Annotated in this window: 37 protein-coding genes (1 of these 37 running past the window's edge); 6 read left to right on the top strand and 31 right to left on the bottom strand. The window is 40.5% G+C overall.

What is annotated here, in order from left to right; genetic code table 11:
* The 14 genes from ABJN95_RS15735 to ABJN95_RS15800 all read right to left on the bottom strand — a co-directional run.
* On the bottom strand, positions 1–809 hold the 5' portion of the coding sequence (locus ABJN95_RS15735; RefSeq protein ID WP_348371638.1) for an arylsulfatase. Its footprint begins 754 nt before the window's first position; 809 of the gene's 1563 nt are visible here — the first part of the coding sequence; its start codon is at positions 807–809; the stop codon falls past the left edge of the window.
* Positions 810–824: 15 nt separating this feature from the next.
* Positions 825–2696 carry a sulfatase gene (locus ABJN95_RS15740; RefSeq protein WP_348371641.1) on the bottom strand — a complete coding sequence of 624 codons (1872 nt, stop codon included), beginning with the start codon at positions 2694–2696 and terminating at the stop codon, positions 825–827.
* A 9-nt stretch (positions 2697–2705) separates the two neighbouring features.
* Complete coding sequence (locus ABJN95_RS15745; protein WP_348371643.1) at positions 2706–5294, bottom strand: alpha-L-rhamnosidase N-terminal domain-containing protein; 2589 nt, start codon at positions 5292–5294, stop codon at positions 2706–2708.
* A gap of 9 nt (positions 5295–5303) precedes the next feature.
* Positions 5304–8204, bottom strand: a complete 2901-nt coding sequence (locus ABJN95_RS15750; protein ID WP_348371646.1) for a sugar-binding domain-containing protein — start codon at positions 8202–8204, stop codon at positions 5304–5306.
* A 10-nt stretch (positions 8205–8214) separates the two neighbouring features.
* Positions 8215–9303, bottom strand: coding sequence for a sugar kinase (locus tag ABJN95_RS15755; protein ID WP_348371648.1), 1089 nt, complete (start codon positions 9301–9303; stop codon positions 8215–8217).
* Between the two features lie 18 nt (positions 9304–9321).
* Positions 9322–9993: a bifunctional 4-hydroxy-2-oxoglutarate aldolase/2-dehydro-3-deoxy-phosphogluconate aldolase gene (gene eda, locus ABJN95_RS15760; protein WP_348371651.1), complete on the bottom strand. Its 672-nt coding sequence runs from the start codon at positions 9991–9993 to the stop codon at positions 9322–9324.
* Positions 9994–10106: 113 nt separating this feature from the next.
* The gene (locus ABJN95_RS15765) at positions 10107–11543 is read right to left on the bottom strand and encodes an NAD-dependent succinate-semialdehyde dehydrogenase (RefSeq protein WP_348371654.1); all 1437 of its coding nucleotides are present in this window, start codon (positions 11541–11543) and stop codon (positions 10107–10109) included.
* A gap of 29 nt (positions 11544–11572) precedes the next feature.
* Positions 11573–12712 (bottom strand): mandelate racemase/muconate lactonizing enzyme family protein, encoded by a 1140-nt coding sequence (locus ABJN95_RS15770; RefSeq protein ID WP_348371656.1) that lies wholly within the window; start codon positions 12710–12712, stop codon positions 11573–11575.
* A gap of 172 nt (positions 12713–12884) precedes the next feature.
* On the bottom strand, positions 12885–13772 hold the full coding sequence (locus ABJN95_RS15775; protein WP_348371657.1) for an AraC family transcriptional regulator: 888 nt from the start codon (positions 13770–13772) through the stop codon (positions 12885–12887).
* Between the two features lie 133 nt (positions 13773–13905).
* On the bottom strand, positions 13906–14706 hold the full coding sequence (locus tag ABJN95_RS15780) for an alpha/beta hydrolase-fold protein (protein WP_348371659.1): 801 nt from the start codon (positions 14704–14706) through the stop codon (positions 13906–13908).
* Positions 14706–15821: an alcohol dehydrogenase catalytic domain-containing protein gene (locus ABJN95_RS15785; RefSeq protein WP_348371660.1), complete on the bottom strand. Its 1116-nt coding sequence runs from the start codon at positions 15819–15821 to the stop codon at positions 14706–14708. The genes ABJN95_RS15780 and ABJN95_RS15785 overlap by 1 nt, the downstream gene beginning before the upstream one ends.
* Before the next feature lie 15 nt (positions 15822–15836).
* Complete coding sequence (locus ABJN95_RS15790) at positions 15837–17084, bottom strand: FAD/NAD(P)-binding oxidoreductase (protein WP_348371661.1); 1248 nt, start codon at positions 17082–17084, stop codon at positions 15837–15839.
* Positions 17085–17090: 6 nt separating this feature from the next.
* Positions 17091–17399 (bottom strand): 2Fe-2S iron-sulfur cluster-binding protein, encoded by a 309-nt coding sequence (locus ABJN95_RS15795; protein ID WP_348371663.1) that lies wholly within the window; start codon positions 17397–17399, stop codon positions 17091–17093.
* Position 17400: 1 nt separating this feature from the next.
* Positions 17401–18564: a cytochrome P450 gene (locus ABJN95_RS15800; protein ID WP_348371665.1), complete on the bottom strand. Its 1164-nt coding sequence runs from the start codon at positions 18562–18564 to the stop codon at positions 17401–17403.
* Between the two features lie 144 nt (positions 18565–18708).
* On the opposite strand from ABJN95_RS15800, the gene ABJN95_RS15805 reads away from it, so the two are divergent.
* Positions 18709–19548 (top strand): AraC family transcriptional regulator, encoded by an 840-nt coding sequence (locus tag ABJN95_RS15805; RefSeq protein ID WP_348371666.1) that lies wholly within the window; start codon positions 18709–18711, stop codon positions 19546–19548.
* Between the two features lie 13 nt (positions 19549–19561).
* Here ABJN95_RS15805 and ABJN95_RS15810 read toward each other — a convergent pair whose 3' ends face one another.
* The 17 genes from ABJN95_RS15810 to ABJN95_RS15890 all read right to left on the bottom strand — a co-directional run bounded on the left by ABJN95_RS15810 (position 19562) and on the right by ABJN95_RS15890 (position 41855).
* Positions 19562–21202 carry a sulfatase gene (locus tag ABJN95_RS15810; RefSeq protein WP_348371668.1) on the bottom strand — a complete coding sequence of 547 codons (1641 nt, stop codon included), beginning with the start codon at positions 21200–21202 and terminating at the stop codon, positions 19562–19564.
* Positions 21203–21219: 17 nt separating this feature from the next.
* On the bottom strand, positions 21220–22794 hold the full coding sequence (locus tag ABJN95_RS15815) for an MFS transporter (protein ID WP_348371670.1): 1575 nt from the start codon (positions 22792–22794) through the stop codon (positions 21220–21222).
* 33 nt (positions 22795–22827) lie between these two features.
* Positions 22828–24918 carry a beta-L-arabinofuranosidase domain-containing protein gene (locus ABJN95_RS15820; protein ID WP_348371672.1) on the bottom strand — a complete coding sequence of 697 codons (2091 nt, stop codon included), beginning with the start codon at positions 24916–24918 and terminating at the stop codon, positions 22828–22830.
* Positions 24919–24925: 7 nt separating this feature from the next.
* A complete protein-coding gene (locus tag ABJN95_RS15825; RefSeq protein ID WP_348371674.1) occupies positions 24926–26341 on the bottom strand; it encodes a sulfatase-like hydrolase/transferase in 1416 nt (471 codons plus the stop codon).
* 136 nt (positions 26342–26477) lie between these two features.
* Complete coding sequence (locus ABJN95_RS15830; RefSeq protein WP_348371675.1) at positions 26478–27758, bottom strand: family 43 glycosylhydrolase; 1281 nt, start codon at positions 27756–27758, stop codon at positions 26478–26480.
* 20 nt (positions 27759–27778) lie between these two features.
* The gene (locus ABJN95_RS15835) at positions 27779–29056 is read right to left on the bottom strand and encodes a glycoside hydrolase (RefSeq protein WP_348371677.1); all 1278 of its coding nucleotides are present in this window, start codon (positions 29054–29056) and stop codon (positions 27779–27781) included.
* 22 nt (positions 29057–29078) lie between these two features.
* Positions 29079–30161 (bottom strand): hypothetical protein, encoded by a 1083-nt coding sequence (locus ABJN95_RS15840; protein ID WP_348371679.1) that lies wholly within the window; start codon positions 30159–30161, stop codon positions 29079–29081.
* A complete protein-coding gene (locus ABJN95_RS15845) occupies positions 30158–31948 on the bottom strand; it encodes an FAD-dependent oxidoreductase (protein WP_348371680.1) in 1791 nt (596 codons plus the stop codon). Before ABJN95_RS15845 ends, ABJN95_RS15840 begins: the two co-directional genes overlap by 4 nt.
* 194 nt (positions 31949–32142) lie before the next feature.
* Positions 32143–33834, bottom strand: a complete 1692-nt coding sequence (locus ABJN95_RS15850) for a sulfatase (protein ID WP_348371682.1) — start codon at positions 33832–33834, stop codon at positions 32143–32145.
* Between the two features lie 196 nt (positions 33835–34030).
* A complete protein-coding gene (locus ABJN95_RS15855) occupies positions 34031–34543 on the bottom strand; it encodes a hypothetical protein (protein WP_348371684.1) in 513 nt (170 codons plus the stop codon).
* Entirely contained in the window at positions 34527–35750 is a 1224-nt protein-coding gene (locus ABJN95_RS15860) for a hypothetical protein (protein WP_348371685.1), read from the bottom strand. The genes ABJN95_RS15855 and ABJN95_RS15860 overlap by 17 nt, the downstream gene beginning before the upstream one ends.
* Positions 35750–38005, bottom strand: a complete 2256-nt coding sequence (locus ABJN95_RS15865; RefSeq protein WP_348371687.1) for a hypothetical protein — start codon at positions 38003–38005, stop codon at positions 35750–35752. The genes ABJN95_RS15860 and ABJN95_RS15865 overlap by 1 nt, the downstream gene beginning before the upstream one ends.
* A 5-nt stretch (positions 38006–38010) precedes the next feature.
* Positions 38011–39420 (bottom strand): ATPase, T2SS/T4P/T4SS family, encoded by a 1410-nt coding sequence (locus tag ABJN95_RS15870; RefSeq protein WP_348371689.1) that lies wholly within the window; start codon positions 39418–39420, stop codon positions 38011–38013.
* A gap of 2 nt (positions 39421–39422) precedes the next feature.
* Positions 39423–39665, bottom strand: coding sequence for a hypothetical protein (locus ABJN95_RS15875; RefSeq protein WP_348371690.1), 243 nt, complete (start codon positions 39663–39665; stop codon positions 39423–39425).
* Positions 39666–39904: 239 nt separating this feature from the next.
* Positions 39905–40306: a hypothetical protein gene (locus ABJN95_RS15880; RefSeq protein ID WP_348371692.1), complete on the bottom strand. Its 402-nt coding sequence runs from the start codon at positions 40304–40306 to the stop codon at positions 39905–39907.
* A 214-nt stretch (positions 40307–40520) separates the two neighbouring features.
* Complete coding sequence (locus ABJN95_RS15885; protein WP_348371694.1) at positions 40521–41243, bottom strand: tetratricopeptide repeat protein; 723 nt, start codon at positions 41241–41243, stop codon at positions 40521–40523.
* A 3-nt stretch (positions 41244–41246) separates the two neighbouring features.
* Entirely contained in the window at positions 41247–41855 is a 609-nt protein-coding gene (locus ABJN95_RS15890) for a sigma-70 family RNA polymerase sigma factor (RefSeq protein ID WP_348371695.1), read from the bottom strand.
* Between the two features lie 466 nt (positions 41856–42321).
* Between ABJN95_RS15890 and ABJN95_RS15895 the strand changes: the two genes are divergently transcribed.
* The 5 genes from ABJN95_RS15895 to ABJN95_RS15915 form a co-directional block, all read left to right on the top strand.
* A complete protein-coding gene (locus ABJN95_RS15895) occupies positions 42322–45579 on the top strand; it encodes a CHAT domain-containing tetratricopeptide repeat protein (protein WP_348371697.1) in 3258 nt (1085 codons plus the stop codon).
* Between the two features lie 706 nt (positions 45580–46285).
* Positions 46286–47563 (top strand): hypothetical protein, encoded by a 1278-nt coding sequence (locus ABJN95_RS15900; RefSeq protein ID WP_348371699.1) that lies wholly within the window; start codon positions 46286–46288, stop codon positions 47561–47563.
* Between the two features lie 89 nt (positions 47564–47652).
* A complete protein-coding gene (locus ABJN95_RS15905; RefSeq protein ID WP_348371701.1) occupies positions 47653–48888 on the top strand; it encodes a malectin domain-containing carbohydrate-binding protein in 1236 nt (411 codons plus the stop codon).
* A 10-nt stretch (positions 48889–48898) separates the two neighbouring features.
* Complete coding sequence (locus tag ABJN95_RS15910; RefSeq protein ID WP_348371703.1) at positions 48899–52483, top strand: hypothetical protein; 3585 nt, start codon at positions 48899–48901, stop codon at positions 52481–52483.
* Positions 52484–52495: 12 nt separating this feature from the next.
* Positions 52496–53749: hypothetical protein (locus ABJN95_RS15915; protein ID WP_348371704.1), on the top strand; the 1254-nt coding region annotated here is incomplete at its 3' end.

Below are 53749 nucleotides of genomic sequence, written 5' to 3' on the forward strand. Positions count from 1 at the left end.
TCGTTTTTATGTTTTGTTACATAGTCTTGCGCCTCGGCCAAAAAGTAATCTGCCATGTCTTCATCTATCCACTTCGCAGCTTCACCCCCCTTCATAAAACCGATACGGGGAATTCCGTTTACGATACTGTTGTTGTGTCCGTGATGCCATTTCATTTTCAACATCTCAGGATTCTCCAAGCCTGTTGGCTCTCCTTCAAAATTCTCTTTATAGTTGACTTCAATCGGATCATTTGAATCGAGATTTACGACATGTCCGTCTTCAATGTAGACAGTTGGAACGCGATCTTGGGTAGCCGCCAAAATATGGCTATAATCAAAGCCCACTTCGTTCGGACCGGGACTTATACGCTCGTTCCAATTTACATTTCCAGAACCAAGACCCAAATGCCATTTTCCAACGATTCCGGTGTGATATCCTTGTTTTTTGAGCATTTTAGGGATGGTAGTTTGAGCGGTGTCTATAATTAAAGGAGCTGTTCCCGGAAGTATTTTTGCGCGTTTATTTCTCCATGGGTATACCCCCGTCAACAAGGCGTACCGGCTTGGTGTACAAGTGGCTGAGGAGGCGTAGCCATTTGTAAAGCGCATTCCGCCATTTGCCAGTATATCTAGATTAGGCGTTTTCAGTGCTGTTGCTCCGTAGGCTCCTAATTCACCATACCCCAAATCATCGGCATAGATGATCACGATATTGGGCTTGTTTTGTACTTCCGATGTTACAACCTCTTTTGGTTCTTCCTTACACGAAACCAATACTATTATGAAACATAAGGAAATTAGAAATTCGAAATTGATACTTTTTTTCATTTTCATCAGTTTAAGTTAGTTCTCGGAGTTGATAAAATCAAGACGTCGGTTTACTAAGTCTCCTTCTTTATCATACCATTCTTCACGAAACATGGTTTTGGGAATATTAAGTTTAAGTTCAGAATTCTCGGTTTTTACTAAGGCAATACTATTCAATATCAAATTGGTCTCCGCTTCAGATTTTGCATTTTCTAAGATTTCCAATATTAAATCTGTCGGTACATTTTGTAGGTGTAACAATAAGAATTCAACAGCCCGTAACCTAACCAAATTGTTTTTATCATATTTTGACAACTGAACGCCCATTTTAAAAAACGGATAGGACTCCTTTCCAAAGTAACTACAAACTATTAAACCCCAATATCTTTTCCATGGATCTTCTGATTTTAACGCATTCTCAAGATCCGTTTTAACCTCCTCGAATGGTTTTAGACTAAGGTCGGCAATATCGATTAGTTCAGCGATTTCGGTCTTGTTTTGTTGTCCGAATGCAACGGGGTTCACTAGCCCGGCTTCGAGGAAGTAAGGTTCTGGGTAAAAACTAAGATCAGGCAAGGCCTTTACTTGGTTCTGCAAACTAGACCGAAGTTCTCTTAAAATGGATTGCTGTGATGGGTCGGCTGCTAGATTATGAATTTCATGTGGGTCGTTTTCTAGGTCGTACAAGGCTTCAGCAGCTCGTGGTTTAAAAAATTGTTCTTGTGCCTCATTTAATTTTCCATTTGTATAAAGCTCTTCCCATTCTTTATAGGCCAACATCTTGTATCTATAGAAGTTGTAGAGCGCATCAACATTGAAAGGTTGATAATTTCTAATGTACTTGAATTTTCCCTTTCGAATAGAGCGTACCAAGTCATATTTTTCATCAAATCTATCTGCATAACCAAAAGCCGTATTTCGCTGGTGAAAATTTTCTTTATTTACAGAGTCCCCTAAAAATGGGTCACCATCGATTTGTGTTGGTATAGCGAGACCCGCTAAGTTTAAAACCGTTGGAGCCAAATCAACAAATTGCACAAAGGCATCTGTTCTGGTTCCCATTTCGACGGGTGCCAAATGATTCCACTTTTCGGGAACATAGACCACCATCGGTACATGAAGACCACTCTCATAAACATAGCCTTTGCTTCTTGGAAGTACCCCTCCATGGTCACCGTAATAGAAGATTATCGTATCCTCCATTAAATCCTCTTTTTCCAACTGATTGAGGAAATCTCCAATTTCTGAATCCACTTTTTGATGCAAATCTCTATAGTAGGCATTGGTGTATTGATAGGTCGGTGTATCTGGGTGATATGGAAAAACGGCAACATTTTCTGTTGGGGTCTTAGTAGGAATACTGTCCATTTGGTCTTCGCTAAAATGCAATTGCCCTTCATGGGTGCTATGGAAATTCTGAACATGAAAAAAAGGTTGCCCAGGTTTGCGATTTTTATAGCTTGCCTTCTTTGAGGATTCGTCCCAAACACTATCGGATTTTATGAAATTATAATCTTCTTTGGCATTGTTCGTAGCATAATATCCAGCTTCCCTTAAATACTCAGGAAACATCTTCAAACCTTCAGGCATTGGAGCCAATTGCATTCTGCGATGGTATTGCGTGCCCACCCTGGGAGCATAACAACCTGCAATTATTGTGCTGCGAGCCACAGAACAAACCGGAGCGTTGGAAAAGGCGTTGTTAAAAACGACACCTTTTTTTGCTAAAGCTTCTACGTTAGGCATCGATGCTCCGCCTTCATCATATAGTTTTAAATAATGCTTCGAATTGTCTTCACTAACAAGCCATATGATATTTGGAACTTCCTTCATTTCTTGTTTTTCCTCACAAGAAAAGAGCAAAACTAAAAACACGGACCAGGGCACTATTTTTTTGTATAACATCATAGTATTTATCTAAAAGTGAACGGTATGGCTTCCATTTTCAAGTATAAAATATTGATTTGCTTTTAGTTCTTGATCTAAGCTTCTGCCATCGATTGAAATCCTTGTGGCTCCTCCTCCTAGCAAGCTTTTCAAATCAAGTCTAATTTTCATATTTCCCGGAACTTGCAGTTGCAGTGATTTTACTCCTTTTTTAATTACATCCCATTTGACAAATAAATTACCTTCTGGAGTGGGAATATTGGCTTCAAGCTGCTGAATTCTTGATTTCGTACGTCTGATTTCTATCTCTTTCATTCCGGGTTTTGTAGGCTTGATTCCCAGAAGGTAATTCGCAAATAACGCCGGAGGGAAAGCACTTTCGGTCTGTGCATCGCTACGTGTTTTTCGGTCATCAAATTCTCCTGTGCGACCCGTACCATTCAACCACCACTCCTCCCAAAGGGTACCATTAGTGGCCGGTGTAAGCATCTTGTTAAAACGCGAACGGAACATTTCAAATGATTGGTCTATAAATCCATACTCACATAGCCCTTTGTGCAAATAATAAGACATTGCAGGCGTCACCATAACAAGTCCTGACGCTCTTTTGATGTAATTATGCCGGTCGTTTTCTACTAATTGTTCAGCAATTTTGGTTGCCTGTTCTTGCGTGGCAATGTTTAAGGCAAGTGCCGTGCTATTCGAATGCTCACTAAACATTTCAGATTGTTCACCATTTATGAGCGCATCGGTAAAAAGCTCTCTTTCCTTATTCCACAGTTTGGTTTGTAACGAAGTTCGAAGCAGTGCTGCTTTTTTCCGATAGTATTCACTTTCTGGTTTTTCAAGCCATTCCAAAATCTTTGCAAAATCTTCTAAAGCTCCTAAATAATGTCCGTTAAGGTTGAGATTGGCCCCACGTCGGTCTAACATTGCATGATCTAGCCAATACGGGTAAGGGGGACTATCTATCATTCCCATTTCATTTGTAAAACCAGCAAGCGCTTCCATTAGCTTTGAGGCACTGGCAAATAGTGCTCTCACGGTCGTAAAGTCACCAGAATATAACAGGTAATCGTGAAGACTTCGAATCCACAGACAATTGGAATCTAGAATGACCATGTAGTCGTCACTTCCTGCAGGTGCATAGGCCGGCATAATTCCGTTGGGTTCTTGCTCTTGGGAGGTTTGTATAAGATAGCGACGTTGGAGGGCGGTATCGCCAAAAAGGTAGTAATTACCCAAGGCTGCATAATATCCTGTTTGGGCGTATTGCCTGCGTTCGCGATAATTGTCTGTAAAAGCATCTGTTGTACATACCTCAATGGTTTTGGCAGTTGCATTCATATAGTTTTCAACCCACGGGGCTTTTTTCGCTATCATATTCCCCTGTTTTTCAAAGGGATATGTTAAGCTTCTAGTACCTACAGAATATAGTTTTACAGGGGCTTCGAAATTGTGCACCATCAAACCCATATATCGAAAAGGTTTAAAATAGGTTGCTTCCCAATGATCTTTTTTACCAGACAAGACAACTTTATCTCTAAATTCTGAATCTACAACTTTGTAGGTAAACTTGTTATCTATGGCATAGGGTGCTCCAACAATTTCAATAACAGTTCCTGATGGTCCTTGAATTACCAAATTTGGTGTGCCGTTCAAAACTTTTCCTAAGTCAAATAATAAAAACCATTTCTTACCCTTCTCTACTTTAGGAATTTCAAGGGGTGAATTTTTAGAAATATGCCTTTTGATTGCATGGCTAAAATCTTTTGGCAATTGTCTCGAAATGCGAATAGGTTCAATAAACTCATCTCCATTTACTTGTGCAGCATGGATCAAATTTTGTGCTCCAACCTGTCCCTCATTTAAATATGGAATGTCTCTTGGAACCAAACTTGTCCATGGCGTGGTCAGTTCATTGGGTGTGTCATTTTTCTGAACCGCAGGCCAGCCACTATTTCGATAAAGTGGACTTGCTTTTTGCCATTGTGAATCATCAAAATCGATCTGGTCCCAATGTTGTATATATTTTCTCATGTCTACCCTATCGTTCACAACTTGTTGAAACCGATTTATGGTTGAAGATGTATTGTCCCATGACGGCTCTGATGAGACCTTCCAGTCGGAGTTTGAGGATAGTGTCTCTAATTTTCCTTTCGAACTGAGGTCTAGTTGCGCTAGCAATCCACCTCGTTGCTCAAAGTGATATGAATACTTGTTTTGTTGACGATGCACACGAACTGCTATTGAATTCTTTCCAAGGGTAAGCCATTTAGAAATATCGAACATATCGAAAGATTGATGATGGGGAGCACTTCTTGCAGGCCCACGTCGCACATATTTCCCGTTTAAAAAAAGTTGGTATTGCGAACTTGCCGTAATTCTCAAAATTGCAGTATCAGGAAGTTCTGTAATGTCAAAGGTCTTTCTAGCTAACAAAGCATTGGAAGAAATTGAATCGTTCATCCAAATCCATTGGGCTTTCCAAGGTGCAATATCCAGTGGTTGTGCTGGCTGTTGCCAAATTCCTTTGAGCCCATTGCCAAGGTCTTGAGCCTGTGCAACACTAGTGTTGTAACAAGCTAGAAAACCAAGAAGCAAAAACCAAACCTTCATAGGTGAAACTTATTTTTTGGACAAGAAATTAATCATATTGAATAGAATTTTATCAGCCACAGGGTCTTTGCCTAAATTTTCGACCAAGCGTAATTGCGAAATTAAATAGCGTCCTTTTCCAGAATGAACGATTGCCAATTCAGAACCCCACCAAGATGCACCAGGGCCTGAATAGTTCATTTTATGTTCTTTCGAAAACCAATCAAAGGCAACCGTGCCGACTATGACCTCAATTTTAGTTTCTTCCTTAGCTCTTAAATCGCGCAGGGTGGTCATTGGCCAAACATTTTCATAGACATTTCGCATCATTCCTTTTGTGGGAAGTCCCTGAAAAATAGGATGTTCATGTACTATATGCCCCATGCAAGTCCATAATCCTACCGCTGGGTGTGCGTTTGCGGCAAAAGGAAATAGACTATTGGAGTGGTCAGTATCTTCTTTGGTGCCATCAATGTAAACAACAGTTCCTCCTTTTTTGACAAAAGCGTCAAGGGCAGTGAACCTTCTTTTATCTAATGCAGTTTTCGGTAATGCTTTGGTGACGAATACGGGCACCGTAATATCGGTGTATTTTGAAAAGTTGGTAGTTTTGATTCTAGATTGCTTTAAGAACGGAGATAGGGTTTTATCGCTATCTAGTACTGCAACTTTCGTTGCTGTGGTAGTTAGTGCGTTCGTATTAAAAACATCAAAATCAGTTGTGTTTTGGTTCAAAACGGTACCATCGGTTGAAGTGACTTCTGCTGATACCAAATAGCTACCAGACCAATCTGAGGTATTGATCTTCTGCTCGAGAAGTTTTGAAACACCCGAAGCCCAATCAATATTCATTTGTTGTTCAAAGACTGTTTTCCCTCTAAGGTCGCTTATTTTTATTCGTAAGTTGGCGGTTACACTTTCCAAATCATTGATACCATTAATGCTTAGGTCAATTCCATTTTTGGAATAGGTATTACGAGGTTCCGCCCGAATTGATAATAACTGTGGTTGGTTGGCCGCTTTGGTCGCTTCGTACGCGTATGACTTCGGATTTCTCCAGAGGTCAATGAGTCCCGCGCCTAAAATCCAGTCTCCAGCTGCCAAGGCGTGAATGCAATAGCCATCGACCTTAGGATTTGACCGCACCGCTTCTATCATGCGTTTGTTCGCAGCTCCGTGAATTTGTTGCTGCTCTAAATAAAATTGCTGCATATCAGGATAGAGCTTCTTAAATCCACTTTCTTCCAAAAGCGCTTCCTGTTCCTTGGCCAAACGCATGTGATAACGATAGGCGGGCGTTAGCGGATTTCCATCTTTTTCGAACTTTTGATTGTTAGTCGTCAAATCAGGAAGGCTTCCATAGCCCAATTCCGAAACAAAAGACATTAATCCCGGAACAACATTTCTACCCGGTGTTTTTGCTTTATACCCTCTGGCTTCCTTCTCTTCTTCCGTTAGGCCAATCGATAAATAACCGTCATACTTGGCTTTTGTAATAAATGGTCCGGGATAATTGTGAATATCATTAAATTTCGTTGGCTCGAATTCATTGGGCAAATACATATTTGCTCCAAACGCCCATCCACCGGACTCGTCTAGAATTAAACGCGTCGGGTCAAGAGTTCTAGTGACCATGGCCATTGGTCGCATCAATTGTTTTAGAACGGGTCGATGTAATTCATTAAAGAGTTCCCATTGTACGATACTGGCTCTATTTCTATCACGCAGAATGGTTTGTGTTACTTCATTTTCAACTCTTTTCGATAAATACGGAGTCGATAAAGGCAATTGCATGCATTCCAAGGCAGGACTCCCGACCACAAGTACACCCATTTCATCAGCCAAATCTAACCACATAGGCGTCGGTGGATGTCGCCAAGGTCGAATCATATTGAAGCCAGCTTCCTTAGCCAACTGAATTTCCCTTATCGCCATTTCTTTAGAGTCTGGGTAAGCTATTCCATTGGGATAGAGTCCCTCAAAAAATGTGGCTTTGATATATATAGGCTTTCCATTGAGATAATAATCTTTGTCTTTGATCGTAAGTTCGCGTAAGCCGAAACGATCACTCCATGTATCTGAAACTGCTCCGTTGGCCGTTACGCTAAGTTCGGCCCTATACAGATTTGGGTGCTCAGGAGACCAATACGTTGAACTAGGAATTTCTAAGGTGTAGTTCTTTTTGTTTTTCCCAGGATGGACTTCCCAATCTTCTTTTATGCTGGCAATAGTATTGGTCGTATCGGTCTGTGAAGTGATGTTAATTTCAATCGCTGCAGTTATTCCCTTAATGGCTGTTTGGTCTAATGCTACATGAAAGGTCGCCGTATTATCGCTGATTCTCGGTTCGATAAAAACGTCGTCCACATAAATTTCATTGGTGGCAACTAGTTTCACTTCTTGCCATATTCCACCTGAAATGCCGCCCCGCCATTGTGGAGTCTCCAAGGGTTTCACACCATCTACCTCTTTGTCTGACAATAAGATAGGGCCTACGACCCGAACAGTAAGTACATTCTTTCCTCCAACATTTAGCAACTCATCTACGCGAAATTCAAAAGGTGTAAATCCTCCTTCATGGAAACCGACTACTTCATCGTTTAGCCAAAATTCAGATAGGTAATTGACCGCGCCAAAATGCAAGCGAACTACTTTATTCTTCCAGTCTACAGGTACGCGAAATTCATGGCGATAAAAACCAACTCCTTCGTAATCTTGCCGTATCAATTCCCAACTGCTTGGTACTTGAATTTGCTGTATGTTCGGATGGTTTTGAAATATGGAATCTCTTTGCCAGCCGGCAGACCTTCCCTCATTGGTTTCATCAAAAATAATTTCCCATTGGCCGTTAAGAGAAAGTTCAGTCTGAGCAAAACAAAATGCTTGTATACCTAAGAGAAATAGCAGCACAAAAGCATTTTTAGATTTCATAAACTATAGTTTAACGAACCACGCGGCCAGAGGCATTGCCTCCCATCAATCGTTCAACCTCGGCTCTAGTAGAATAATTGAAATCTCCTTTTATAGAATGCTTTAAACATGAGGCTGCAACTGCATAGTTTACAGCAGTTTGTGTTTCTTTTAATTCAGGAGTAATAGAAGCAAATATCAATCCCCCTGCGAAGGAATCACCACCACCAACGCGATCAACTATATTCTTAATCTGATAGGGTTTATAATTTCCATTTTCATCCAATGGCGCAAAAGAAGGCGTATCTGTCGCGGCATCAAACAGCATCGCTCCCCAATTGTTATGGCTAGCCGAGAGACTTTCACGCAGGGTGATGGCTACTTTGCTTACATTGGGAAATTGTTGCACTACTTGCCGTGCTACATCTGGGTATCGAGAAGTATCTAATGCACCTGAATGCACATCAGTATCTCCAGCTTGAATGCCCAAAACATCATGGCAATCTTCTTCATTGCCCACGACTACGTCAATGAAAGGCAAGATATCGCGCATGGTTTTTTGCGCCAGTTCTTTGGCAGAATAATTGGCATCCCATTTCCAAAGTTTCCCTCTAAAGTTTAAATCGATAGAAACTGAAGCCCCTGCAGCCTTGGCTTTTTGCGCCGCAACAAGTGTTGCTTCTGCAGCAATTTTCGAAAGTGCTGGGGTAATTCCACTCAAATGCAACCATTGTGCATCTTTAAAGATATGCTCCCAGTCATAGGCGCTAGCCGGTGTAATGGATACCGCCGATTCAGCCCTATCGTAAATTACATTACTAGGCCTTTGGTTTGCGCCTGTTTCCAAAAAGTATAACCCCAGCCGACCAGTATCGGTTCTCAATATATAATCGGTGTCAATACCAACTGCCCGTACGGAGTCCATTGTGGCTTCAGCCAAGGCGTGTTTGGGTAAGGCTGTTATATAACGGGCTTCTCCTCCAAAATTGCAAATGGATGCAGCTACGCTAGCTTCGGCGCCAGCATAAGTGACTTCCAAATTTCTGGTCTGTCTTAAACGCAAATTTGCTGGTGAGGCAAAGCGCCCCATAATCTCTCCAAAGGTTACTACTTTCTTCATATGTTTAGATACGTGGTTCTATGACCTGATTTTTGTGATTAGGCTTCTAATTTCTTTTGCGTTGTTGGTAATCGTACTCCAATCTTCAGATTGAATCAAGTTTCTTTTCGCCACCCATGTTCCGCCAATAGCGGTTATCAAACTAGATTCCAAATAGGTAGGAGCATTACTTAAATTACACCCTCCTAAGGGAATAAACTTTAATCCCAGATAATTATAAGGTGCCGACATACTCTCCAAATGTTTTATTCCTCCCGAAGTTGCCGCCGGGAAAAATTTCAGAATGCGACACCCTTCTTGAATTGCAATTTCGATGTCTGACGGTGTCATTATGCCAGGTGCGAATGATAAGCCTTGCCTATGGGCTTCGGCTATAATTTTTGGATTGCAACCCGGCGAAACCGCGAAATCTGCGCCTACATCTACCACTGCTTTTACTTGGTCAACGGTCAAAACGGTTCCGAATCCTAAGGTTATTTCAGGCACTTCTTTTTTAATGATTTTGGCCGCAGCTAATGCTGCCGGAGTACGAAGCGTTAACTCAATGGTATCTACACCACCCGCTAAGAGTGCATTGGCCAAGGGAACGGCATGGGTTACGTCATCGACAATCAATACCGCAATGATTCCTGCCTGGTCTATTTTTTGTATCAAATCAGGCGACATGGCCTGTTGGGAAATCTGTTCCATACTTTGGTTTTCGGTTTTAAACTTGAATTTGCAAATACTGTTCGAAGATAGTATTGCCACAACAAATTAATAAAACCAATGAACATAATTAGAGGCGAAATGGTTTTAGTACATCAGATCGCCATCGAAATTCGTTTTTTTATCAAATAATCATCCAAGGCCAAATGCGAACAATCGTGACCAATACCACTATTCTTTATCCCCCCATGAGGTAGATATATAGCATACTTCACACCATTGATTTGTATTTCACCAAATTGTAGCTCTCTTGAAAAACGTTCGATTCGTTTGTGATCATTGGTGAAAATATAAGAAGCCAATCCGTATTCTGTGTCATTTGCCAGGTCTAAAACTTCATCATCTGTTTCAAAGGACATTAAAGAACCTATGGGGCCAAAAGTTTCTTTTCGAAACACCTCCATATCTGGTGTCACTCCAGAGAGTACAGTAGGTTCTAACCAGTTGCCCTTCTCTTTACCTTCTGGAATATGGCCACCGTATTCTAGTATGGCTCCCTTAGCAACAGCGTCTTTGATAAGTGCAAACATTCGGTCACGGTCTTTTCTAGAAACCATGGGTCCCATATCCGCCTCAGCATCCACGCCATGACCTAATTTCAGTTCAGAAGCTCTTTTAACATAGGCCGCCAAAAACTTATCATATATATTTTTATGTACAAAGATGCGATTTGCGGCCACACAAACTTGACCTGTATTACCATATTTTAAGGCAATTCCTAATTCCAATGCTTTTTCGAAATCGGCATCTTCGAAAACAATAAAGGGAGCGTTCCCTCCCAACTCCATACCCAGTTTTTTTATTGACGTTGTACTGTCAGCAATGACTTTTTGACCCGTAGCAGTAGAACCAATCATGGTTAATACAGCGGGAATTGTACTTGTGGTCATGGTATGCGCAACCTCACTACTAGGACCGCAAAGAATATTCACCACCCCCGCAGGAAAATCAATAGTATGTAAGATTTCACCCATTAAATAAGCCGACATGGGCGAAGCTGCAGAGGGTTTTATTATCAGAGAACAGCCAGATGCCAAAGCTGGGCCCATCTTGAACCCAACGTTCAGAAGAGGAAAATTCCATGCCAAATAGGCGACCGCAACCCCAGCGGGTTGATGTACCATCTTGTGGGTATGGGTATTTTCGTAATCGGGTATTTGCTCATCTCGCATATTCTTCATCGCTGCGGGATACCATTCCAAAGCGTTGATTACAGCCTCAATATCTTCCCAAGCGCCAGCATAGGTTTTGCCCATCTCGTAAACCATTGCTGAACGCAAGTCGTGCTCTCTTTCTAAAACGGCAGTTCTTAGTTTACGCATCCATTCGGTACGCTCTGCCAAAGACAATTTCGACCAATATGCAAAACCTTTTTGGGCAGCCGCTAATGCCAACTCTGCATCTTTGACCCCCGCCCACGCAATTTCAGCGGTCTTCTCCTCATTTGCCGGACAAATTACCGAATGACGCTTTCCATCATGGGCATCAACCAATTTTCCATCGATATACAATTTTAGATATCCGAAATCCATTGCTTATTGCTTATTGCTTATTGCTTTGCTTAAATTAAGATTTCAGTTGCATAGTGGCGTACCACATCTTCTTTAATTTCAATACCCAAACCTGGGCTATGAGGTACATCAATATAGCCGTCTTGCATCTGTATTGCAGGAGCTGTTAATGCTTCTCGAATACCATTTTCAGTTCTATCGTACTCGATATAAAGGTCTGGAGGGTATAATCTTCCCGGAATTGGTTCTAAATTAGCAATAAAATGTAGGGCTGCATGAAAGGCAATTCCAGTGCCCCAAACATGAGGAATGACTTCTACTCCCCTTGTACTTGCCAAGGTGGCAATTCGTTTTGCTTCCGTTAGGCCCCCTGCAGCACAAATATCAACCTGTAAAATATCTACCGAGTCATTTTGCAGCAATTGCTGAAATCCGTATCGTAAATATTCGCACTCGCCTCCTGCGATGGGTATGCTGGTCTTACTTCTTAATTCGCGATACTGATGGTAAAACTCAGGGGAAACAGGTTCCTCGAACCATTCGATATCATAGCCTTCTAACTTTCTGGCCAATTCAGCCGCTTCTCGCAGGCTATAGGCATGATTAGAATCTATCATTAGTTTGATATCCTTCCCTAATGCTTCCCGCACTGCCTGTACATGTTCAACATCGGCAGCAATTGAAAAACCAACTTTCATCTTTATAGCTTTGAAGCCTTGGGCAACATAATTTTTTGCCTCATCTGCTAAATCTTGGGTAAGTTTATTCGATTTAGAAAAATACAAACCTGTAGCATAAGGAACTACCTTTTGCCGATGTTGCCCTCCCATAAGAACGCTTACGGGTTGCTGTAAGACTTTCCCTTTCAAATCCCACAAGGCAACATCAACGGCACTTATAGACGCCGATAAAACGCCTCTTCGAGCATAATCTAAAGTTTTTCGGTACATTTCAAACCAAAGCGTTTCCTGCTCTATGGGGTTCTTTCCTATTAATAGAGGGGTTATTAGTTCTATTCCTGCCTTTATGACATCTGCCGGACCATAGCCCTCACCCCAACCACAGATACCGTCGTCAGTGGTTACTTTTACAATGCAAATGCGCCTTTCACTGTATTCCCATTGTGAAAAGAAAAAGCTTTCTTGAAGCTTATCAGATAAAACAAATGCCTCTACTTTACTGATTTTCATATGATTATTGGTTGGTTCATACTATTTGAATCGAGTATTAAATTTAGGAAAGGTATTACAAAAAAATAGTTGGCAATTATCTAGGATTGACCCTATTTTAACCCAGACCGAAAGGATTCATCAGATAAGCTAGCAGAATACGGTCTAGTCAATACCTATTTCGCACATAAAACTAAGAAATAAGTTCAAGGTTTTGCCGTCTGAAACTACTATAACCGTCTCTAAAACTACTGGGAGAAGTTCCTTTGAAATTTTTAAATGTTCTGTTGAAATTTGTCAGCGAAGAAAAACCAACGTCGTAACATATCTGTTTGATCGGTGCTTCGCCATTAATTAAAAGTTGACAAGCCTTACTAATTCTTACTTCATTCAAAAACAAAGAAAAGGTCTTGTTGGTTCGGGTTTTAAAAAATCTACAAAATGCTGGAGGTGTCATTGCCGCAACAGTTGCTATTTCTTCTAGGTAAATATTCTGTGCATAGTTTGCCGAAATATAATTGATAACCTTGTGCAATCGATTTTCACCACCAACTTCTTTCGGAATAGAAAAATTAGGACTTGATAAGGTCTTATGGTCTTGGCTTTTTGATAAGGTTTGCAATATGCCTAGAAAGGAAATCAGCTTTTGGGCGGACGAAGCTTTGCACAGCTTTAACATGGATTTATGCACCAGTGCCTGAATTTTTCCGGAAAATAGAAGTCCCCGATTCGACTCTTTTAAAAGCGCTTTGATATGGGTTAGTTCTGGCAACGAAAAAAGGTCGACACCGTCAAGCACTTTCGGAAATTTTACCACAATAAAATCCACCACTTCATCTTTGGTGGTACGCTCATCGTTGCGCCATAAATGAGGTAACCATTCACCCACTAGTACGAGTTCCCCTTTTTGAAAGTTGGAGATATGATCACCAACAATACGCATACCATGACCTTTTAAAAAGTATATCAGTTCGAACTCTTTATGAAAATGCCAATCGCCACCTACATAAGGCCTATGCACTCTCCTTGCTACAATTGAGCTAAGAGCATCTTGTTCCGAAGGTTTAAATTGCAGTTTCATCTGCTGAATTTTACTTTTTAGTCGGCCAGATGTAGTTCGCCCATAGCACTTTCGTTGCGTGCTAAAGAAGTTATTTGGCTCATTTCACAGCTTTAAACTAGTTAATAATTAACCCTTTTACAAATCCTATTCATTAAATAGTGTTAAAAAACAGTAAGGAGTCTTTTATATGCGCTTGCCAATAGGACCATTCATGCGCACCTGGAAATTCCTGATAAATATGTTCTATTTGTGAATTTTTTAGATGTCCGTGCAAAGCGCGATTGGCCTCCAGTAAATCATCGTCAAGGCCACAATCAAATCGAATTTTTGGCAAGTTTGAATTTTGATTGCTCAACATTGCGATAAGGGAATTTTCCTGTTCTGGAATTTGCCTGTAGTTTTCTGTGGCTTCTTCAACGAACAAGGGCATTTGTTCAATATCGGTTATCGCTGAATGTGCAGAAATAGCCTTAAACTTTTCGAAATACTTAATACCCAAACGAAGTGCTCCAAAACCTCCCATAGACAATCCTGAAATAAACCAATTTGATGTCGAACTCACTTGTGCGATGTTCTGCTGAACCGCTAAAGGTACATCTTCAACAATCCATTTTTCAAAATCGTTTTGACGGTGCGGAAGATAGGCTGAGCCATCACCCCATAAACCGTCAGATGGCATTGCGATGACCATGGGTTGTATCGTTCCTTTTTGTATCATTTCCCAGGCCGTTCGATGAACCCCCGCTTTTTGCGACCAGACCCAGGCACTTCCATATACACCATGCAGTAAAATCACTAAGGGCAGGTTAGCCACATTTTCAATAGGAGGAACAAACACGCAAATATCACCCCGGCCTTTTAAATTATTGGTTTTAACCGTAATAAACCGAAGATTATCACTTTCAAATCGCGGGTCTGATATTTCCGTAGTTCTAAATGCTTTTTCCATCATTAAAATACGATTACACCTTTGGCATTTTTTCCTGATAACATGTCGCCAAAAGCTTGTTCCAATTGGTCTAAAGAATAGGTTCTGGTTATCATTTCTTCTAGCTTTAATTTTCCCGATTGGAAATGAGTAATAATATTAGGAAAGTCTTTTTCAGGATTACAACCGCCGTATAAGGGATTAATATACACCTTATCCCATTCAAACAGATTCATATCAACGGTGATTTCTTGCTCTATTCCACTGACTTGAACCGCCGTTCCCGCATTTCGTACCATTGCCAATGGCGCTGCCCCCAATTCTGGAACTGCGGTGCACTCAAAAGCATAGTCGGCCCCTCGGTTTTCTGTAAGCTTTTTGACTTCTTGAGCCGCCTGTAATAATCCTTTATCATTTTTATCTGCCAAAATGGTATGCGTGGCACCAAACTTTTTTGCCAATGTTAAACGATTTGCGTTGATATCTATGGCAATAATTTTACCCGCCTCGCTGACTTTTGCTCCTTGAATAACGCTGAGGCCAACCCCGCCAGTACCTAATACTACAACCGAACTGTTTTGCTTAACTTTAGCAGAATTTACCACCGATCCATAACCCGTCATTACCCCGCAACTTATGATGCTGGCTGCTTCAAAAGACATTGCTGAAGCCGTATTTTTTACTACTGCAGAAGCTTTCACTAAGGTATACTCAGAAAGGGTACCGATATTAAAGGAACGTTCAATAGGTTGTCTGCGATAGATAGTACCTTCTAAATGGGCATGGCCTTCGGTATATCCATTACCTCCGGCTACTACCGGAGAATTCTTTTCACAAATATGTTCATTACCACGAATACATTGAAAACAAGTTCTACATGGAGTCGCCCAATTCAATATGACCGAATCTCCTACAGTGACATTGCTTACATTAGTGCCGATTGCTTCTACAATTCCAGAACCCTCATGGCCCATCACTATCGGTTTTCCCCAATGCAGTGAATCATGGTCTGTATGGCAAAGTCCAGCTGCCATTATTTTTACCAAAACTTCATCCGCCTTGGGTTCTGCAACGATTACCGAATCGATGACAAAAGTTCCGTCGCCTTTTGCAATTGCAGCTTTTGAAGTTATTGACATGTCTGTATTTCTTTTTTACGCATCTAAAATGAGATTTACGGGTTTTAAAGGAACAGCTGTATTAGAAAGTTTAACCTTAGCAATCAATGCGCTACTTTTAATAAGTTTTGTGCCAACTACATAAGCTTTTGCATTGTTGATGGCATCAACAGAGAGCAAGTTGTTGCCCCTAAAATACCAAATTGAGAAACACGGTTGTTCTTTTTCTTCTTTTCGAACTATGATGTTATCATATCCTTCAGCAAGTCCCACAATTTGAAGTTTGATGTCGTATTGATCAGACCAAAACCAGGGTATGGCATCATAGCGGACGTCTTTTCCGCAGATGGCCGCAGCTGCGATCTTTGATTGGTCAACTGCATTTTGAACCGATTCCAATCGAACATAGCGGTTATAATGCAGATTATGGTGATAGCTACAATCGCCAATGGCATAAATATCATCATTACTGGTCTTTGCCGTTGCGTCTACCTTGATTCCGTTTTCGATGGTTAATATGGCCTGTTCGGCAAGCTCTTTGTTGATGTGAATGCCCACTCCAATAATAATAATATCAGCGGTATACTCTGAACCATCGGAACAGATGATACCACTTGCACTGGCCTTTTGCTCAACCGCTGTTATCTTTTTACCGGTATGAATTTCAACTCCGTTATTAGTATGTAATTCTTGAAAGAAGTCTGACATTTCAGGAGCGGTAACTCGAGCTAAAACTCGATCTTCCCTTTCTAGAACGGTAACCTCAGCACCCAGTACTTTTAAAGAGGATGCAATTTCAAGGCCTATATATCCTCCACCGATTACTACCACCTTCTTTTTAGGATTTCCGTCTAAAACTTTTCGAATTCCCTCTACATCAGCTGCAGTTCGAAGCGGAAAAACAGCATTTGCATCAGCCAAGCCTGGGATCATTGGAAAAATGGGTCTGGCGCCAGTTGCCAACACTAGGGTATCATACCTTTTAATGGAACCATCTTCGAATTCAATTTGCTTTTCATCAGCATCTAGTGATACCACTTTGTGACCCAATTTCAATTGAATCTGTTCTCTTACATAACTATCTCTTGATTTTAAAGGTATTGCGCCAGACGCTGTAGTATTGGTCAAATATGTTTTAGATAAGGGAGGTCGGTGATATGGCAGTTCAGTATCTGCATCATACAACACGATTTCACCCTCCCAACCTTCTTTTCGCAACGCAAAAGCGCAATTTACACCAGCGTGGCTTGCACCAATAACGACACAAGTTGAACGATCTGACATAGCTCCTTATTTCGCAACTTTCAATACAACACCGTCAAGGATGGCACTAACTTCTAGTTGACACGACAAACGACTATACGCATCGGCATTATCATCGAGCTCAAGCATATCGGTTTCTATTTCACTTGCGGAACCCGTTTTTTCCATATCTTCAGGTCGAACATGAACATGACAGGTGGCGCAGGAGCATACACCTCCACAATCGCCATCGATTCCTTTAACGTTATGCTCAACCGCCAATTCCATTACAGAACCAGAAGCTGCTTCTAATACTATAGTTTCGTTGTCGTTGGTGATAAATGTTATTTTGGCCATACTATTTGGTAATTGGATTAAACTTCACATTGATATATTCGTAACCCACCTTGCGTTGGAACTCTTCTAGGTCTTCGATGTTTTCTTTACAGTCGAACAATTCGATGCTAGCCACCTTTTCGGATAGCGTGCTCAATAATACGTTCATAATTTGACGGGCATGAGAAGCTCCCAAACAATTATGGTGACTAAAACCAAAGCCAACATGCGGATTGATTTTACGGTCGACTACAAGTTCATTCGGATTTTCAAAGACAGAGGCATCACGATTGGCAGAAGCCCAACAAAGTGAAACCCTTGTATCTGCTTTTATGGCATGTTCACATACCTGGGTGTTTTCAGTAACCACACGACCCATTTGGGTCAAGGGCGAAAAGTAGCGAATCATTTCTTCAACTGCTTTCCTGATGATTTCGGGTTCCTTTCGCAAACGTTCTAACGACTCTTGATGCTCCGATAAATACGCAATTGCATTCGTAACTGCATTGATAATGGTATCACGACCTCCCGCAAAGGTCAAAACCATAACACCTTTAACTTCTTCCTTAGTCAGTTTTTTGCCGTCTACTTCTGAGGCCAAAAGCATGGAGTACAAATCCTCTCCGGGCCTTTCAATGGCACGCTCAATTTGCTTATCGATATAATCATATAAAATATTCGCCTTATCGGCATCTAAAGCGGTGTCTTCACTGCGGAATACGTGTGTTCCCCAAGATATCCAAGTTTCTGCTTCTTCATATGGAATATTCAATAGCAAGGTTAAGGCACGTGATTGTATAACAAGTGCGAATTCTTCGATCACTTCAACTTTATCTTTTTGCAAGGCCTCATCGACCAATGCCGAGATTTGGGCTTTTAGTTTTTCAGTATATTCCACCTGCAAGGGTCTTTTGAACCAAGGAGCTACCAAGGCACGATAAATACCGTGAATTGGTGGGTCTAACTCGAAAGGAATCTGGCGCGTTTCACGAATATTCACTTCGGACGGTACAACAATACGGCCCGGCTTAGCGCCCGACTTAAAGGTTTTATAGTTGTGGGCGGTTTTACGAACGTCTTTATGACGCAGTATCATTTTTACCGCATCATTCTGGTCATTCAAGTCGCCCAGCCCTTTCTCTAGACGCGCATTTTCGAAGGGGTCGGGTAATGCACTTTTTTCCATCGCAATTGAATTTATCTGGATTCCTATTTCCTACCACACAAAAATTAGGATAAAATTTCAAAAAGAAATACTCAATTTTGATCAATAAATATACTATTCTGTATTAAATTGACCTATTTTTACTTTTTTTTGTTAAAATAGAGTATGAAACCGTATTTAGAACCGATACCCTTAGGGAAGGAAAAAACCATTTTGGGGTTTGAATATAAAGCCGATAATTTTGAAACGCCTTGGCATTTTCATCCACAACACGAACTAACCTATATTGAAGAAAGCGTTGGCACCAAATTTATTGGTGATTTTGTAGGCCCTTATGAACCCGGAGAATTGGTTCTGGTTCGTTCAAACCTTCCGCATTGCTGGAAAAATGTACAAAATGAACCGGGTCAATCGAAATCTGTAGTGGTGCAATGGAACAAAGGTATATTTCCAAAAGTACCCGAACTGCAGCTTGTTTTTGACCTGCTGCGTACGGCGACAAAAGGAATTCTCTTTGATAGGAAGGAAACAGAAAAATTGATTCCGTCTATTAAAAATTTGGCCATCCTTGATGGGCATGAACTTTACATTCAATTGCTGCATCTACTTTCCCAGCTTGCAAAATGCTCGTATCAAACCTTATCTGAAGCAAGTTTTATTGACGACCTACCTACAGAATACGGAAGTCGCATGTCTAAAGTTCACGAGTTCATTTCTGATAATTTCAGTCGTAAAATATACCTCAAGGAAGTCGCTGATAAGGTCAATCTTTCTGAACAATCGTTTTCTAGATTTTTTTCTAAAATGATGGGGCGTTCCTTCATTACTTTTCTAAATGAGTATCGCATTAACATGGCTGTTCGTATGTTATTAGATACCGATAGTTCAGTTGCCCAAATCGGATATGCCTGCGGATATGAGTCATTGCCCTTTTTCCATAAGCAATTTAACAAGTTTAAAAGGTGCTCCCCACTGGTTTATCAAAAAAAGTATAGGTACAATTGATTTAGACTTTACATCAATTTGCTAAATTGTCCTTCCAACCTGCCTGCAATTGAGTAGTCAATTCAGATACCAATTCAGGATGTTCATCAGCAATATTTTGCGTCTCATGAGGATCAGTCTGGTGGTCGTACAATTCCACATCAATAGGCATCGCAGCAGCATTGGTTCTGTCTTTCCAAGCCACAAAGCGATATCTTTTTGTGCGCATCGAATACCCCATTAAATTATGCTCAAAAAAGTCGCGATCCCATTGGTCGCCTTGTTGCCTAATTATTCGACCTTCTACCTCCTCAATCAAAGGTCCAAAATAAGTTTCTCTCATTGCTGCGGTAAGTGGGTTTGCTGCCCATTCGCGCAGCGCTGGACTCGGAAATTGACTAAAAACGGCTTTTTTCCATTCTTGTTTTGGGTTTTCAAGTAAGGGTGCAAAACTCTGCCCCTCCAAATGCTCGGGAAGTTCAAGTCCTGCCAATTCAGTTAGGGTTGGATACATATCAATAAGCTCTACCAACGCCTCTGTTCTTTTTCCTTTACTTGCTTCGGGCATATTGGGTGTACAAATCATCATTGGTACTCTAGTGGCTATTTCATAATTCGTAGCTTTTCCCCAAACGCCCATATCTCCGAGGTGCCATCCATGGTCGCTCCATAAAATGATGATGGTATTTTCGCGTTGCCCTGCTGCTTCCAAAGCCGAGATCATTTTCCCAATCTGAGCATCGACGTAACTTACAGAAGCTAAATACGCATGTTTTAAAGTTCTGGCCAATTCCCCTGCTATAGGTCCACTCTTCGGAATGCCGTGGCGTACGCGCAGTTCAAATGAAGCGTGCAATCCCATGGCTGCTCCATCTTTGGGTGCATCAACATATGCTGCCATGGGAATTTTCTCCCGCTCATATAAATCCCAATATTTTTTTGGGGCATTCCAATCTAAATGCGGGAGGCGAAAGCCTAAACCGAGAAAAAAAGGCTTGTCATTCTTTTCGACCATCTCTTGCATAGTAGCGATGGCGAGTGCTGTATGATAGCCATCAATGTATTCATGGTCTTCTACATCAGCCATTTCATAGGCCGGACCACGACCAAGCGCATAATGGTCAGCCTTACTGTACTTGGCCCTTATTTCCGCCTGATTCTTTTTATAAATCTCTTGGTTTTCCTTTGTGGCGTAGCCTCCTGGATAATCTGGTCTCTTAAACTTAAGCCTTTCAACGGCAGGTTTACGACTCCAAGATAAGGTTGTGTCGGTAAATTTCCCATGATAAATTTTACCGGTATAAACCGTTTCATAACCATTGCTCTTAAAATGTTGTGGCAGCGTAATAATATCAGGGTTTTCATCCCTAAAATAGGTGTAGTTTTCAAATACTCCTATAGTTTCTGGGCGGGCACCGGTCATCAAACTGGCGCGTGAGGGACTGCAAATTGCTTGTTGGCAGTAGGCATTTTCAAACAATAAACCTTGGCTGGCTAGCTTGTCAATATTTGGGGTGATAGCGATATCCGAACCGTAGGCACCTAATTCTGGCCGAAGGTCATCTACCGCTATAAACAGTATATTGGGTTTTTTAATCGACATTTCCTTGACATTTTGTTCTTGACAAGAAAATAGCAGTGACAAAACCATAAAAACAAGGACAACTTTTTTCATAATCTTCGCGTACAGGGTTATATTTCTTTTTGCGGAGCCAGTGCCATTTGTACTTCTTCAATGGTCATGTTTTTGGTTTCTTTCAAATACTTAAAAAGAATGACCAGGCCAACAGCTACCGTGCTGGCATAAAAAAGTAGGGTATAACTAATACCCATATTCGACAATTGCCACGGAAAAAATGTTTGGACGAATGAACTTGTGATACTGGTAACAAACACAAAAAACGGAATGGCCATTCCGCGATTGGAAATAGGAAATATCTCTGAAAACAATACCCACATTACGGGTCCGACAGTGCTTTGAAATGCTGCTATAAAACTTAAAATTCCAATTAAAATAAGTAGGCCATGGATATTCGCCGCTTTTTGTATCAAAGCGCTTGAATATGCTTTGGCATCTGCCTCACCCAAAGTTTCAGTCAACGCATTTTTGAAATCGATATCGCTTTCAAAGGATGTGCCGACGAGCACATCTAATCGCTCTGCATTTGGAATGACTGTCAACTCAGTTACATGCGCTTCACTCATCGTATAGTTAGCCGTTTGAAAACCGTAGAAGCAAATTCCCAAACTAAGAATAATCCACATCATTCCACCAAGAATCATGGGCCGGCGACCAATTTTATCTACTGCCATTAGTCCTAGAATCGTAAAGACAACGCTAATAACACCAATCCAAATAGCCTGCGAAAATGCCGCATCTGTACCCATCCCCAGTTGTTCAAACACCGTTGGGGCATAAAATAATATCGCGTTTATTCCAGTGGCTTGTTGAGCAATTGCCAAGGTAATGGCAATAATAAAGGTGATGCGTATGGGTTTGCTAAAAACTTCTTTTAATTGTGCCCAATCGGAGCGATCCACATCTTTGCCCTGCAAAGATTCCTGCATTTCAACAATCTGGGTCTCCACTGCATTCTCAGGAATTACTTTTCGCAAGGTATCTTTGGCTTCGCCTATTCTTTCTTTGAGTACTAGCCAGACTGGGCTTTTTGGAATAAAGAATAAAAGTACAAACCAGAGCAGCGCAAATAAGATTTCCGAACCTAGCATCCAACGCCAAGTGTTCGTATCGATACCCAAAGCGCTCACCCATTCAGCTCCCGAATTGGCTAAATTTTGAACCATATAGTTCATGAAATAGGCTGCCGATAGGCCTACAACAATATTGATTTGAATCATTGAAGCGAGCTTTCCGCGCCATTGAGGCGGGGCTATTTCACCAATATACATCGAAGCCATAGAGATGGAACTGAACGCAAGTCCGCCTAGAAATCGAGCGGCAACCAAAGTCCAATAATTGGGTGCGAATGCCGAACCAAGTGCTGAAATCAAATAGACCGCCGCCGATATTTGAAGTGTTTTTTTTCTTCCTAGTTTGTTACAGGCGTAACCGACGAATAGCAGGGCCAATAAAACACCCCATGCTGGTGCGCCAACTGCTGTACCAAGTTCAATATCTGAAAGTTGGAACTCATCGGTAATAAAATTAACCGTTCCTGAAATCAACGCTGCATCAATACCGAATACAAAACCACCCATGGCCACAATTGTCGCGTATTTGAATGCATTTTTTTTATGTGAGGCCATAAGGATTACGAATTGGTTGGTTATGAATAGTTGTTAATTCCAGATTACCGGCATAAAAACGGTCATTTCACCCTGTCCGCGATTACTCCAAGTGAAATATGGAATCAATTGAGTCGAATACGTTTCCAATGTAGGCTTGCTTACTTCATTGTACATGCCTTTTAGTTCATCTTTGCGGATATGCAAATCGGTTTCTATCGTAGTTATTCCTCCCAACAACTTCGGTTTATGCACGGCTTTCATTTTGGCACTGCCGGAAATATAAACGTCAGTAATATCTGTTCCTTTGGGAAGATCTGGCGATTCTAAGGCGTATACAACAGGACCTCTTTTTACCGCAACTTGATTCCTGACTTCCTCAATTCTAGGATGACCTTCGATAAACTTCGTTTGCATAGGCATGTTTAGGGATACTTTATCGCCCGTTGACCATTCTCGTTCGATTTTAGCAAAACTTCCTGGAACGATATTTTCGACAGTCACCCCATTTACATTTAAAGTACTTCCTTTAGCCCAGGCAGGAATACGCAATAACACTTCAAACGATTCTGACTTACTTTCCTCAATGGTTATTTCAACCAAACCATCCCAAGGGTAATTGCTTTTTTGGGAAATTTTGATGTTTGAACCATCTACCAAAGTGGTCTCTAATTCATTACCTCCGTAGAGATTCACAGCGATACCATTTTCAGTTTTGCTATAGGCCCAAGCCGGAGATTTGGCTATGGTACGCACCAAGTTCGGCGGACAACAGAAACATTTTAAATACGGTTGTCGTTCTGGAAACTCCACATTCATATTTTCGTAATCCAAGGCGGCATCAATTTTTCTCAGGGGGTTGGAGTAGTAATAATCTTTACCTCCGAGACCGATTCCAGATATTCCGCTGTTGTGTAAGACCAATTCCATGATGTCACCATGTTTAGCATCACCCGTTAGGGTCAACATACGATAGTTGAACATCGAATTGCAGATGTTTGCACAGGTTTCATTGTAGGCGGTCATATTCGGCATCATGTACTCATCGATAAAACCTTCCTCAATTTTATCGAGGCGTGAAGATCGTCCATAATGCGTTTGACCAACGGCCCCTGTGACATACATTTTTTTATTGGTCACATTGTTCCAAAGACGATCCAAAGCCTCAATTAAAGCTTTTTCTCCTGTTTCAGCATAAACATCAGCTGCCCCTGCATAATAGTACAATGCCAAAACCGCATGACCAACGGCTTCGGTTTCTTTTCGAAGGGGCACACGCTCTTGTACCATATCACCTATAGGATAGCCTTTGGTCGCTTCAGTGTCGTTAATTTCATAGGTGCCACGTAGATTAATGAATTGTTCAGCTAACGTCAAGTAGCGTTTGTCTTGAACCGTACGGTACAATTCTACTAGACCCATGATTTGGGTTTGGTTAAATCCGAAACGTTCCAATTCTGGACTAATAGGCACAAAAAGGTCATACAAGTAATCGGCATGTTTGATGGCAATGTCTAAAAAATTGGTTTTGCCGGTCACACGGTGATGTATACAGGCACTAGTCAATAAATGTCCACTGTTGTACAATTCATGATATCTCCTATTGGAAAAAGGTGCCAAGTCATCACGGATTATTATTGGCGTTGAGAGGTATCCATTTTCTTGTTGAGCCTTGCCGATGATTTCAATAATTTCGTCCATTTCTTGAACGATTTTCTCGTTCTGGTTAACGGCATAAATGTACATGCTAGCTTCCATCCACTTGTAGAAATCACCATCATGCCACCACCAACCTTTATGCTCGCCGTCTTTGAGCCCGGCAGCGATTTTAAAATTATTTAATCCATGACCTATATCGCCTTTCAATAAGCTTCCCATGTAGGGTACCATCGTTTCTTCGGCCTGTTTCCATTTCTCAGCCCAGAAGCCCTCTGTCCATTGGCAATCACCGATGTCGATACTTTTCAATTTGACATACGGACTATTCGTATTGTTAATAACACCGCGAGCATTGTCTTTGATCATGGCAATGGTTTTTTGTTTTTTTTGATTTTGAGCTTTTGCTTCAGAATGCTCACAAGATGAAATTGTGACCGCACAACCAACTATAGCTAAGGTCAACCTAATTGCTTTATTCTTTTTCATAAGTAGTCTATTCTGAGTCCTTTTTAGGCCAAAACTTATCCATACGTTGCACATCGCGCCACTCGTATTCTTTTTTTAACAACCATCTAGGACGCTCTAAAGTTGCTTCCCAGGCAAAAAGTTCCTTGTACATTTGAAGATATCGGGCTGGTTCTTTGGCAGCTAAATCGTTCAATTCACCTTCATCATCAGGTAGGTAAAAGAGCTCTGCAGGTCTATCAGGAAAACGAATTAACTTCCAATCTCCTTTGCGCATCGCCGCTCGTGCATCACGCTTCCAAAAGAGGGTTTCATGCGGGGGCTCTGAATTTTGCCCATTTACATAAGGAAGTAAATCAACTCCATCGATATCTTTTAGATTTTGTAGGTCTCCCCCCGCTGCCTTGTAAAAAGTAGGAAGCAAATCAAAAGTGCTTATGGGTTTCGTATAAGTTGAATTAGGGCTTAACTGACCTGGCCACTTCATCAAAAAAGGAACGCGAAGTCCACCTTCTAAGTGCGTCGCTTTGATACCACTCAATGGGAGGTTACTTGAGGCATTCGCATCAGTAGGGCCACCATTGTCGTTGGTAAAAACTACAATGGTATTCTCATCGATGCCTAATTCCTTAAGCTTGTTTAAAACCTTTCCAGTAGCCCTGTCTAAGGCTAGGCCCATGGCTGCAACTATTTTTCTTTTTCCTTCCAAATTGGGAAATTTTGCCAAATCTTCAGGTTGGGCATCCATTGGGGTATGTACGGCATTAAACGAAATAAAGGCAAAAAAGGGGGTACGAGATTTTGCATTTTTTTCAATAAACAGGTTAGCTTCCTCCGCTAAGGCATCCGTGAGATATCCTGTGTGTTCTTCAAAGTTGCCAAAGCCACGCTCCATTTTGTTTAAGGGCTCTTTGGGTTCTTCAGTATATTCAAAATAACTCCTTGCGCCTCCACGGAAACCGTAGAATTCATCAAATCCTCTTTTGGTAGGGTGAAATCTATCAGCACCACCCAAATGCCATTTTCCATACACTGCGGTGGCATATCCTTGTTTTTTTAAGTAATCTGCCATGGTCACCTCATCTACCGGAAGGCCCATTTCAGCGCCGTCAACAGCTGAAACTTCGCTCATATAAGTGGGTACATTGTTCTCTTCGTATCCGAATCGATATTGTGATTTTCCAGTGATGAGTCCGGCTCTTGAAGGTCCACAAGTGGGATGTGTCACATAAGCCTGTGTAAATCGTACGCCCTCCGAAGCTAGCTTATCTAGATTAGGAGTAAGCATTTCCTTGCTTCCCTGAAACCCAAAATCGGCATAACCAGCATCATCGGCAAAGAGTAAAATGATGTTGGGTTGTTCTTGAGTGCTGGCATTATTTTGTTGTGCCGCGCATCCAATCGGAATGTAAACAGTGAACAGTATGATTATAAATTTTTTCATTTTAAGCGATTGCATTTGTTCAAAAATACCTGATTTGATGCTGCAATAATTTGCAGAATTTATCTTGTGCTAGCTTTATTTTAACCCGAAATGCATACTCAAAGTTATTTGGGGTTAATATTTGGACTCTTAGTACTTATTCTATACTTTTCTTGATCCGGGCTTCTTTTTGTTTTTCACTGAGGCCTTGTCTGAAATATACATCGGGTGAATGGTTTACACGATGCTGTTTCATTTCAAGATCATGCATATCTAGGCTCAGGTCACAATCGAAACGAACGAGTTTCGAGCTAAACTTGTCCCAATTGCCAGTTACATTAATGAAATGTGCTAGGCCCCATGAAATTCCCCTCCCATCCTGTGTATTGGTAAAGGCGTCGGGTACATATGGAGCTGCCGCATAAGGCATTAACTCGGTAATGGAAGCGATTTCAAAATTTATCCAATCATCAGCATACTGTACCGTATTATGTTCGGGGCCATCTTTATATACCAAAGCGGCAACACCTTGCTTAAACGGAAATAGTGATGTTTCATGACCTGATGTTATTACAGGATTCAAGGCATGTTTTGTAAACGGACCTAGCGGATTATCAGCAATTGCCAAGCCTTGCATGCGTACAAGTTCGGGTCTTTCTCCGAAATCCGATTTGTAGTACAAATAGATTTTTCCATCATGTACCAAGGGATAAGGGTCGTGAATGGAATTCTGATCCCATTCACCCTCTGCTCCATTCGGAATCACAATTTTGTTCGTTGGAGTCCATGGACCTTCTGGAGAATCAGCGTATGACACGGCAACAGGACAGTCATCACCTCCATTCTTACCTGACGCCACTGAAAAGGCTTGGTAGTACAAATAGAACTTCCCCTTCCATTGTAAAATGTCTGTTGTGGTTACCGAGCGATGGCCCACATTGGGTGCTGCGGGTCTTGGTATGGCCACCCCTTGTTCCTCCCATGTAAAACCATCTTTGGAAGTGGCATAATAAATATCCGCAAGATCCCAATCTGAAGACGGAATGGTGTCGTTCGATAAATGAGCATTGGGTATACCTACGGGTGGAACAACTGTTTCGCGATGTGTATACCAAACATAGTATTTGCCATCGTGCAAAAGTATTTTCGAAGGGTCACGGCGTGATATGGTTCCGTCATGGTCGTTGTAATCAAAACCTTCAAGCTCGGTATATTTAAATTGACTAAACAATTCGTTGTTCTGCGGTCTTGGCGAACTGTAATCGGTGTAGATACGTTCCATAGCGGAGCTCAAGGCTCTGTTTGGTTTTTCCTCAGGCAGATGAAAAGGGAAACCGTTTTGGTTCTCGACGACTTCTTGTTGGGGAGTATTTTCCTCTTGTTTGCAGGAATGCAAAATCAGTAAGAATAAAAGAAGTAATGTTATTGGTTTTCTCATGAGATGGTTTCAAAAGATTGCTATTTTTTTGTGCCATTTTCTTTTTGATCAAAGTCCTGTTGAAAATACACTTCGGGCTTATGCCAAACCGTACTTTTTTTAAAGACTTTTGGATTATCATATTCAAGGCTCAAATCACAATCAAATCGAGCCATAATCGAATGTTGTTTGCCTGCGGCACCGGCATTGATAAAATGACAAAGCCCCCAGGTAAATCCTTTGCCATTGTCCGTATTGGTAAAGGCATCGGCGAGATAGGGCGCTGCAGCGATTGGGGTTAACGAAAGGCTAGAGGCAATTTCAAAATTGACACCATCTTCTGCGTATTGTATGGTTTCTCGTTCATTTCCGTCTCGAATGACTAGAGCGGCGACCCCTTCTCTAAAGGGAAAATAGGTGGTCTCATGCCCTGAGGTCATCACCGGATTTAATGGATGTTTCTCAAACGGACCTAAGGGGTGATCAGCTATGACCAATCCGTGACCCACTGCATATTGGTCTCTAATATCAGGCCATTTGTTAAAAGCTGCCTTATAGTACATATAGATTTTATCATTAAACACTATCGGATGTGGATCGTGTGTCGCATCTTGATCCCATTCTCCTTTTTTTCCAAAAGGAATTACCACATCGCCCCCATGTTTCCATGGCCCATCAGGAGAATCTGCATAGGAAACTGAAACCGGGCACCAATCGCCACGAAGCCCGCTTGGCTCGCTAAATGCTTGATAATAGAGGTAGTACTTTCCCTCCCAAATCAAAATATCTGGGGTGGCAACAGAACGCCATCCTGACTGCGGCTTTTTTGGTCTGGCAATTGCTACTCCTTGTTCTTCCCAAGTGATTCCATCTTCGCTCGTTGCATACCAAATTTCGCATAGATCCCAATCGGTTGACGGAATTTCATCGGTGGTCATACTTGCATTTTTCGCTCCAATGGGAGGAACTGCGGTATGCCTTTTAGTATAGTAGCTATAGTATTTGCCATTTACCTTAATGGGTCTTGAAGGATCTCGCCTTGATATGGTTCCGTCACCATTATTATAATCGAAACCTTTCAGCTGGGTATATTTGAATTGGGAAAACAGTTCGTTGTCATGTATGCCTTTAGCTGGGTAATCGAACATCCGTTCTGTTGCAGCGCTCATAGGAAAGTCTGGTTTTCTATCAGGCATTTTATGTGGAAAAATCGCGTCTGCTTTCACCTCGGAAACTGGTCGAGATTTCGATTCTGAATCTCCACAAGAAAACAAGAACAATGCAATTGGCATGTATAGTATGAACCTGAATGGTTTCATTGTTGGTCTGTTTTAGCTATCACTAGAAATCTTCGAGAAATTCCTTGGCCAAATAGGCGTAAGTCTGACTTTCCGAATTTGAAAATTCAAATAGGTTGTTTCGTATTTTCGAGGGTAACGCTTCGCTATGCGACAAGTGTATTAAATAGTTTTTAAGTTGATTTTTGCTCATAACACCCAATTTTTCGGAAAGTACGTGAGGCACAAAATCAGGTGCCTCATCTACATATTTCATCATCAAACTTCTGCTGCTCGCATCCACTACATCAAAAGCTTCCCAAAAGGGAAGTTGCAAATCGGGTGCATTTTTAAACTTAGCGGTTAGTCGTTTTATAATAATACTGCGAACAAGCGGCGTGCTGGTTCTGAAGACGTGTACGAGCTGTTTACAATGTTTTTTGTAATCGGCAGTATCCATATTTTCCATAGCAAAAATCTGATATTCTTGATTGATGCTATACAGCATATTCAAGGTCATTTGCTTATCTAAAATCGATAGGGTATGCGCTTTCAATTGTTCTTGAATATCACCGTGTACCAAGTGCCAGGCAGTGTAACACGAATAGAGTGCGCCTGAGACAACCGATTCCTTAACTCTTGCAATTGTAGCACCAGATACCGCATCGACTCCGTTTACGGTTCTCATTTTGGGTTTTTCTACCAATTGGTCAATTCGCCTTTGACCCATTAGATTTTTGTCATCGGCCAACAAACTGTGCAGTTTTTGATAGTCTTCTGCACCAAATTCATCATGGTCATGTTTGGTTAAGGGCATCATCGGATAGCGATCGAAGCCTGCATATTCTCCTAAGAGCGTCCAATAGAATTTAATGTTCATCAACTTACACTCGCCATCGGCACATACGGGCGTGGCGATATCGGCGGTATATAAAACAGGTACCTTCCTTTCATTTACCAGGGCAAGAACATCTTGCTCGCCTATAGAATCGACTTCGATAAAAAAATCGGTACGCTCAGAATGCAATTGGGTTCCTTCTTTCCATTGCAAAACAAAATATTCTGGGGGGTGGTCCATAACATTTTCTCGGAACGCGTTTTCCAAAAAAAGATAAAGTAGGCATACCACAGAAAATACAATTCTCATTTTTTCGTTTCTGGAATTTTCTCAAATTTTTGCTCCTCAATCAAGGCCAAATATTCGTCCAAATAGCCCGTATAAATTTCTCTAGGATTTACATCATACTTTTTACACAATGCTGCTGCAAATCCGACTGCAGCACCCATTTGACCCGTAGTTCGCATCACTCGTGGGCCGCCCAAACCTGCATGAGAACAACTGAAATTTCTACCTGCCATAAACAGGTTCGAAATGTTCTTGGAATACAAGCTGCGGTACGGAATGTAATACTCTGGTGTTTTGTAAAACAATGCCTCAGAAATGAAATCGGGATTCTTTTCATCTTCCAAAACGGTTTGGTAGTGAATATCAACATCACGAATCTCAATGACCACGCCATCTGGGAATTTTCGCCCTTCTTTGGCATCATTAAAGGTAAAAATATGATCGCCTACCAACCTCCTTGATTCGCGCTTACCAACTAAGGAAGAGACCCACTCTAATTTACGATTGGCATTTTCAGGGTCTTTTTTAGCATTGGCGAATGACCCGTAAATAGCCCGTAACATATGATCGCGAATATCTTCGGCATCATCAATTTGGTTATGGTCAGGGCTACTGAATTCCCATTGCCATTCACCGGCGACCCGGGCATATTCTTTGGCAACCGGCATGGCCCAAGGTACTTCTGGAAATTCTTGAACGGCATCTGTTTCTTTAGAGCCCCATAAAACGGAAGAACCCATGACTGCATCATCGGGTTCGGTGGGTGTCCAAAGTTCGCCATGTTCTTCCCAAATCTCGCCATAGGTTTCCGAACTCTCACGACCATAATTGAATGTTGCTCCTGCCCAGTAGCCTATCCAACCATCGCCAGTAGAATCTACAAAACGAGGAGCGGTAAAACGTATTCTATCACCTGTTGATGTATGCCTTGCGTCTACATATTGAATGCTGTTATTTTCGGCTTGCGCGCCATAGGCCCTATGGTTTAGAAACAAATCAATATTCTTGTAACTTTTTACATTAGCATCGCGCTTTTTCTGGTCTAATTTTGCATCTGCACTTCCATTCGGATAATGTTCTGTATCGATTTTTTTGAGGATACGCTCAAAGTTGCCATAGATGCCTAAGGTGTGGACTCGAATTTCTTCACTTGCGTTTCCACCAAGCACAGGGCGATCATGAATCAAAGCAACCTTAAGCCCTTGCTCAGCTGCCGCAATAGATGCCGCGCAACCCGCCAGCCCCCCTCCTACTACCACAAGATCATAGGATTTGGTTTGAGGAGGTGCATTCGGTTCAGACTTCAGTTCTTTTCGCCATACGGCTAATTTCTTGGAAGCCGACGGAGGTTCTTTAGCTGTAGTCGAAAAATAAATGGCATCGCATCTTCCGTCGAACCCGGTCAGATCGACTAATTCTATAACCACTTCCGTATCAGCAATTGCTACTTTATCAACATATTCCCAGCCCCAGCCAGAACGGAGGCCCAAGCTTTTGTCAATGGTTTGCCCAGCCACTTTTAGTTGAAATCTTCCAGGGGCCTTCCATTTGCCGGGTACCCAGTTTTTCGTGCGAACCCAAACGTGATAGTCGCCCACAGATTCAAATTTTACGTTGGTACTCGCATTTTTAACTGGCTCTCCTATTCCGTGGGCCAACAGATAGGGAGAACCCATTTGTTGTTCGAATTGAGGGTCAACGGTCCAGCCACCTGGGTTATCAAAACCTTCAGCCTCGATTAATACATCTTGTGCATAGCACCCACTAAAGAGGAGCAATAAAATAATGAATGTCAGACCATTTTTCATATTCCAAGGAAATAATTATGTTTCGTTCTTATATTTTCTAAACACCTATGTTAGCCAGTGGTAATGCTATAAATATTCCTAAAAATAAGCATCTATTGCTATACCATATTTGCGCTTATTATCAAGTAGTACTCCTATTTTAACTTCTCTCTGCTAATCGACAAAGCACGCCTTACATTTTAAAATGTAGCGACCTAATCATTCCAATGGGCATCTATCACCGCTTGAATGTGTGGATAATTCGCATCGGTCTCATTCAAATTCTCACGCATCTCAATTAGTTGTTGCTTCAATTCGGCAATGGTCTCTTGGTATACAGGGTCTTTATACGCATTATGCATCTCTTTGGGGTCTTTGGTCAGGTCATAAAATTCCCAGGCAGGGGGTGTATGATGGCTGAAGTCATTTCCCCAACTCGCTTTATTCCACTCGGCATTCGGGTCATCGGTGTCTACCCAATATTTCCCATAATAGAAAATGAGCTTATGCTCTTTGGTGCGAATTCCAAAATGCGCAGGGTTTTGATGTCTGTGTGCCAGATGCATCCAATAGCGATAGTATGTTGCTTGCTGCCAATCTGATGGTTCAATGCCTGTTTCCAATACGGATTTAAAACTTTTCCCCTGCATATAATCTGGGGTGGTACCGCCTGCCAATTCAATCATTGTAGGTGCAAAATCGGTATTATTGATAATAGCATCGGTGCGACTTCCCGCCTTAATTTTCTCAGGATAACGCACAAAGAAGGGCATCCGCATCGCTTCGTCATACATCCATCGCTTATCGATATAGTCATGCTCACCTAACATAAATCCCTGATCGCCCGTATAGACTAGTATGGTGTTTTCAAGCAATCCTTCAGCTTCTAAATAATCGAGCAAACGTTTGATATTGTCATCGACACCTTTAACACAGCGCAAATACTTTTTGAGATAATCTTGGTAGACCTTGCTGGTGTATTCTTTTTCCTCAACATCTAGTTCCCATTTAACCAATTCCTCTTGGCCAATATCCTTGGCATTACGGTATTGTTTGTAAATGGTACTATCATTCCAATAGATGTTCATCGCTTGATTACGAATCAGATTTCGGTGGGAAACCGAAGAGCCTATAATTCTCGTCAAAGAATCATTTTTTCCGCGTATGGCTTCAGAGCCATGGTTACCGATGTCATACAGACTTGCGGGTTCAGGAATAAAGGTATCTGCCATATAATCCTCATAGCGCGGGGCATATTCAAAATCATCATGAGGTGCTTTGAAATGGTGCATCAGGAAAAAGGGTTTGTTGGGGTCTCTCTTGGTTTTTAGATAGTCTAAGGTGGCATCCATGATCATATCTGAAGAATGCCCCGTAGTTTGTATCGTATTCTCGGGCCATGGCTTTTCACCTTGCACCCTGAACTCTGGATCGTAATATTTTCCTTGCCCTGGCAATACCTGATAATAATCAAAAGCCGCAGGTTCGTGATGTAGGTGCCATTTACCGACTATGGCAGTTTGATAGCCCAATTTTTTCATTTCTATGGGTAGGAATTGTTTTTCTGGTACTATGCTCCCTTCCAAATCGATGACCCCGTTCGTTTGAGCACGTTGCCCTGTAATGATAGCGGCCCTACTGGGCACACAAATAGAATTGTTTACAAAAGCATTGTCGAAAATCATGCCCTCTCTGGCCAATTTATCAAGATTTGGCGTCGGGCTTAATTCGGCCAATCGACTACCGTATATACCAAAAGCTTGAGTGGTATGGTCATCTGACATGATGTAGATGATATTGGGTTTTGAGGTTGTTTGTTTTGCTTTTTTATCGCTACAAGACAGTAGGGTGCACAAAGAAACAATAATAGAAATCCTTAAAAGGTTGGTAATTCGTAAGTTTTTCATATTCAAAGCGTTCGCAAACTTTTCTTACTTAGCTGTTTGCTAAGAAAAGTACTTTAAATATAAGAAATGTATCTTGGTGCCTTCAGTATTTAAACTAGACCTTCTATAAACAAGACCATATGTGGTATAAAATTTTTTAACTATTTGCAGGAATGGAGGGTATTTTCATTTCACCGTAAACAACATGCTTTCCGATTTATTTTACCTGCTGCACAAAAACACGCAGTGTCAAGAAATTTTTATTGGTTTTAAAATCTTTTTGCTTTCTAAAATGCAAATGCGCTATTTCTCCTAGGTTATTCTTTTGCTCTACCACGTAAATAGTTTTTAATAAGTCGGTAAAATTCCCTTCTAGGGTAAAGTCAAAAGTATGTATAGGGCTACCGTTGTTCTCAAAAATATGTGGATCATTAAAATCCATGACCTTCATATTTCGACCTTCAGCTTGTAAATTTAGTATTCGAAGCAAATTATTTTCCATTGAGCTACTGCCGAGATTCATTTTAAGTAGGATTGAGTCGTATTCTTGTTGTCGACGCAATAGATTGGAAATTTGTTTTGGGCTATTCTGGTAAAGCTGATCCTCCTTTACTAGATCGCTATACGTCGCCTTCAGCATTAATGTAGGCGAAATTGCAAATTTGTAGACCAAAAACAGAAAGAAAGCAAATCCGGTTGCGAGTACTATGTTTTTAGTTCCACTCTTCATTAAATTCAATTTTTAGTGCAAAATTGGACGTGTTATCATTTGCGTAATCGTAATCTATTGTTTCTATTTTTTCTATCCACGACTGTTCTTCCAACTCCTCGACCCACTCATAATACTCCTTGCTTTCCCTGGCTTGTCCTGATACTATCATCGTGTAATACAGAACCTCGACTTCCTTGGTTTCCCGTAAAGGTTTTATCAAAGGTTGATACCTAAAATCGGACAAGATTATCGAAAATGGCATTTTTTTGACCAATTCATTCATTATAAAAGATGATCTAGAATTGGAAGTAGAAAAAATTGCTTGAACTCTATCCTCTTTCTTTAGGACCTCCTTTCGCAATTTTATCAACTGATTTTTGTTTGTATTGTTAATTCCCACAGTCTCTTGAAGCCTATTTACTTTGCCGAAATAGTGGTTATAAATTAAAAAATTGACCAGCAAAATTGCCAAAGTGATTAGTAAAGAGGCTCTGAGTAATACCATAAAATAGCGCCTATTTTTAAACTCTTTTTTAAGGTCGAATGTGTAGTCTGAAAAATTCGAAACACTATCATCTCTCTTTAAGAGATGCCTCAGGATGGTTGAAAAACTTAACAGGAAGTAACTCTTAACCAAAATTCCGTTAATATTATATTCCGAACTTTTCTGGTTTTCTTCGGTAGATAAGGGAGTGACTTTTACTAATGTCTTATCCTTCAGTAGCAACTGAGAATTGGAAACACTGATAATACCATCATGAAGATAGTCTGTGATAGAGGTAATAGCGGAGATACCTAAAGAAAAATGTACCACATTTACTTTCAATGCATGAAGTCTGTTAAGAAACTTATCCACAATTACTTTTTGACAGATAGAAATCGGCGAACCCGTAATAGACCTCGTCAATTCATAGTAAAAGGTCTTGAAATCAAGGTTTGGAAACGCGTTATGTACCAACACTTCGTCAGATGCAGATTTTGAGGGTTCAATTATCTTCGTCAATACCTGACTACTATTGACGACCACAAATACTGGAGCATTTTTCTTTAGTTGATTTCCAGCCTCTTCAAGCGATTTGTGCGTTTCTTCTCGCGCAATAAAAAGCTCTTGTTTTTTTCTTTGTATTTCGAGCACATAAAAGCTTAAGCCGGCCTGGTTTTCTGAAATCTCCAAGCCATAGTACAAAGTACCCTCATTTAAATATGTAAAAAGATCTTTAAGCACTAGTAAATTACTGTAGGTTTAATTAGAACAGTCAACTTTTGTTTGGTGTCTTCTCTCTTTCTTTTACTGAATAACCATTTAATTACAGGTATTCTCGCCAAAAAAGGAACGCCATTCCCAGTATCGTTTTTAATTTTTTCCTCTAAGCCTCCAAGAACTGCAAGGTCTTGGTCTTGCATACGGATAATCGAACTGAATTCTCTTGAAGTTAAGCCTGGTGGAGCTTCATCTTCAATACGTTCTCCACTGAAATCGGATTGTATCACATTGATATCTAAGGTGACCTGACCATCGCCTGACACCAAGGGTTTTATGCTTATTGCAAGCTCGGCATCTATTGGGTGATAGTTGCGTACCTCGGAAGTAGTAGGAATTTGAGAACCAAAGAAATTTTGATTGGTTACCACGTAATAGGTAGTCTCACCAATCGACATATTCGCTCTATGACCGTTTAGGGTAGATAGTTTAGGAGTAGATCGAATTTTCAAATTTCCGTTAGCTTCCATGGCCTTTATCGTCGCAAAAAACTCAGGCACCACCTTGCCAATATTAAAAGAACCAAAACCGTCGAACCCTCCAATAATCTTGTTCACCGTATTCGCTCCAAGGGTGAGATCCGCTTCAGGGAAAAGTTTCCCAGAAGTATTTACTGGCTCATTTCCAATTCCCCAGCTGATTCCAGTTTCAACAGAGGCCGATTTTTTTACCTCGATCAACATAACCTCGATTAGAATGACAGGTACGGGTTTATCAATCTCCGCAATAAATCTCTTGAATCTATTAATATTGGTCGCAGGGCCACTCACCAAAAAACTATTCAATTCAAAATCCATCTTAATATCAAGATCGGCCTTAATATCTTCAGGGAGAATATTTACCAAGGCCTCTGCCTCTGAGTCGTAATTTCCAAAATTATTTGATCGTGTATTTAAGCGTTGCGATTGGCCCAAAACTTGATTGGCTCCAAAACCTTGATTGGCTCCAAAACCTTGATTGTTTTGAAATCCGTTTTGAAACCCGGTTCCTGCGCCTAAATAATTTACATTACCATTGACGGTTCTACCGGCCGACCGACCTCCGCCTTGATACGGTGTTGGATCAGCCAACAGTTCCACAGATCTGTGCATTAGTTGCACTACCTCCGTTTTACGAACACTTATTTGGTCAGCAGTTCCAAAAAAATAAATATCGTCTTCTTTTTTGAAGGTGAATTTAATGGGAGTGTTCTGGGCAATCGTAGCTTGTCGCCGTCCTACTTGATTCAGTGCCCTATTTTGATTCGCTGTTGTACTATTTTGAAACGAACTAGAGTTTACAGTACCCGTAGATCTGTCCTTGCTATCAAAAATACGCTCTAACAGCTCATCATAATAGATTTGTTTGGCCCTAAAACTGACTGAGCCTGCCTCGTTTAAAGGGGTGGCGGTATAAATATCCAAGCCTAGATCATAGCTTATCTCATGAATAATGTCAGTTACTAAAACATTCTCAAAATCAACGGTAAGTATTCTATTCGTCGAATCAATGACCTGATAATAAAAATTATTGCCTCTGGGCCTTTTTGATCTGTTGCGAATACTTTTTGAAGCCCCTTCGGGCACCGCAGTTTGCGATTCAAATTGGTCGAAAAGGTAAAAACCATCCCGAGATTTGGAATAGGACAGGTTATTGGCCTCTGCCATGCGTTTCATAGCCACTTCAAAAGGTACTTTAGTAAGATAAAGAGAAACTGGAATGTTCTCCATTCCACTATTGTAAAGTAGGTTTTGCCCTGAAATATCAACGATCTTCCTAAAAACTTCTTTCAGTTGCGAATTATTGAAATCCAATGAGATCATATTCGCTGTAGGATCAAAATCGACCACTATTCCCTTTTCAACAATTTCAGGCAATGCCGGCTCATAGCGCTTTATGGAGAGAATGTTTCCGGTAAAGGTGATATCCAATTCGTATTCCTTACATAGAAAAACCAATAGATCAGCAATAGCAACATTTGAAAAGTTGTTTACGATTTTTATTCCCTGCAACCCTGAGTCAATGTTAATATTTAGTTTATGCACTTTAGAAATGGCAAGAAGAAAGTTAGGCAAGGTTGTAGTAGTAACATTAATATCTAGCTTCAGACTTTCTGAAAGCCCTGAATTATCTAAAGAAAGGGCCTCTAAGTTGTTTTTGATATTCTGTATTCTGCCTTCCTCCTGTCCAAAACATTGGATGCAACAAAGTAAAAAGACAAGACATGCTAATTTTTTCATTTCTTCTAACGGGTTAGTAGCGAATACACTTCTTCAATAGCAGTTTCACCATTTTGTATCATTTGTAGCGCATTTTGTTTAAGGGTAACAATTTTATTTTCCTCTATATAATCGTCAATTTCCGTGACGTTATTCTTAATGCGAAATACCAATTCTTTGGTTATTGGGATAATCTCATAGATGGCTTTCCGGCCATGGTAACCTGTATGATGGCATCTGGCACAGCCTGTTGCTTTGAAGTGTTGGGTTAAGCTGGGAGGCAATTTAAATCCATCAGGAAACAAATCGGTTGCTACTTTTTCTTCACGCTTACACTTCGAGCAAAGCTTGCGAACCAATCTTTGCGCCACGCTTAAATTGAGGGTAGTCGCAATAAGGAATGAAGGTATTCCCATATCGATAAGACGAGAAATCGTTGCCCAAGCTGAATTGGTATGAATGGTAGACAGTACCAACCGACCAATCAGAGCAGTTCTAATAGCCATGTTGGCCGTTTTTACATCTCTGATTTCACCTACCATGATAATGTTGGGGTCTTGTCTCAGAAAGGTACGTAAGGCCTTAGAGAAATCAAGTCCGATACTTTCTTTGAGTTGTACTTGATTGATGCCCTCTAGCGTATATTCTATGGGGTCTTCAATAGTAAGTATGTTGGTATCAACTGAATTCATCAACTTCAAAGTAGCGTATAGCGTCGTAGTTTTTCCAGAACCCGTGGGACCTGAAATTAGCACAATGCCACTAGGTTTGCGTATGGCCTCCTTATATATTCTTAATTCTTGCTTTGTGAACCCAAGATCCGCAATATCAATAGAAGCAGCATCTTTACTCAAGATTCTTAAAACAATTTTTTCTCCGAAAAGGGTTGGCAAGGAAGATACACGAATATCAAATTCTTCAGCATCCGATTTCATGGTAATTCGACCGTCTTGTGGCAGTCGCTTTTCAGAAATATCCAAATCGGCCCTGATTTTTATTTTGTTAATGATAACGGGATATTCATGAATGGGAATATTAAACTGTTCGACCAGTTTTCCGTCTATACGAAAGCGAATCCTACATCTAGTCTCATAGGGTTCAAAATGAATATCACTACTACCAATTTCTTTAGCCGTAATCAATATTTTTTCTAGAAAATCTGGGGTATAATTTAGGTTTCCTTTATTAGCCTTCTTCGCTTGTCTGTAATTTGCAGTAAGGTAATTTTGTAACTCTTGCTTTTTACATGTTTCCAGCCGCACCTTGCTATCCAATACTATAGTTAATTCTTTAAGTAAGGCATCAACATCATCACTATCGGTTTTAAAGGTTAAGGTGCCATTTTCTTCCTTAACGGGCACTATTCGATAATGAAAGGCCTGGTCAGAGCTTACACGCTGCTGAAGTTGGGTTGAAATACTATAATCGTTCGGCATGCCTATAGAATATAAAGTGATGGTAAACCATAAATGACATCCAACATAAGGACGGCACTCAGAAAAAGCGACATTAATCCGGCTAGAGGAACCGTTTTTACCCTCATGCTGCTTTTAAATAAGAGATAGGTGAAAAGCGAAAAGAAAAGAGAGCATGCAAACAAAATAATAAAGGTCATTGTTGGAAAACCTGCTCCCATGACAAAGAAAAAAAGTACATCTCCAAGACCAATGCTATGGTTCATAAACCTTTTTTTTGCGATCAATTTTGAATAGAGATATAAGAGCAGAATGATGATCGAAATAAGTATAAAATTTATAGGTAAGCTCCAATAAAAAAAAGAGGCTACCACTTTTAAATAATGTACTATTCCGAGTGTTACCGCTAAAAACGGAAATACGAACCAAAGAACAGCTCTATACTTAAAATCTTGATAACAAATTATTGTTAAACAGATTAGCGAGGCAACTAGTAAGACCAAAATCAATCTTTAACAGTTTGCTTTGGTGTGCCCGTTTCGTCGACCTCCCAAACGTTTAAAATTCCATCTCCATCGAAATCAGTAATTGCCTCTGCGCGAGCCTTGAAAGTGGCATTATCGGCACTGATGATTTCATACACGTAGTTAGCCGTACCGTTATCTTTTACTGTTTTCGGAATTTCGAAATCAAGTGCTTTAAAATCAATACTGTACTTGCTATGCATATATCGATGTGTGGTTTGAGCGTTATAAATAGCCTTGAGTTGTATTTGAGCCTCTACACTTTTGGCCTTGGTGATCAATGGCATTAAATTGGGTAAAGCCAGCAGTAGTAGTATGCCTATTATCGCCAATACAATTAACATTTCTTGCAGGTTAATGGCTGGAATTTTTGTTAGTCTCATCTCCTATTCTTTCAAAGGTTAATGTTACCAACCAACAATAAGTTACCCTCAAAACAGCTTAATTTTCGAAACTTTGAATTTCGACTTTCAACAAATAAAATAATAAGCTCAATTTGGGGGTAAGGCTGAATCGATGGAACTCACTTTGGAGCCTGCATAAGTGAAGTTTCAGTAGACCAAGCGGAAAATTTGAAGTATCGTTAAGAAGTGGAGTCTAACGATTTAGTTCATTCTGTAAAATCTGGGCATTTCTTTTGTGCACCCCATCATAATTAACAAGATTTTCGAGGGTACTTTTGGCTTGGTCGAACTGCTCAAGCTTTATGTATGAGAGGGCCAAATACCACAACGCATCTTCATAATTCGTACTGCCCTCTGTAATGCTTTGAAAGGTGCTAATAGCCTTTTCAGCCTGACCTGTTTGCAACAAAGCATTACCCAAATAGATTTTAAAACGGGAATTTTCTGGATTTTCAGCACAGAACTCAGTCAAGAGCGGCACTACTTTTTCGTAGTTTTCCTGAGTATAATACTTCAAAATCTGCTGCGCACCACTTTGGTCGGTACCACGTATTGCATCTTCAACCGGATATACTTTGTAATATGTATCGAAAAGGGAAACATTGCCAGTTTGCATTTGCAGCCACAAGAAAATTGTAGTCCCAAGCAGCGTTAAAACGATGGCTGCATAGCGCCAAAGAGGAGTTTTCTTTTTTCTTTTATTTCTTAAATCACTCGCAATACCTTCAAGTTTTTTTCTGAATTCCAAACTATCGGTATCGCTCATTTCTATATGCAATGAACGGTGTAACTCTAGTTCTTTTTTTAAATCGAGATTAGCATCTACCTCCTTCTCAAATTGCTTACGTTCCTCGGAAGTTAGACTATGGCTCAGATAGCGCTCGATGCTCTCAAATAGTTCTTGATTGCGTTCCATTAGCTAACTTTTAAGATTTTTTAAAGGGACGTTAGGCTCTTCATCTTTAGCCCTTAACTCTTTGTACATGGGGTCTACCTCGATCAATTGCAAGAGTTTCTTTTTACATTCAAACTTCTTTTTTCTAGAATATCCTTCAGAATATCCCATCAGATTTGCAATATCAGCCATGCTTTTTCCATTGAAGAAATGTAGCAAAAGTTGCTGACAAGAAGCTCCTAACTGTCTAAAATATTTTTGATAAAGCAGTTGCTTATCCTTTGTATTTATAGTATCTATAATCGATTTTTCTGTCGATTCAGATATATTCAAAAGCTCATTTTGAGGTCGTATCTTTTTTCTCTTGCGAAGGGCATTCATCCATAAGTTTCTGCTCACCGCAAAAACATAGGTAGACAAAGAACAATCTAATTTTAATTCACCTCGCCTAACCTTTTGATAAGTGATTACCAAAGCATCATGAAAAATATCTTCTGCATCAGTCTCATTACCTGAGTTTTTTCGAATGTAACTTGTGATGATTGGAAGGTTCTTTTGATAGAAATCGGCAATAATACGCGAATTCCCTTTTTCAATTCCCTTTAAAACGTCGTCATCGTTCAGATCGCTCATTAATTAATGTAGATAGTTCTAAAACCGTTACCTAGAAATACATTGAATCTAATACTAAAGATAGAAAATTCAATTGGATTCTTATGCTTATGGCAATATATCATTAGGTTCAAAAAATTCCCTATTTATTCTTGTTACATTTTTTGAAATACTGGCTTTTCGCACATTGTTATAAGTAAAAGTAACATATTATGTCAACAAAAGATTATACTAGAACTATATAAACCAAAAGTTATTTTATATGTTTGTTATTGGCAGATTTAAAAAATAAGGCTTTCGCCAAGGCATTTAAATACCAAACGATTCACATCAAGATATTCGTATTTTGTGGCCATATGGTGTTATTATTAAAATGCTGGAAACAACAATTATCTTGTTTAACTCCCCCAATATCAAGATAAGTGCCAATGCCTATGAACATACTTACTAACAATTTGACATTCTATACAACCGAACACCGTTACTTATGGCAAAGATTACATTTTATGCCCTGAATAATTTAATTTTAATGTGTATCCTTCTAACCGTTTCAGAGGGGCGTAGTCAGAGCAGTAAAGATGCTTCTATAACTACAGAAATAATCAAAATTGATTCCCTTATCGATGTAAGGGCTTACGATGCGGCAATAGTTTTGATAAAAGAAGCCGTTTCTACCAAAGCAGAAACCGCTCATGAAGAATTAGCTCAACTATACAACAAGTTGTCTTTCTGCCAATTAAGTACTAATAAATTCGACTTTGGTAAGGAAAGTGCTGAAAAGGCCATGAAACTTAGTACTGTCAATAAGATTCTTCACAAACAGGAGGCTGAAGCATATTTTAATCTTGGCTTTTATTATGAATTGATTTCTAAAACAAAAGAGGCCACAACATTTTTAAAAAAAAGTTTGACCACCTATTCCAGAATTGGAAACAACAGCAATCATGAGAAAGGAAAAATTCATTTAAAATTGGCCAAGGTTTTTGGACAGTCATTTGATCTTAAGCTGACGGCCGTACATTTAGATACTGCCTATACTTTTTTAGAACAAGTAGCCCCGCCGGATTTTGCTAGTTTAGCGAGTTATCATTCCGAATTAGGACGTTTAGAGTATATAAAAGGGTCTTTGGAGAAAGGATTAGAAAACTATACCAAAGCTATGGATATATTATTGCGGCAACCAAATATGGATCAGAAAGCAATAGCTACCACCCATAGTAGTATGGCAGCCATGTATTTAAATTTTTGGGAAGATGAAAAGGCCTTGCATCATTTATCAAAATCACAAGAAATATACCTAGAGCAGTTTGGTGAGAATTACTTAGGTCACGCATTCAACTATCAAATGTTCGGCATGATTAATTCTGTTATAGGTCAATATGGAAAATCAATTGATTACTTGGAAAGAGCGTTGAATCTTTTTAAAGATGCATATGGTGAATTTCACCCACGAGTTGGTCTAACATATCACCTTATGGCTAACACCCATCTCGAGATGCAAAAGAATGAACAAGCGATAAAAATCTTCAAAAAGGGTCTAGCGATCAATGAGAAAACACTGGGTGAAAATCACAACTATGTATTCGCTGCTTATGCGGCCCTTGGTACGACCTACTTTAAATTAGAAAATTATCAAGAAGCTTTGAAATATCTCAAAGTAGCCCTTAAAAAAGGAACCATAGTCTATGGTGCGGACAATTTACTGCTTTCTTCACTGTATTTGGCCATGGGGAATACCTTAGGTGCCATGAACGAAGATAAAGATGCGCTTGAAATGTATGAAAAAGCGCTTTCGATAGCCCTTAAATTCGGTGATGATAAGAGTAGAAAGGCTATAGCCGTATACCTAGGAATGGCCAATTTTTATCTTGAAAATCAGCAATTCGATGCGTCTTCAAACTATTACGACAAAGTGATAAACTTATTTGAAGCTGAGATAACGGAATTTATTGAAACAGGTAACCATACGGTTGAATTCAATATTTTACCCGGAATATTGGCCGCAGTAAAAGGAAAGGGGAAATGCCTATTATTGAAATATACAAAGAACGGCGACCCTAAAGATTTGACGGCGTCCAATACCTTATTTGACAAAAGTGAGCTTTTTCTAGAAAAAGTAAGAAGAAATATAGTTGAACCCACGGATAGAATAAACTTTATCGCCAAGAATCAGGATATTCGATTGGGTTCGGTCGAAACTTCGATTTTACTTAATGAACATGATAAGAATCAGCATCATTTAGAAATTGCATTTTTAGGGTCTGAGCGAAATAAAGCGGGTTCCCTTCAAGATCTTATCTATCGCAGTTCCATTCTAAAATCGGATATAGATCTAAAAGAAACAAGAAAATTCGAAACATCCCTTAAACGAGAGAAAGCCACAATTCTATCGAACCTAAAAACGAAAAAGACAAATTCTGAAAAAGATACGACGCGATTGGAGACCTACGAAAACCGGCTTTTTCAAATTAGTTTAAGAAACGATTCGCTACTGGCCGAAATTCAAAAAAACCATCCCAAATACTATGCTATTGAATATGATAACAAACCTCTTACGGTTCATGATGTTCAGATCAAGTTAGATGCGAATACCACTCTAATCGAATACTTCGAAGGTGACAGCACACTATACGCCTTTGTCATAACAAAAAATTCGTTTACGGTTTCAGAATTTTCCTCAAGTGGACTTACTTCTGATATCGAGGAGTTTAGAACAGCCATTCATAACAAGAATCTAGAGCGATTCAAAATAACTTCTGGTAAATTATATAAGAACCTAGTCGCACCCTTTGAGACCGAATTAATCGGAAATAAGCTTATTGTGATACCTGATGGCGCTATATGGCATCTTAATTTTGATCTTTTACTTACGGAACAAAGTGCATCAAAAAACCCTAAAGAATTACCCTATTTGTTAAGAGACTACGCCATAAGTTATTCGAATTCTGCATCTTATTTATATGGCTTACCAGGCCAAAACATGGAGTTGCCCAAAGAATGTTTAGCCTTTTCATATTCAGACTCCTTACCTATTAGTACGGCGGAGAGTATTAGCTTGAGTACACTGAGGAATTCCAAAAAAGACCTCCCAGGGTCTCGTTTGGAAATCACCGAAATAGCAAAAATCATAGAAGGTGACTATTACTATGGTTCAAAGGCCAGCGAGTCTAATTTTAAGAAAAATGCCAATAAATATGGCATTTTACATTTGGCTGTTCATGGAGAGGTGAATGAACAAGAACCAGAAAACTCCAGATTGTATTTTACCAAGAGTAACGATTCGATAGAGGATGGTTTCCTCTACGGACATGAACTCTTTGCTATGAATTTACCGGCTGAACTAACCGTATTGAGTGCCTGTAGTACGGGCATCGGAGAAATCGCTCCGGGTGAAGGCATGATGAGTTTAGGTAGCGCTTTTCAATATGCTGGTTCAAAAAGTCTTTTGATGACCCATTGGGAGGTTTCTGACGAAATCGCACCACAAATCATGAAGTTATTTTACACTAACCTCAAAAATGGTATGGATAAAGCTACCGCATTGCAACAAGCGAAAATCGGTTACCTCAAAACTTCTGACGTTTTCCGCTCCAATCCTTTTTATTGGGGTAGTTTTTATATTGTAGGTGATACCGCACCCATTTCTTTAAACTCCTCAAATATCTGGGTTTACCTGGTTTTGGGAGTGCTCCTTGCAATATTGGGAGTTTTCTTTTTTAAAAGGTTCAAACTAGAACGTAAATAAGCAATTGAATTGACCTCTTTAAAATTAAGTAGGCACTTAAACTTCAAATACAAAATCTCCATTAATACCCGCCTAAAAGGCAACATCACTTTTTTCTAAGTCCACTTAACTTTCGCTTATTCGGGGGGGGGCACGCTTATCATGCAAAGCGCTATCTAGCTGTGCATCTTAGGCATGTTGATAGATGGCTCGGATGTACCCATGAAATTTTGTAGTATGTCATTATGAGCGTTCATTGATCACTTAACTTCCTACAACCTACCTATTTACTTACCTGCAATATTTTCTTACTAAAAAAACAGAAATTTTAGGGTAACAATGCGGGCCTTTGAAACATTTATATATGAAGAACACGTGAAATCGAATTACAAAAAGTGCTTTCGATAGGTGTTTTTTTAAACCTTATTACAAAACCAACCTAAGATGAGAGCAAATCTATTGACACCCTTTTTCTGCACTATATCTATTGCACCTGCACAAAACAATTTCCGCGACCCGACTTTGGAAGCAAGAAATGAACATGCCTCAAGTTTCTTCTAAGATGTTGCCCATTCTAAACACCAATATGAACACCAAAGAAATTCTAAAATTAATCTCTAACACGATTTAAAAACCAATTAAAAAAGCAATGTCTTCATTCAACAAAAACGTATTAGAAGCTCTTAATACTATACCAACAATCAATTTCAACTATAAAATCAGACCTATGATAAATATACCTGCCTTTTTGTTAATGTTGGTAAAAACCCCAACGCCAAATTCATTGGCAGTCATGGCATTTCTTTTTGTGTCAACTATAGGATTGGCACAATCTCAAGAGATTTTAATACCAATTCACGATGCGTATTTGGAAAATGGTGTACGTAAAAATGACGAGACGTTACGAGTTGAAAATGGAAGCAGAGTAAGGGAGACTTACCTAATGTTCGACTTATCAGGAATTAATGGAATCATTACCGATCTTAATTTAGCGCTGACGGTCTACACGGATCCCGGATCTGGTACGATAAATGTTTATAAGGGTATTGGCAACAACTGGACCGAGAATAATCTTTCTAGTACCAACAAACCAACAACTAGCGGTACACCATTGGGATCTTTTACGGGATCTCATACTAACAATTCGATCAAGACCTTGGTGTTGAACCCTAGTATTTTAGATGATGACTTCTTATCCCTAGTTCTAAAGCATACCACCAATTCCGATGTGGCCTTCGCCTCGACCGGACCTGAGACATCAAGTATATTTGACCAAGCCCCATCATCTAAATGGCCCAAGCTAACAGTAACATTCACGCCTACTACGGATACACAAGATCCCACTGCACCTACGAATTTAACCAACCCTTCCATAGCAGACAATAAAGCCACATTGAATTGGACGGGGTCTACCGATAATGTAGGCGTGATTGGCTATAATATATACAATCAAGGGGTATTCTTTGCAAATGCAGGGAATGCTGCAAGCTACGAAACCACCACTTTGACCGAAGGGGCAACCTATCAATTTACGGTAGTGGCATACGATGCAGCCAACAATCTAAGTAACCCAAGTAACACAGTATCGGTTACAATACCCACTTCTTCATCAGGTGGTGACTTTTGGTCTCAAACGGGTACAGCCGTCTATTACGAGGGAGGCAATGTAGGTATCGGTACCTCTAGCCCCGACCAGGCACTCGCGGTGAAGGGTAAAATACATACCCAAGAGGTCATCGTCGACCTACAAGGGGCTGTGGCCCCAGACTACGTTTTTTACAAAGACTACCCCTTACGCTCTCTGGAAGCGGTGCAAAAACACATAGATGAACATGGCCATTTACCGAACATCCCATCAGCACAAGAGATGCAAGACAATGGAATCGAGCTCAAGGAAATGAATCTCAAATTGTTAGAGAAGGTTGAGGAACTGACGCTTTACATTTTAGAACAAAACAAACGGATTGATCAACTGGAAAGTCAGATTAATTCTAGTCAAAGGTAGTTGAACATTTAGAAAAAAATAACAGCGGCCAATGCGATCTCTAATCTCCTTAACGTCGCCAATTCAATTAAAACCATAAAACAACTAGTATGAAAAACAGGTATACGCTTACACTCCTAGTCGCTCTTTTTTGGGGCGTGCAAATCACCAATGCCCAACTTTTTACAAAAAGAATCAACTGTGGTAGTGCCACAGCCTTCACCCACAATGGCGACACCTTTGACGCAGATACTTCGGTAGCCGGTATTGTCACCTTCGACGGGGAAATAACCGGAAGTTTTAATCTTACCCTTCCCGAACATCTAAAAAGCATGCGGTATACCAAAAATGCAAACAGAGAAATGTTCTATAACATCACTGTACCGCAAGCAGGAGATTATCAGGTAATTCTTCATTTTGCTGAACCGTATTGGGGTGTTTTTTCCTCAGGAAATGGTCATGGTGTTCGTGTCTTTGATGTATTCGTCGAGGGCTTTTTGGTCAGGGAAAATATGGATGTTGTTCAAGAAGTTGGACCACATCAGGATCTTATTGTCACTCATGTGGCCAATGTTCAAGATGGAGTGCTTACCCTTGAATTCGATGCTTCTGCCAATGACCCGATCATCAATGCCATCGAGGTACTAGAGATTGACAATTCAGACAATCAAAACCCCACGCCGCCAACCTTATCAAGTTCAGGGGTAACTGCCAATGCAGCAGACCTTAGCTGGAGTGGTGCAAGTGATAATATTGGGGTAACCGGCTATAAAATCTACAAAGATGGTACTCTAGAAACCACAGTAGGTGTGGTTTCTACCTATCAAGTAACAGGTCTTACGGAGGCTACGAGCTATGACTTCACAGTTACTGCCTTAGACGCTGCCGCCAACGAAAGTGCTGCAAGTAATGTAGAGAGCATTACCACAGGTTCTTCAGGTGGGGGAAGTACGGTATGGAATACTTCAGGTAGTGATATCAACTACACCGCTGGAAACGTTGGCATTGGAATCAGCGCTCAAACCAATTACGCTTTAGCGGTTGGTGGAAATATCATTGGGGAAGAAGTAACCGTAAAGCTTCAGAACAACTGGCCCGATTATGTTTTTACAGAAAAACATGCCCTTCCAACCCTCGATGAGGTTAGAAAACACATTGCTGAAAAAGGTAGGTTAATGAACATTCCATCTGCTCAAGAAGTAGCGGCTAGCGGTATTGAACTTGGCGAAATGAACCGGCTACTCCTGGAAAAAATAGAGGAGTTGACACTCTATATTTTGGAATTGAAACAAGAGAATACACAAATCAAAAAGCAAGTCAATGCACTTCAAAAAGGCCTTAAATAAAATATCAAAAATGAAAAAATTAACTATTCTCGGTTTCAGTATACCTGGTATTCTAAGCTGCTTATTGTGTCTGCTATGTTATTCGTTTGACCTTACTGCCCAGCAGTCGTCAATGGATTTGCCTAATTATCATCCAGTTTCCCCAAATGCTGCCAGTTTAGGGAACTATGGGTTATACCCCGTCAACAAGAATTTAGGTAGTGCCGGGGTCACCATTCCTATTTACACCCTTACCGAAAAGAACATCACTGTACCTATCAACCTAAATTACAACATGTCAGGAATTCGTTTGAATGATTTGGCATCATGGGTTGGCCTGGGTTGGTCTTTAAATGCTGGAGGCGTCATAATTCGAAATACAAAAGGACTGCCAGACCTGTCATTTTTAAGCACTATCCCAAATCTGCAAAACTTTGCTTTTAACCAATCGAATTGGAACTATTTATTTGGAGCGACCTTGGGTGCAAAGGATACAGCTCCAGACGAGTATGCTTTCAATGCATTAGGAATAAGCGGATCCTTTTATTTCGATCGAGATAGTGGTGAAGCAATTTTCGACGACGCAACACAGGTCAAGATTATTCCAATTTCTGAGGACGAAATTCAAGCGTTATTGCCAGATGGAACTTTACTTGTTTTCGGAAAAGGTTTTGATAATAGCATAGCCACAGAACGCACAGATTCTAATTTGTCTAATCTATACAATTCCAACCCAATGGGATTCATATCCGCTTGGATGCTAACTGAGATAATTTCAAAAGACCGTCAACATAGTGTTTCTTTTAAATACAAAAGTACTGGAATGCAGGAAGAGTATTCTAGGGCGGCATCTGAAAGTGTAGTTGTTGGTACTCCAACTGTTACTCCTGCAAATGCCACAAGTCAATTGAGTACAGGGTTTTACGAGCTTTCTACGATAAGTAAACAGTACCTCGATCAAATTGTTTTCGACAATGGTTATATACAATTTGAATCATCTTTAAATCGGCCCGATTTAGCAGATGATTATCAATTAGATGCGGTCAAAGTTTATACTTACGATAACGCCGATATTCCGCAATTAGTAGATCAGTTCCATTTCACCTATGGCACTTTCTTACGCAGCATGGCGAATTATTCAAAAGACTACGACCACACTGGTTCTAATTTTGACCTAGCTAGGCAACAGAATAGTAGGGAGCTTTCCTTAAAATTAACATCGGTTTATCGCGGTGCTACGGCTAGCAAAGACACCAAACATACATTTGAGTACAATGAGAGAATATCCTTGCCTTGGAGGGGAACTACTGCTCAGGATTCATGGGGTTATGCAAACACAAATTTAGGAACACTTCTTCCAGAAACTACAACGTCTGTCGCTGGAATCAATGAAGTACCCTTTACTCTTGGAAATGGTGACCGAAGTCCGAACGAAAATATGATGAAGGCTGCAGTGCTAGAAAAAATCATCTATCCCACGGGTGGATATACGGTATTTGAACAAGAAGCTAATAGATTTGCGGCCACCGATTTCGTTACCGAATCAAAAACAGCACGAGCGGATGCTTTTGGCAATGAATGTGGCAATACCACAGAGTTTCCGAACTTAGACACCTCCAATTTTATTATTCCAGCAGGTGCCACAAATATAAAACTGAATATTCATATGAGTCCTGTCACAAATCAGGCAGGAGCTCAATCTTATGTATCTGTTGATGGGTTTAAATTTTACCGCCCAACTCCTGATAGTATGGGCGGGCCCAGTGATAGTTCTGATGGAAGAACAGAAACCATAGATCTATTTTTTGGCTACGATTTTGAATTCGCCAATATCAATGCTACACAAATATTTAACCCGGGGGCACATACGATCGAAGCCTTTGATAGCGGTGTAGGAGCTTTTGGCGCCTATAATTGTTCGTTTAATCGCATTTGGATTACATGGGATGAACCAACGGGAGAAACTCAACAGATAGAGCAACTGGTTGGTGGATTGAGAATAAAAAGCATTAGCAATTATGATGGGCGATCTAATACTCCTGTTAGCATAAAAAAATATGAATACGAGGACGCAAATTTGATTCAGCCTGAGAGGAATAGAGGGTATGTTCGAAGATTCATTCAAAACGTTTCAGATGGAATAGGCTTGCTTGCTGCCGTCTCCGTTTCACCTAATTTCAACAACAACCTTGGTGGAGAGCCTACCATTGAATATGGAAAGGTTACGGAAATTGAATTTGATTTTGTAAATCAAAAAGATAATGGTAAAACTATTTCCTATTTCGAAAACATCGGAGCTACTAGAACCGTAAATTCTGTTATTCCTGCCTATATTTTTAAACACCCTCAATATTCCTTTATATATCCATATGACCCTAGTCATCCAAATGACCCTTATTGGACAATTGCAAATTGGCAATTGCTTTTTCAAAAAGCACTATATGGCGTTGATGAGCTTACCTATTATGAGACTACCTCATGGAAAAGAGGTTTCTTAGCTAGGGAAGAGACGTACAAGCGAGAAAGTGATAACACCTATACGCTGGTGGCTGAAGTTGACAATACCTATGAGACCATAAAGTCTCTTAAATTCTTTGATAATTACGTCTACTCTCCTTTTCAGACCAACATTAACGATTTTTGGTATGTAGATGATTTACCAGCCTACGATCAAAATAAGGATTTCAACAGTGCAACATTGTGCTATCAAATCGGGGAAGTTCAGGTGGGTAGGAAATCATTAAAACAAAGCATTTCGACCCAATATGATCTATCAGGGCAAAACCCAATCTCCACAACAACCGATTATTTTTATGATAATCTCGAACATCTGCAACTTACGAGAACCGAAAGTACGAACAGTAAGGGCGAGAACATCCAAACCAAAACCTTTTTTGCAGATGATGTAATTGCGAATAATTCTTTAGGGCTCCCAACATTGACGGTTCCTGAAAAAATATCAATCGATAGACTCAAAAAGAACGACCTGCATCGCATATCTGAGCCTATACAGGTAGAAACAACGGTAAACGGGGAAACAACCATTCAGCGAACCAATTACAAAGATTGGTACAATAATACAGATCCAAATGACCCTACTTTTCATCTAGTTCTGCCTGAATTGATGTTAACGCTTAAAGGTAACTATGACGCCGTTGACAATCCAATACAGAATCGTATTGTGTATCAAGACTATGATACCAACGGTGACCCAAGACAGTTGGCAAAAGCAGATGGCCCATCAGTATCCTATATCTGGGGTTATAACAAAACATACCCCATAGCAAAGATTGAAAATGCTACCTATAGTCAGATTGCAAGTTTTGAAGCCAATTTGCAGGCTTTGTCAGACAGTGATGATGATAGAACCATAGGTTCTTCTGGTAGTGAAGGGGCTTTAAGAACTGCTCAAAATAATTTGCGTATTGCCCTGCCGAACGCCATGGTTTCTACATATACCTATGATCCTTTAGTAGGCGTAACAAGTATGACCGATCCTAAAGGATATACCATGTACTATAACTACGACGAGCATAACAGACTTAAGGAGGTTCGAGATTCCAATAATAATATCATTACCGATTACAAGTATCACTTTAAAGGCCAAGACCAATAATAATTACTGACAATGAAGATCAAAATAATCAATAACAGTTCTTTACAAATATTCATACTATTAGCAGTGGCCTTACTTCTTTTCGGAGTACAAGGTATCTCGGCGCAATCAATTACTGGCCCCCCAAGCGTTGCGGTTGGCGATGAGGAGGGGTATACGCTTAGCGGCGCGTCAGCAACCTCTTGGGCCGTACCTGCAGGTACCCAAATATTGTCACAAACCAGTTCTACGGTAGTGGTCCGTTTTAATACAGCCGGATCATCATTTGTTAGGGCTTTGCATAATGTGGGACCAGGATTCACGGTACTTAATATCACAGTAACAGGAGGTCCGCCTCCTACTCCGAACAATCCCACCGTTCTTAGTAACAGCTGCGGTTCGTCAACACTTCAAAGGACGAGTAACCCAGGTTCAGGAATCAGCTGGTTTTGGCAAGGAAAAAATGCGTTCGGAACAAATATGAGTTCTGGAAATAATGCGGTCAATAACAACTATGTAGCCAATCAAGGTTCAGGACGCTATTATATTCGAGCAAGACAAAATGGGCAATGGAGCACTAATTCAGGCTTCGTTGATGTTACCATTACGGAAACTCCAACAGCGCCTACGGTGAATACTGTTCCGCCCAGTTGTGGTGGAGTGGTAACTCTAAGTGTCAGCAATCCAGATAGTGCATATGACTATCGGTGGTACAATGCCTCGGGTAGCGCATGGATAGGTACAGGTACTTCTTTTACAACGGATCCGTTGACCTCTAGCATAGATTTTTTGGTAAGGGCTGTAACCAAAAGTCCTAACCCCATATGTGTGAGTCCGGCGTCAACTGTTTCGGTAACGGTAAGTAGCCCACCCAAACCTGCTGGCAACCAAACCGTAACCAGTACTTGCAATAGCCCTGATATTGAATTGACAGCATCGAACACTACCTTTCCAGACAATAGTACCGAGATAGAACATCGCTGGTACTTTACCGCGGGGGGTACTGGTGCAGGAAGTTACATTTTGGGTACTCCCGTTCCAGGTGCAGGTTTTAGAACCAAAATTGTAGTCTCGGGCATTACTCAAGATACCACGTATTGGGTTGCAGCCGTTGTAGACGGTTGCGAAAGTGAACGACACCCAATTACCGCAGACTATGAAGAAAATATTGAACCCACATTAGCTGTGATAAACATTACGGGACCTCAATGTGGCCCTAGTGCCAATTTTACCTTGAATGCAACAGTAGTTGGAGGCAATGCCAACTTTAGTTGGTATGATGCTGAA

It is taken from the genome of Maribacter sp. (assembly GCF_039974175.1).
Lineage (GTDB): Bacteria > Bacteroidota > Bacteroidia > Flavobacteriales > Flavobacteriaceae > Maribacter_C.

Coding starts and splice junctions, on each gene's coding strand:
- ABJN95_RS15740 (WP_348371641.1), bottom strand. CDS start 2,696: ATGATGTTATACAAAAAAATAGTGCCCTGGTCCGTGTTTTTAGTTTTG.
- ABJN95_RS15745 (WP_348371643.1), bottom strand. CDS start 5,294: ATGAAGGTTTGGTTTTTGCTTCTTGGTTTTCTAGCTTGTTACAACACT.
- ABJN95_RS15750 (WP_348371646.1), bottom strand. CDS start 8,204: ATGAAATCTAAAAATGCTTTTGTGCTGCTATTTCTCTTAGGTATACAA.
- ABJN95_RS15755 (WP_348371648.1), bottom strand. CDS start 9,303: ATGAAGAAAGTAGTAACCTTTGGAGAGATTATGGGGCGCTTTGCCTCA.
- eda (WP_348371651.1), bottom strand. CDS start 9,993: ATGGAACAGATTTCCCAACAGGCCATGTCGCCTGATTTGATACAAAAA.
- ABJN95_RS15765 (WP_348371654.1), bottom strand. CDS start 11,543: ATGGATTTCGGATATCTAAAATTGTATATCGATGGAAAATTGGTTGAT.
- ABJN95_RS15770 (WP_348371656.1), bottom strand. CDS start 12,712: ATGAAAATCAGTAAAGTAGAGGCATTTGTTTTATCTGATAAGCTTCAA.
- ABJN95_RS15775 (WP_348371657.1), bottom strand. CDS start 13,772: ATGAAACTGCAATTTAAACCTTCGGAACAAGATGCTCTTAGCTCAATT.
- ABJN95_RS15780 (WP_348371659.1), bottom strand. CDS start 14,706: ATGATGGAAAAAGCATTTAGAACTACGGAAATATCAGACCCGCGATTT.
- ABJN95_RS15785 (WP_348371660.1), bottom strand. CDS start 15,821: ATGTCAATAACTTCAAAAGCTGCAATTGCAAAAGGCGACGGAACTTTT.
- ABJN95_RS15790 (WP_348371661.1), bottom strand. CDS start 17,084: ATGTCAGATCGTTCAACTTGTGTCGTTATTGGTGCAAGCCACGCTGGT.
- ABJN95_RS15795 (WP_348371663.1), bottom strand. CDS start 17,399: ATGGCCAAAATAACATTTATCACCAACGACAACGAAACTATAGTATTA.
- ABJN95_RS15800 (WP_348371665.1), bottom strand. CDS start 18,564: ATGGAAAAAAGTGCATTACCCGACCCCTTCGAAAATGCGCGTCTAGAG.
- ABJN95_RS15805 (WP_348371666.1), top strand. CDS start 18,709: ATGAAACCGTATTTAGAACCGATACCCTTAGGGAAGGAAAAAACCATT.
- ABJN95_RS15810 (WP_348371668.1), bottom strand. CDS start 21,202: ATGAAAAAAGTTGTCCTTGTTTTTATGGTTTTGTCACTGCTATTTTCT.
- ABJN95_RS15815 (WP_348371670.1), bottom strand. CDS start 22,794: ATGGCCTCACATAAAAAAAATGCATTCAAATACGCGACAATTGTGGCC.
- ABJN95_RS15820 (WP_348371672.1), bottom strand. CDS start 24,918: ATGAAAAAGAATAAAGCAATTAGGTTGACCTTAGCTATAGTTGGTTGT.
- ABJN95_RS15825 (WP_348371674.1), bottom strand. CDS start 26,341: ATGAAAAAATTTATAATCATACTGTTCACTGTTTACATTCCGATTGGA.
- ABJN95_RS15830 (WP_348371675.1), bottom strand. CDS start 27,758: ATGAGAAAACCAATAACATTACTTCTTTTATTCTTACTGATTTTGCAT.
- ABJN95_RS15835 (WP_348371677.1), bottom strand. CDS start 29,056: ATGAAACCATTCAGGTTCATACTATACATGCCAATTGCATTGTTCTTG.
- ABJN95_RS15840 (WP_348371679.1), bottom strand. CDS start 30,161: ATGAGAATTGTATTTTCTGTGGTATGCCTACTTTATCTTTTTTTGGAA.
- ABJN95_RS15845 (WP_348371680.1), bottom strand. CDS start 31,948: ATGAAAAATGGTCTGACATTCATTATTTTATTGCTCCTCTTTAGTGGG.
- ABJN95_RS15850 (WP_348371682.1), bottom strand. CDS start 33,834: ATGAAAAACTTACGAATTACCAACCTTTTAAGGATTTCTATTATTGTT.
- ABJN95_RS15855 (WP_348371684.1), bottom strand. CDS start 34,543: ATGAAGAGTGGAACTAAAAACATAGTACTCGCAACCGGATTTGCTTTC.
- ABJN95_RS15865 (WP_348371687.1), bottom strand. CDS start 38,005: ATGAAAAAATTAGCATGTCTTGTCTTTTTACTTTGTTGCATCCAATGT.
- ABJN95_RS15870 (WP_348371689.1), bottom strand. CDS start 39,420: ATGCCGAACGATTATAGTATTTCAACCCAACTTCAGCAGCGTGTAAGC.
- ABJN95_RS15875 (WP_348371690.1), bottom strand. CDS start 39,665: ATGAACCATAGCATTGGTCTTGGAGATGTACTTTTTTTCTTTGTCATG.
- ABJN95_RS15880 (WP_348371692.1), bottom strand. CDS start 40,306: ATGAGACTAACAAAAATTCCAGCCATTAACCTGCAAGAAATGTTAATT.
- ABJN95_RS15885 (WP_348371694.1), bottom strand. CDS start 41,243: ATGGAACGCAATCAAGAACTATTTGAGAGCATCGAGCGCTATCTGAGC.
- ABJN95_RS15890 (WP_348371695.1), bottom strand. CDS start 41,855: ATGAGCGATCTGAACGATGACGACGTTTTAAAGGGAATTGAAAAAGGG.
- ABJN95_RS15895 (WP_348371697.1), top strand. CDS start 42,322: ATGGCAAAGATTACATTTTATGCCCTGAATAATTTAATTTTAATGTGT.
- ABJN95_RS15900 (WP_348371699.1), top strand. CDS start 46,286: ATGATAAATATACCTGCCTTTTTGTTAATGTTGGTAAAAACCCCAACG.
- ABJN95_RS15905 (WP_348371701.1), top strand. CDS start 47,653: ATGAAAAACAGGTATACGCTTACACTCCTAGTCGCTCTTTTTTGGGGC.
- ABJN95_RS15910 (WP_348371703.1), top strand. CDS start 48,899: ATGAAAAAATTAACTATTCTCGGTTTCAGTATACCTGGTATTCTAAGC.